Raw genomic sequence first — 55,143 nt, 5'->3', positions numbered from 1 at the left:
TCGAAGATATCGGCGGCGCCGGGCCCGCCGGCGACGCTCTGACCGAGTACCGCATAGGTCGCGAATAACGTTGCGAACAGAATGCAGTCGGTCATCAGGTAGATCCAGAACCCGAACAGGGTCATGGAGCTTGCGTCCGAATGCCCGTGTTCGGATTCCGGCGCGGTGGCGTGTGGCTGAACGAGATTGGACATGGATCAAGCCTCCGCCAGTGCCTTGATACGTTGGTTTTCGATGCGTGCTACCTCTTCGGCAGGCACGTAGTAATCGATGTCGTCATCGACGCTGCGCCAGATCACCCCACCGATGGTCGCAACCAGCCCGACGATGGCCAGCCACCAGATATGCCAGACCAGGGCGAAGCACATGATCAGGCTGAACAGGCTGATGACCAGGCCCATCGCGGTGTTGCGCGGCATGTGGATGGCTTGGAAGTCGGCTTCGACAGCGGTCTTCTGGCCGCGCTCCTTCATGCCCCAGTAGGCGTCGATGCCCTCCACCACCGGTTGTTGGGCGAAGTTGTAGAACGGCGGCGGCGAGGCGGTGGACCATTCCAGGGTGCGACCGTCCCACGGATCGCCTGTCAGGTCACGGTTCTGGTGACGCTGGCGAATGCTGAAATAGAACTGCAGGATCTGGCAGACCACGCCGCAAAGGATGATGCCGACGCCGAGCAACTCCAGCTCCAGCCAGGGCCGCCATTCGGGTACGTCGAAATGGTTGAGGCGCCGGGTCATGCCCATGAAGCCAAGGAAGTAGGACGGCATGAAGGCGAAGTAGAAGCCGATGATCCAGCACCAGAACGCCGCCCGGCCCAGGCGATCGTGAAGCTTGAAGCCGAACGCCTTGGGGAACCAGTAAGTCAGTCCACACAGGTAGCCGAACACCGCACCGCCGATGATCACGTTATGAAAGTGCGCGATCAGAAACAGGCTGTTGTGCAGCAGGAAATCCGCCCCGGGCACCGCCAGCAGCACCCCGGTCATGCCGCCGATGCTGAAAGTGACGATGAAGCCGACGGTCCACAGCATCGGCGTTTCGAAGCGCACGCGCCCCCGATACATAGTGAACAGCCAGGTGAATATCTTCACCCCGGTGGGCACGGCGATGATCATGGTCATGATGCCGAAGAACGCGTTGACGCTCGCCCCCGAACCCATGGTGAAGAAGTGGTGCACCCAGACGATGAAGGACAGGATGGTGATGACAATCGTCGCCCACACCAGCGAGTGATAACCGAACAGGCGCTTGCGGCTGAAAGTGGAAGCCACCTCGGAGAAAATACCGAACGCCGGCAGGATCAGGATGTACACCTCCGGATGGCCCCAGGCCCAGATGAGGTTGACGTACATCATCGGGTTGCCGCCCAGCTCGTTGGTGAAAAAGTGCATGTCCAGATAGCGGTCGAGGCTGAGCATGAACAGCGTCGCGGTGAGGATCGGGAATGACGCCAGGATCAGCACAGCCGTGCACAGTACCGTCCAGGTAAACACCGGCATGCGGAAGAGGGTCATGCCCGGCGTACGCATTTTCAGGATGGTGACGAAGAAATTTACCCCGGTGAGCAACGTCCCGACGCCGGATATCTGCAATGACCATATGTAGTAGTCCACCCCGACCCCGGGGCTATAGGACAACCCGGATAACGGCGGATAGGCGACCCAACCGGCGCGCGCAAACTCGCCGACCGCCAGGGAAACATTCACCAGCATCGCGCCGGCCACGAACAGCCAGAAACTCAACGCGTTGAGGAACGGGAACGCCACGTCCCGGGCGCCAATCTGCAACGGCACGACGATGTTCATCAAGCCCACCACCAGCGGCATCGCCATGAAAAAAATCATGATCACGCCGTGGGCAGTGAAAATCTGGTCGTAGTGTTCCGGCGGCAGGTAACCGGGCGAACCGTCGGACGCCATGGCCTGTTGCGTGCGCATCATGATCGCGTCGGAGAAACCGCGCAGCAGCATCACCAGCGCCACGACGATGTACATCACGCCGATGCGTTTGTGGTCCACCGAGGTAAACCACTCTTTCCACAGATAGGTCCATTTGCGGTAGTAGGTGATGGCACCCATGCCGGCCAAGACGACCAGTCCCACCACCGCCAGCGTCCACATGATGATCGGCTCATCCGTCGGGATCGCCTCAAGCGTCAGTTTTCCAAACATGTCTTACTCCTGCGCTGATCTTTGAGCCCCGACGGGAGACCCGATGCTGCCCTGCATGTCGTGCATGCGATGCTCGACTTCACGGGAACGATTCATGCCTTCGTATTTGTCGATAATGCTCTGGAACAAGTCCGGCTGGACCGATGCGTAATGTTCAACCGGGTGCTTGAACGTCGGCTTGGCAAGTCGGGCATAACTGTCCTTGTCCAACCGTCCTTGCCCCGCCCGCACGTCGGCGACCCACTTGTCGAAGCCCGCCGCATCGGTGGCGAGGGTCCGGAAATGCATGTCGGAGAAACCCGGGCCGTTGTAGTTGGCGGCGATGCCCCGGTACTCCCCGGCCTCGTTGGCGACCAGGTGCAGTTGGGTCTGCATGCCGGCCATGGCGTAGATCTGCCCGCCCAGCGCCGGAATGAAAAAGGAGGTCATGGCGCCGTCCGAGGTCACGCGAAAATTCACCGGTGTGTCCAGTGGCATGGCCAGTTCGTTGACCGAGGCAATGCCCAGCTCCGGATAGATGAACAGCCATTTCCAGTCGGTCGCGATGACCTGCACCACCAGCGGCTTGACGTCCGAATCCAGCGGTCGGTACGGATCCAGCGCATGGGTCGACTTCCAGGTAACCACGCCGAGAATGATGATGATCACCAACGGGACGCCCCAGACCACCGTTTCGATTTTGCGTGAATGGGCCCACTCCGGCGTGTACCTGGCCTTTGTGTTGGAGGCGCGGTACTTCACGGAAAAGACCAACGCCATGACGATGACCGGCACCACCACCAGCAACATCAACAGCGTCGAGAGAATGATCAAGTTGCGTTGGTCAACGCCGACCTGTCCCTTGGGATTGAACAACACCATGTCGCAACCGCCGAGCAACAGCATCCCGCCGACCAGCAACAACCTTGATAAATGCCAAGGCAGTCGAGTTCGCATGTCTTACACTTCGCTTATTGAGTGTTAGCCAGTTGCCGAGCGATCCTGTCTTTGATCGACAGGCGCTGTTCCTTGAGTCTGCGGATGTCATCATCCTCGACGTTGCCCGCCGATATCGATTCGGCGGCCAGGACCTGGTTATCCACGTCCGTGTATTCGTCCAGCAGCCGAGCAAGTTCCGGGTCTTGCTGGCGACGCTGTTGGACCGTCTCTTTGCTGCAATTCAAATCCTGGTAGAGATCATGAGAAGCAGGCATGGCCTTCTCCTTTAGCAGTGTTGTTGGGTACACGATTTTTAGAATTGCCCCCTCCGGCTAAGTTGAGAGAAACATCCGGAAACGGTGACGAACGGCACTGCCGACAAAAAAAAGCCCACGAGACGTGGGCAAAAGGGAAAGCTGTTTTTTCCCCTGGGCGGCTCAGGAAGATTGTCTGCCGGCGGCCGGCGACATGGCGGTGGAATCCACCCGCACCGTGTGCGCCTGGTTTACGGCCCGCTCCCATTCCCTGGCATCGTGACTGCAGAAAATCTCGACGTGCCCGTTCTGGACTTGCGCCAACTCGCGAAGGCGATCCTGATTGCGCATCCGTGCCGAACGGTAGGTGTCCATCATGTATTGGTAGAACCTCAGCCCCGGCGGGCAATGGCGCTCGGGTTGATGGACCTCGTCATGGAAAAAATAGGCATCACCGGCGTGCAGCAGCCAACCGTCCGGAGTGCGCAGGGCAATCCCGGCATGTCCGGCGGTGTGCCCCTGAAGCGGCACCAGGAAAATGTCCTCTTCTTCGGCGCCGATCAGCGCGCGCACCGAATCGAAGCCGAACCAGGTATCGCCTTCGGGGGCATAAAACTCCCAGCTATCGACGCCCTGCCACTGCCGCGCCTGGAACCGTCGTCGGCTTATCCAGGTATCGGCGCTGCGGGCCGTCGCCATCTCGTCGCGCATCACATGCACCCGGGCCTGGGGAAAATCCTGGAGCCCGCCGGCGTGATCGAAATCCAGGTGCGTCAGCAGGATGTGCCGTACATCGTTGGCCTCGAAACCCAAGCGCCGCACCTGCTCCAAAGCCGTGAGGCGATGCTCGAACTGGATATTATTGAACACTCGAAAGAATCGGCTCAGCCGTTGCGGCGTCTGCACATCCCGCTGGCCAAACCCGGTGTCCACCAGGACCAAGCCGTTGGTGTCGGTTTCAACCAGCAGGCAATGACACACCAGGCACGCCGTCAGCCCCCGGCTGTAACCATCGAACAGCGCCCCGCCTACCGGGCACATGCATCCGCAGTTCAGGTGATGGATACGCATGGATGGCCTCCTTTCGCGGGGATATTCGTCTCTTGAAATCGACTGGAAGCAGGCGCGGTGAATTCCGCGCAGGCGACGGGCGGCGCAACCCACAAGCGGTGGAAACGGGCTCGCTCGAAGCAGGCGACTCCGCTTGACTGGCGGTACGCAGGAGGAAATTGCTACATACATGGAGATTCGCAAGCGAATCCCCTTATCATGCCGCCCATGATTAAAGATCCCTTTGCCCGACTGGGCCTGGACCGCGAGGTCCTGACTGTCAGCCAGCTCAACGGCCGTGCGCGGGTGTTGCTCGAAGACGTGTTCAGCAACATCTGGGTCGAGGGCGAGATTTCCAACCTGGCCCGCCCCGCCTCCGGCCACGTGTATTTCACGCTCAAGGACAGCGGCGCCCAGGTGCGTTGCGCGCTGTTCCGACAGAACGCCGCGCGGGTGCGCCAGGCATTGAAAGACGGGCTGGCGGTAAAGGTACGCGGCAAGGTCTCGCTGTTCGAGGGCCGTGGCGACTATCAGCTGATCCTCGACACCGTGGAGCCGGCCGGCGATGGTGCCCTGCGCCTGGCGTTCGACGCCCTGAAGGAAAAGCTCAGCGCCGAAGGCCTGTTCAGTGCCGAGCGCAAGGTACCGCTGCCGGCCCATCCGCAACGCATCGGCATCATCAGTTCGCCCACCGGCGCGGTGATCCGCGACATCATCAGCGTGTTCCGTCGCCGCGCGCCGCAGATTTCCCTGACGCTGATTCCGACCGCCGTGCAGGGCCGTGAAGCCACCGCACAGATCGTCCGCGCGCTGAAACTGGCCGATGCCCGAGGCTTCGATGCGCTGATCCTGGCCCGGGGCGGCGGTTCGCTGGAAGACTTGTGGTGCTTCAACGAAGAAGCCGTGGCTCGTGCGGTAGACGCCTGCGTCACGCCCATTGTCAGCGCGGTAGGCCATGAGACCGACGTCTCCATCAGCGATTTCGTCGCCGATGTGCGCGCCCCGACTCCGTCCGCCGCCGCCGAACTGCTCGCACCGGACGCCGGCGACCTGGTGCGCCGGGTCGAAAGCCTGCACCGGCGCCTGGTGATGCGCATGCGCGACCGCCTGATGCGCGACCAGTTGCGCCTCGAAGGCCTCACCCGCCGCCTGCGCCATCCCGGCGAACGGCTGCGCCAGCAAGCCCAGCGCCTCGACGACCTGGACATGCGCATGCGCCGGGCCTTCGAACGCAGCCTCAACACTCGCCGCGAACGCCTGATTCGCCTGGAAACCCGCCTGGCCGGGCAACATCCGGGCCGTCAGCTGGCCATGCTGCGCCATCGCCTCGACAGCCTCACCGAACGCCTGCCCCGAGCCATGCGCGAAGGCCTGAAAACGCGCCGCGTACAGTTGCACAACCAGATGCAGACGCTGCACATCGTCAGCCCACTGGCGACCCTTGGCCGTGGCTACAGCATCCTGCTCGACGAACGCGGCCATGCGATCCGCAACGCCGGGCAAACCCGCACCGGCCAGCGCCTGACCGCCAGGCTCGGCGAAGGCGAACTGCTAGTGCGGGTCGAAGACAATCACCTGACACCGGTCACCCTTTCTCTACTGGATTGATTCATGCCGCGATTTCTCGCTCCGCTGCTCTTGCTGTGCCTCGTCGCCAACGCCCAGGCTGACAGCTACATCACTCGCCTGCTGAACAAGCCGGTGCCCGGCGGCGTGGCCGTGGTGGATCTGGGCAGCGCGGCCCAGGCGCCGAAAGCCACGTACCAGGGCAAACCGGTGCTGGTGGTCAAGGAACAGCAGAACTGGTTGGCAATTGTCGGCATTCCGCTGACCGTCCAACCCGGCACCCAGCAGATCAGCAGTGGCGGCACCACCCAACCTTTCGTGGTCGGCTACAAGAAATACCCCGAGCAGCACATCACCTTGAAAAACAAGCGCCAGGTCAATCCGGACCCGGCGGATCTGAAGCGCATCGAGGGCGAGCTTGCGGTGCAGTTGAAGGCCTACCGCAGCTTCAGCCCCAACATCCCCAGCAACCTGCTGCTGGACAAACCGGTGAACGGCCCGCTGTCGAGCAAGTTCGGGGTGCGCCGCTTTTTCAACGGCGAAGAACGCAACCCTCATTCCGGCCTGGACTTCGCCGTGCCCGCCGGCACGCCGATCAAGACCCCGGCCGCCGGCAAGGTGATCCTCACCGGCAACTACTTTTTCAATGGCAACACCGTGTTCGTCGACCATGGCCAAGGCTTCATCAGCATGTTCTGCCACATGTCGAAGATCGACGTGAAGGTCGGCCAGCAACTGGCGCGCGGCACCGTGGTCGGCAAGGTTGGCGCCACCGGCCGCGCGACCGGGCCGCACATGCACTGGAACATCAGCCTGAATGATGCGCGGGTGGATCCGGCGATTTTTATCGGGGCGTTTCAGCCCTGAGTGTTTGTGGTGAGGCTACTGGCCTCATCGCGAGCAAGCTCGCTCCCACATAGGGATCTCAGTGACAACATTTGCAATCAACACAGATCCCCTGTGGGAGCGAGCTTGCTCGCGATGACGGCAGCCGCATCACCACTATCCAGGGAATTGCCAAGCCTTAAATATCGACGCAATCCTTAGGATACAAACTGTCTATATGCGCGATTAAATCTCGCAAAGTCACCCAAAAACAGAACTTCTCCCAATTTTTCCCGACTGCTTGCAACCCCCCGGCCACGCGGTTAGGGTTGAGGGCATGAAAACCTCTCACACCCTCATTCAGCTTCGCCAGCACCGCAGCCTGTGCCTCGTCAGCGCACGACTGCCGGGCTGAATCGCGGCACCTCGTCCAGGCGTGAAGCCAACCCGTTCGAACCACCGGCAGGCCGCCTCTTTCCGGCCACGACAATAAGGATTTCCCCATGAGCATGCTCAAAGACCCGTCTTCGAAGTACCGCGCCTTCCCGACCATCAACCTGCCGGATCGCACCTGGCCGTCGAAGACCATCACCGCCGCGCCGATCTGGTGCAGCTCCGACCTGCGCGATGGCAACCAGTCGCTGATCGAGCCGATGGATGCGGCCAAGAAGCTGCGCTTCTGGAAAACCCTCGTTGCAGTGGGCGTGAAGGAAATCGAAGCATCATTCCCGGCCGCTTCGCAGACTGACTTCGACTTTGTGCGCACCCTCATCGAAGAAGGTCACATCCCGGACGACACCACCATCCAGGTGCTGACCCAGGCCCGTGAAGACCTGATCGCTCGCACCTTCGAGTCCCTGCGTGGCGCGAAGAAAGCCATCGTCCACCTGTATAACGCCACGTGCCCGTCGTTCCGCCGCATCGTGTTCAACCAGGACAAGGAAGGCGTGAAGGAAATCGCCGTGAACGCGGCCAAGCTGTTCGTCAAATACGCCGCCCAGCAGCCGGAAACCCAATGGCAGTTCGAGTACTCGCCAGAAACCTTCAGCGCGACCGAACTGGAGTTCGCCAAGGAAGTCTGCGACGCGGTGATCGAAGTGTGGAAGCCGACGCCTGAGCGCAAGGTGATCCTCAACCTGCCGGCCACCGTCGAAGTCGCCACCCCGAACATCTACGCCGACCAGATCGAGTGGTTCCACCGCAACATCACCCGGCGTGACAGCGTGCTCATCAGCCTGCACACCCACAACGACCGTGGCACCGGCGTGGCCGCCACCGAGCTGGGCCTGATGGCCGGGGCCGACCGTGTCGAAGGCTGCCTGTTCGGCAACGGCGAGCGCACCGGTAACGTCGACCTGGTGACCGTGGCGCTGAACCTCTACACCCAGGGCATCGACCCTGAGCTGGACTTCTCCGACATCGACGGCGTGCGCAAAGTCGTCGAGGAATGCAACCAGATCCCGGTCCATCCACGTCACCCGTATGTCGGCGACCTAGTCCACACCGCGTTCTCCGGCTCGCACCAGGACGCAATCCGCAAGGGCTTCGCCCAACAGAAACCGGACACCCTGTGGGAAGTACCGTACCTGCCGATCGACCCGGCCGACATCGGCCGCAGCTACGAAGCGGTAATCCGCGTGAACAGCCAGTCGGGCAAGGGCGGCATCGCCTACCTCCTGGAACAGGAATACGGCATCAGCCTGCCGCGTCGCATGCAGATCGAGTTCAGCCAAGTGGTACAGCGTGAAACCGATCGCCTGGGCCTGGAAATGACTGCCCAGCAGATCCACGCCCTGCTCCAGCGCGAATACCTGCAAGCCAACACTCCGTACGCGCTGGTCAGCCATCGCCTGCAGGAAGAGAACGGCAACAGCGCCGTGGAAGTGGAAGTCGCCAGCAAGGGCCAGGGCGAGACCAACCTGCACTGGCGTGGCAGAGGCAACGGCGCGCTGGAAGCGCTGGTGGCCGGGCTGCCGATTCCGGTGGAAATCATGGACTACAACGAACACGCCATCGGCGCCGGCACCAACGCCAAGGCTGCGGCGTACATCGAACTGCGCGTCAACGGCGAACGTGCGGTGCATGGCGTGGGCATCGATGAAAACATCACCACGGCGAGCTTCAAGGCGCTGTTCAGTGCGTTGAACCGCTCGCTGAGCCAGCCGGAAGCCAAGGCGGCTTGATCGGTCGCTGAAAAACAAAAGGCCCCGGGGTGTGAACCTCGGGGCCTTTTGTTTGGCTTGGTTTTGGGTTGGCTGTTCCGGCCTCTTCGCGAGCAGGCTCGCTCCCACAATAGTCGGCGTTATGCAAAACAATGTGGGAGCGAGCTTGCTCGCGATAGCGGCCTAACAGGCAACACAAATATCAGGCATGGGTATCGATCGAAACCGTCATCGCCTGCAGCAACGCGGCCTGAAGGGTTTGCAATGTGGCCTGGGTCCCCATGATCTGGGTCTGGATCGCCATGGCCTGCTGGGCTTTCTGCTCCTCGTCGGCCCGGCTTTTCTGCACGCGGGCCAATTGGGCCTGCTGGTCGGCCAGCAACTTTTCGGTCCGCTCGATCTGCTTCTTCAGCTGCTCGATGATATTGCTGCCGTTGCTGCCGCCAACACCGGCGATATTTGCGCCGCTGGTGTCGACTTTCAGTTCCTTGTCCTTCTCTTCGCCGGTGTCAGGCGATACCACCGGACTGACGGCTTTCTCTTCCTCGGCGCCCCTGATGGAGACTTTGGGGGCCGACAGCGGATAAGGGTTTACGGTCGTTGCGCTGATACTGGTCATAGGGACTCCTCCTTGGCTGACCTGTTATCGGCGTGCAATACCGTTCCTTGAGGGCTGAATCGTTTCAATAGATGAATTCGAAGCGATCAGCGTCCAGGTTCGCCGGAAAGCGTGTGCGATACGCTGCCAGGTCCGCCGCGCTCAGGCACACCATGAACACGCCGTCGGCCTCGCCGGCACTGAGCAGCGTCTCGCCCTGGAAGTCCAGCACCTGACTGTCACCGGTATAAGCGAAGCCCTTGCCGTCGGTGCCGATCCGGTTCACCGCCGCCACATAGCAGAGATTTTCGATGGCCCGTGCCGGCAGCAGCCGGTTCCAGTGCTGACGCCGGGCGCCCGGCCAGTTGGCGGTATACAGCAACAGGTCGGTGTCCTCGGCATCACGACTCCACGCCGGGAAGCGCAGGTCGTAGCAGATCAGCGGCCGAATCCGCCAGCCCTTGAGCTCGAACAATACCTGCTGGTCACCCGGTGTGTAATGGTTGTGCTCGCCGGCCATGCGAAACAGATGGCGCTTGTCGTAATGCAGCACCTCGCCATCCGGACGCGCCCACAGCAAGCGATTGCGATGGCTGCCGTCGGCGGCCTGGATGATCACGCTGCCGGTGATCACGGCGTCCAGCTTTGCCGCCTGGGACTTGAGCCATTGGCTGGCGGGGCCGTTCTCCGGCTCGGCCAGGGCCTCGGACTCCATGGAAAAACCGGTGGTGAACATTTCCGGCAGGATGATCAGGTCCGCCCCGCGCGCCTGTTCGAGCAGCGCGTCAAAATGTTCCAGGTTGGCCCGGCGGTCATGCCAGGCCAGCGTAGTCTGGATCAAGGCAATGTTCAGATTGGGCAACGCGCTCAGATCACGCATAGTTTTTCCGCCGCTTCGCGCAGCGTCTCCTCGCGTTTGGCAAAGCACAGGCGCACCAGGCGCTGGCCCTGCGGCGGGTTCTGGTAGAACACCGAGATCGGAATGGTCGCCACGCCGTGTTCGCGGGTCATCCAGAGCGCCATGTCGACGTCATTGAGGTCCGGGCGGATCTGCGAATAATCCACCAACTGGAAATACGTGCCGGCGACACGCTGGAAAGTGAAGCGCGACGGCGCCAGCAGATCGCAGAACAGGTCGCGCTTGGCCTGATAGAAATCCGGCAGTTCATCGACATGCTCCGGATGCTCGGCCATGTAGTCGGCCAACGCGTATTGCAACGGTGTCACCCCGCAGAAACTGACGTACTGGTGCACCTTGCGCAGCTCCGCCGTCAGGGCCTCTGGCGCGACCACATAGCCGGTTTTCCAGCCTGTGACGTGGTAGGTCTTGCCGAACGAACTGACAACAAAGGCACGGCGATACAGCTCTTCGTGGGCAAGGACGCTGACATGGGGCACGTCGTCGAATACCAGGTGCTCATAAACCTCATCGCTGATCAGGTAGATGTCGCGATCGCGAATCAACGCCGCCAACTGGTCCAGCTCGGCGCGGCTGATCAATGCGCCGCTGGGGTTGTGCGGCGTGTTGAGGATGATCATCCGTGTGCGCGGGCTCAGGGCTTCGCCAAGCTTCTGGAAGTCGATGGCAAAATCATCCAGGCCCAGTTGCACATGTACGCAACGCCCGCCGGCCAGTTGCACGGCAGGTTCGTAGCTGTCGTACGCTGGGTCGAAGACGATCACTTCGTCGCCGCTGTGTACCACCGCCGCGATGGCGCAGAAAATCGCCTGGGTCGCGCCGGGGGTCACGGTGACTTCCTGATCGGCGTCGACGCTGGCGCCATAGCTGCGGGCGATCTTTGCTGCGATCTGCTGGCGCAGGGCTGGCAGGCCGGTCATCGGCGAATATTGATTGTGGCCTTGGGCGATATGCCGGCCCACTGCATCGCGCAGGGCCTGCGGGCCATCGAAATCGGGAAACCCCTGGGACAGGTTCAGCGCACCGGTCTGCGCGGCAAGCTGGGACATCTGGGTAAAAATGGTGATGCCGACATTCGGCAACTTGCTGGTGATCATCGAGGGTTCCCTGGGTCTGCACCCGGCTCTGGCGCGGCGCGGGAGAGGTCGAGGATAGCCCAATCGCCGGGCATGAAAAAGGGTGCCCCGTGGGCACCCTCTTCAATTGTTGCCGAACACCGTGGCGAGGGAGCTTGCTCCCGCTGGGTTGCGAAGCAGCCCCAAGATGTATCCACCACAGCGGTGCATCAGACAAAACGCAGGGGGCTGCTGCGCAGCCCAGCGGGAGCAAGCTCCCTCGCCACAAAAGCGGTCCTGAGCAGCCAGGATCAGCGCTTGTCGCGGCGCTTCTTGTCGGCCTTCTTGTGGTGCGACATCAAGCGGCGCTTCTTGTTGACCTGGCGGTCGGTGAGCGTGTTCTTGTTGCCTTCGTACGGGTTCTCGCCGCCCTTGAACTCGATGCGGATCGGCGTGCCGACCAGCTTCAGGACGCGACGGTAAGTGTTTTCCAGATAACGAACGTAGGACTTGGGCACCTTCTCGATCTGGTTACCGTGGATCACGATGATCGGTGGGTTGGCACCGCCCAAGTGGGCGTAGCGCAGCTTGATCCGGCGGTTGTTGACCATCGGTGGCGCATGCTCGCCGACCGCGTCTTCGAGAATCTGGGTCAGGCGGTTGGTCGGCCAGCGGGTAACCGCCGACTTGAACGAGTTCTGCACCGAGGCGTAGAGGTTGCCCACGCCGGTACCGTGCAGGGCCGAGATGAAGTGGATGTCGGCAAAGTCGACGAAGAACAGCCGACGCTGCAGTTCGACCTTGACGTAATCGCGCTCGCTCGGCGTCATGCCGTCCCACTTGTTGATCGCGATGACCAGTGCACGACCGGCTTCCAGGGCGAAACCCAGCAGGTTCAAGTCGTGATCGACCACGCCTTCGCGGGCGTTCATCACGAAGATCACCACGTTGGCGTCTTTGATCGCCTGCAGCGTTTTGACCACGGAGAATTTTTCGACTTCCTCGTGGATCTTGCCGCGCTTGCGCACACCGGCCGTGTCGATCAGCGTGTACTTCTCTTCGTTACGCTCGAAGGGAATGTAGATGCTGTCACGGGTGGTGCCGGGCTGGTCGTAGACGATGACCCGGTCTTCACCGAGCATGCGGTTGACCAGCGTCGACTTGCCGACGTTCGGGCGGCCGATGATAGCGATCTTGATGCCGTCCTTTTCGCTCGGACCCGGAATGCGCTTGGCTTCCTCGCCCTCGGCAACGACTTCTTCCTCGCCCTCTTCCGGCTCGTCTTCATCGTCCTTGGGGAAATCAGCCAGGGCGATTTCCAGCATCTGGGTGATGCCGCGACCGTGGGCACCGGCGATCGGAATCGCCTGGCCCATGCCCAAAGGTGCGAACTCGGCGCGAGCCATGTCCGGGTCGATATTGTCGACCTTGTTGGCGACCACATAGGAACGCTTGTTACGTTTGCGCAAATGCTCGGCGATCATCTGGTCGGCGGCGGTAAAACCGGCCTTGGCGTCTACCAGGAACAGCACCACATCGGCTTCTTCGATGGCGAGCAGCGACTGCTCGGCCATTTTTTCGTCCATGCCGTGTTCATCACCGGAGATGCCACCGGTGTCGACCAGAATATAGGTACGCCCTTGCCACTTGGCCTCACCGTATTGGCGATCACGGGTCAGACCGGACAAGTCGCCGACGATAGCGTCGCGAGTCCTGGTCAGGCGGTTGAACAAGGTGGACTTGCCGACGTTCGGTCGGCCCACCAGGGCGATTACGGGAACCATGCGGCTCTCCACTTCGTTATTTCAGAAAATACAAAAGCCGCTGCGAGGCAGCGGCTGGTGCTCGGGGGCCACCTTGTGGGAGCGAGCCTGCTCGCGAAAGCAGTGGGTCAGTCGACATACAGGCCGCTGGACCAGCGCATTCGCGAGCAGGCTCGCTCCTACAAAGGTGAAGCCGCTTGGGAATTAACCCAAGCATAGTCTTACTTGATGGTCAGGGCTTCCAGTTTGCCGCTGTTGCCATACACATAGATCATGTTTCCCACCACCAGCGGACGGGCACGCAGGCCGTCGCTGTCGATGCGCTCGCGACCGACGAAACGACCGTCAACCTGGCTGAGCAGGTGCAGGTAACCTTCCAGGTCACCCACTGCAACGTAGCTGGAGAACACTTCCGGGGCCGACAGTTGGCGACGGGCCAGGGAGTCGTTGCTCCACAATGCGGTGGTGGAACGCTCGTCAACGCCTTCGACGGTGCCCGAGGACAGGCTCACGTAGACGCTGCCGAAACCTTGGGCGACACCGGCGTAGCTCGACGCATCGCGCTGCCACAACGGACGACCGCTTTCCAGGTCCAGCGCCGCAACGCGGCCCTGATAACTGGCGACGTACAGCGTACCGCCGGACAGCAGCAGGCCGCCGTCGATGTCGACCACACGCTCCAGCTCCGAACGACCTTGCGGGATCGCTACGCGCTGTTCCCAGACCGGTACGCCGTTGGAAATATCCAGGGCCACGACTTTACCGGTCGACAAGCCAGCCACCGCGAGGCGGTTGGTGACGATCGGCGCACTGGTGCCACGCAGGGTCAGTACCGCCGGAGTGCTGTCGTACAACCAGCGCTGGTTGCCGGTGGCGGCATCCAGGCCAATCAGGCGGTCGTCCTGGGTCTGCACCACCACCACGTCACCGTTGGTAGCGGGCGGCGCGAGCACTTCGCTGGTCACGCGGGCGCGCCATCTCTCTTCACCGCTGCTCGCGTCCAGGGCGACGATCTCGCCCTTGAGCGTGCCGATCATGACCAGCCCGTAACCCACGCCAACGGCGCCGGACACAGGCAGCTCAAGATCCTTTTCCCATTTGACGTCGCCGCTCATGCGATCCATGGCCATGACGACGCCAGTCACGTCGCCGGCATAGAGGGTGTCGCCGTCGATGGCCGGCACCAGCATGTTGTAGGTTTCACCCTGGCCGTCACCGACGGAGCGGCTCCATTGCTTCTGCAGCACGACTTCTTCTTTGAAATCGGTCAGTTCGGCCGGAGGCAGTTCTTTCTTGCTGTTGCTGCTGCAACCCGCGGCCAGAATGGCCAGGGCCAGCAATGCTGCATGTTTCCAACGGATCACGTCACGCATCCCCTTTGGCCAGGTCGTCCAGCTTGATTTGCAGGCCACCGACTGCGGCTTCATCCGACAGCGCAGCCTTGGCTTTTTGGTAGGCCGCATGGGCCTCATTGGCACGGCCCAGCTGTACCAGCAGGTCGCCCTTGAGTTCTTCGCGGGTCGCCAGGAACGCCTTGTCGGCGTCGCCGTCGAGCAGCTTCAGCGCGTCTTCGGCCTTGTTCTGTGCTGCCAGCACCTGCGCCAGGCGCTGACGCGCGACTTCGCCCAGGGTCGGGTTGGCCGGTTTGTCGACGATGGCTTTCAGCTCGGTGACCGCGTCGTCCAGCTTGCCGCTGTCGACCGCGACCTTGGCCACGAACAGGCTGCCGTACTGGGCGTAGGCGGTGCCGCCGAACTCTTTGTTGAGCTTGCCGGCCAGGTCCGCCACGCGCGCCGCGTCAGGCTTGCCGTCGGGGGTCAGGGTGGTTTCCAGCAGTTGCTGGTAAAGCAACGAGGCACCTTGCGACTGGTTGCTCTGGTATTTCTGGTAGGCCTGCCAGCCGAACACGATGACCAGCGCCAACAGGCCGCCAGTGACCAGCGGCTTGCCGTTGCGCGTCCACCAGTCCTTCAAATCCGCCAGCTGTTCATCTTCGGTACTCGACACCCCAATACTCCTTAATCGCTAAATCGGCTGTTTGACAGCTTCAACCCTGCACGACGCAGGTGGCCAGGTGTGCAGCAAGCGCATCCCAGGCAATGCTTTGTTGTTCGCCCTGGCCACGCAGGGGTTTGAAACCTACCACTTGTTGAGCCAGTTCGTCGTCACCAAGAATCAGTGCGTACAGTGCACCGCTCTTGTCGGCCTTCTTGAATTGGCTCTTGAAGCTGCCGGCGCCGGCGTTGATCTGCAGGCGCAGGTTGGGCAACTGGTCACGGATCCGCTCGCTCAGGGCCAGGGCGGCCAGTTCTGCGGCCTCGCCAAAGGCGCACAGGTAGACGTCGACCTGACGGGACAGCTCTTCGGGCACTTTATCCAGCGCCTCAAGCATCAGCACCAGACGCTCGATGCCCATGGCGAAGCCCACGCCCGGGGTCGGCTTGCCGCCCATCTGCTCCACCAGCCCGTCGTAGCGGCCACCGGCGCATACGGTGCCCTGGGCGCCGAGCTTGTCGGTGACCCATTCGAAGACGGTCTTGCTGTAGTAATCCAGGCCACGGACCAACTTGGGGTTGATCACGTAAGGGATGCCGACGGCGTCCAGACGTGCCTTCAGCCCTTCGAAATGCGCGCGGGATTCGTCGTCGAGGTAGTCGGCCATTTTCGGCGCGTCCACCAGGACCGCCTGGGTCTCCGGGTGCTTGGTATCGAGCACGCGCAGCGGGTTGGTCTTCAGGCGGCGCTGGCTGTCTTCGTCGAGCTTGTCGACATGGGCGGACAGAAACTCCACCAACGCCTCGCGGTAGCGGCCACGGGATTCGCTGGTGCCCAGGCTGTTGAGCTCAAGCTTGACCGCATCGCGCAGGCCCAGCTCGCCCCACAGGCGCCAGGTCATCACAATCAGCTCGGCATCGATGTCCGGACCTTCAAGGTTGAATACTTCGAGGCCGATCTGGTGAAACTGGCGATAACGACCTTTCTGCGGACGCTCGTGGCGGAACATCGGGCCGATGTACCAGAGTTTCTGCACCTGGCCGCCGCCGGTGATGCCGTGCTCAAGCACTGCACGCACGCATGCTGCCGTGCCTTCGGGGCGCAGGGTCAGGGAATCGCCGTTGCGGTCGTCGAAGGTGTACATCTCTTTTTCGACGATGTCGGTCACTTCACCGATGGAGCGCTTGAACAGCTCGGTGAACTCGACGATGGGCATGCGGATCTGCCGGTAACCGTAGTTATCCAGCAGGCGCGCGACGGTGCCCTCGAAATAGCGCCACAGGGGCGTCTGCTCGGGCAGGATGTCGTTCATGCCACGAATGGCTTGCAGAGACTTGCTCACGTGTATTCCTTAATCTTGCGACTTAACCGCGCGCGATGACCGCTGCGTCGGCTTCGACCTTTTCGGCCGCTTTCTGGCGGATCAGCTTTTCCAGCTCATCCACCAGATTGTCATTCGTCAGTTTCTGCGACGGCTTGCCGTCGATGTAAATCAGGTTCGGCGTGCCGCCCGTCAGGCCGATATGGGCCTCCTTGGCTTCGCCGGGCCCGTTGACCACGCAACCGATCACCGCGACATCCAGCGGCACCAGCAGGTCTTCAAGGCGCCCTTCCAGCTCGTTCATGGTCTTGACCACATCGAAGTTCTGCCGCGAGCAGCTCGGGCAGGCGATGAAGTTGATCCCACGAGAACGCAGGTGCAGGGACTTGAGGATGTCGTAGCCGACTTTCACTTCCTCGACCGGGTCCGCCGCCAACGAGATGCGGATGGTATCGCCAATCCCTTCGGCGAGCAGCATACCGAGGCCGACGGCAGATTTCACCGTACCCGAGCGCAACCCACCGGCTTCGGTGATGCCCAGGTGCAACGGCTGGACGATTTCCTTGGCCAGCAGGCGGTAGGCTTCGACGGCCATGAACACGTCGGAGGCCTTCACGCTGACCTTGAAGTCCGGGAAATTCAGGCGTTCGAGGTGCTCGACATGGCGCAGCGCCGATTCCACCAGCGCGGCCGGAGTCGGTTCGCCGTACTTCTTCTGCAGGTCTTTTTCCAGGGAACCGGCGTTGACGCCGATGCGGATCGGAATGCCCCGGTCACGGGCGGCATCCACCACCGCGCGCACCCGATCTTCGCGACCGATGTTGCCCGGGTTGATGCGCAGGCAGTCGACGCCCAGCTCGGCCACGCGCAAGGCAATGCGGTAGTCGAAGTGAATGTCGGCCACCAACGGCACCTTGACCAGCTGCTTGATCTTGCCGAACGCCTCGGCGGCGTCCATGTCCGGCACGGATACGCGCACGATATCGACGCCGGCGGCTTCAAGACGATTGATTTGCGCGACCGTGGCGGCCACGTCATTGGTGTCGCTGTTGGTCATGCTCTGCACAGCGATTGGCGCATCGCCGCCCACGGGCACGTTACCGACCCAGATCTTCCGGGATTCGCGACGCTTGATAGGAGATTCGCCGTGCATGACTTATTGACCCAACTTCAGGCGAGCGGTCTCGCCACTGGTGAACGGAGCCACATCGACCGGCTGGCCGTTGTAGCTGACCTGCGCGCCACGGGCATAGCCCAGGCGTACGGCAAACGGCGGCCGGCCGTTGACGGACGTGCTGTCGCCCTTGCGCTTGAGGCCGCTGAACAGGACCTTGCCGTTGCCGTCGGTAATCTGCGTCCAGCAATCGGCGGTGAACTGGATCTGTACCTGGCCATCGCCGGGCGCAGGAGCCGGGGCCGCCGGGGTTGCTGGCGCTGCTGGCACGGCCGGAGCGGCCACGGTTGGCGCTAGCGTGACGGGGGCTGGAGCCGCCGGGGTGGTCGGCGCGCTGCCGGCATGGGCCGGAGCCGTGGGGGCGGCGGGTGTTGGGGCTGGCGCGGGAGCGGATGGCACGACAGGCTCGGCACCCGCGGCGGCATCGGTCTCGCCGCTGTCCTGGCCTTGAGGCAATGCCAGGGCGGTTTCACCCTCGGTCTGCCCCTCGACAACAGCCTGGTCTTCCGGCTCATCCAGCGGATGAATCTGGGTGGTGCCGTCGGCGCCTTCGACTTCGACATGCTCAGGGTTCATCGCAACCGGCTCCTTGCTGCGCAAGGAAGCCTGATCCTGCCACCAGACGAAACCGCCACCGATCACCGCGATCAGCAGCAACAGGCTGACGATACGCAAAATGGTATGGGAAACGCGCACTGGCTCCTCGATACGGCCCAGGCTGTGCACACTGCTGCCCTGGGCGTCGGAACCGGTGTATTGATCGAATTGCTGGACCAGCACGGTCTGGTCCATGCCAAGCAACTTGGCATAGGCGCGGATGTAGCCCCGGGCGAAAGTATGCCCAGGCAATTTGTCGAACGCGCCGGCTTCCAGGTTGCTCAGGGAAGTCACGGTGAGATTGAGCTTGAGGGCCACTTCGGCCAGCGACCAACCATTGCTTTCGCGGGCTTGACGCAGGGTCTCACCGGGATTTACGCGAGTCGCTGCTACAACTTCGGGATGCGCCGCTTTCATCATTGCTCCGACAGGTATTGCTGATATTCCGGCGTACCGGGATAGAGTCTTTTGAGTTGCAGGCCATAACTGGCGGCCTTGTCACGATCTTCAAACACATGCGCCAGCCGAACGCCGAGCAATAGACTACGTGCATTTTGCTCGCTGAGCAGGCTAAACCGCTCGTAATAGTCGCGAGCGGGCACATAATGCCTGTCTTCGTAAGACAACTCAGCCATTTCCAGCAACGCGCGCGGTTGCTGGCGGTTGAGCCGCAGCGCCTTTTCGAGCTGCTGGCGGGCCAGGTCACGCTGGCCGAGTTTCGCGGCGGTCATGCCGAGGTTCTCGAACACCCGCGAACGCTCAGGGTAAAGGGTATCGGCGGCCGCTTGCTCGAAGCGCTCGTAGGCTTCCTTGTAGCGTGCCTGCTCGTAGAGGAAGCTGCCGTAGTTGTTGAGGATCCGGGCGTCTTGCGGGCGGGCGGACAACGCCTTGCGAAAGTGTTCATCGGCCAGTTCCGGCTCCATCTCGGCCTGGAACACCAGGGCCAGCGCCGCATTGGCATCGGCGTCCGAGCTGTCCAGCTCCAGGGCCTTCTTGAGCGGCACCTTGGCCCGCTCGGTCATGCCCTGTTGCAAATAGCCGATGCCCAGCTGCACATAGGCCTCGCGCGCTTCGTCACGGCCCTTGCTGGTTTTCATCGGGTTATAGTCGCCCGACAGAACACAACCGGAACAAAGACCGGCCAGCAGCAACAGCAGCGCAAAGCGCAGGGACATAGAGTTCCTCTCTTAGTGACTGTTCGCAGCGTTCTGTACTGCATCGTCCGCGGCGTTCAATTCGCGCACGGCAATGTAGCGTTCGCTGCGACGGGTGCGATCCAGCACCTGTCCTACCAATTGGCCACACGCGGCATCGATGTCTTCGCCACGGGTGGTGCGCACGGTGACGTTGAAGCCAGCGTGGTGAAGCTGATCCTGGAACCGACGAATCGCATTGTTGCTCGGACGCTCGTAGCCGGAATGCGGGAACGGGTTGAACGGGATCAGGTTGATCTTGCACGGGATGTTCTTGAGCAGTTCGATCATCTCGACCGCATGTTCAACCTTGTCATTCACGTCCTTGAGCAAGGTGTACTCGATGGTCAGCACGCGCTTTTCGCCCAGGGACGACATGTAGCGCTGGCACGACTCGAGCAGCATCTTAAGCGGATACTTCTTGTTGATCGGCACCAATTGGTTACGCAATGCGTCATTCGGTGCGTGCAGCGACAACGCCAGCGAGACGTCGATGTGCTTGGCCAGCTCATCGATCATCGGCACCACGCCTGAGGTGGACAGGGTCACGCGGCGCTTGGAGATGCCGTAGCCCAGGTCATCCATCATCAGGTGCATGGCGGCGACGACGTTGTCGAAGTTCAGCAGCGGCTCACCCATGCCCATCATCACCACGTTGGTGATGGCACGGTCGACGGTTGCCGGGACGCTGCCAAAGGATTTGTTGGCAATCCACACCTGGCCGATCACTTCGGCGGCGGTGAGGTTGCTGTTGAAGCCTTGCTTGCCGGTGGAGCAGAAACTGCAATCCAGGGCACAGCCTGCCTGGGACGAAACGCACAAGGTGCCGCGCTTGCCCTGGGGAATGTAGACGGTCTCGACGCAGCTGCCGGACGCCACGCGCACCACCCACTTGCGGGTGCCGTCGCTGGAAATGTCCTGGCTGACCACTTCAGGGCCGCGAATCTCGGCAACGGCCTTGAGCTTTTCGCGCAGGGCCTTGCCGACATTCGTCATGGCGTCGAAATCGTCGACGCCAAAGTGGTGAATCCATTTCATCACCTGACCGGCACGGAAACGCTTCTCCCCGATCGAGTCGAAGAATTTCTCCATTTCCGGCTGGGTCAGGCCCAACAGGTTGGTTTTGCCGTTCGATGTAGTCATGGATTCACCTTCACTCAAAAGCCTGGGCTTAGCGAGTGGTTACTTCAGTAGCGGAGAAAAAGTAAGCGATTTCGCGAGCAGCGGCGGCTTCGGAGTCCGAACCGTGGACGGCGTTGGCGTCGATGGATTCAGCGAAGTCAGCACGGATGGTGCCGGCAGCAGCTTCTTTAGGGTTGGTAGCGCCCATCAGCTCACGGTTGCGAGCGATGGCGTTTTCGCCTTCCAGCACCTGAACGACAACCGGACCGGAAGTCATGAAGGCAACCAGTTCACCGAAGAAACCGCGCTCGCTGTGCTCAGCGTAGAAGCCTTCGGCTTCGGCTTTGGACAGTTGCTTCATTTTCGAAGCTACAACGCGCAGGCCAGCGTCTTCGAAGCGGGTAACGATCTTGCCGATCACGTTTTTAGCAACGGCGTCAGGCTTGATGATGGAGAAAGTACGTTGAACAGCCATGGTGTAACTCCAGAAACGGTAATTTACGAAAAATTAAACCCGCGAATTATACGCGGGTTCTTGGGTATTGCCTAACCTGCGAGGCGATCAGTCCAATTCTGCGGCCCAGAGCTCCTGAACCGCTTCCAACACCTTCTCGCCGACTCGGCCAGAGGTGGCATCGAAGTCAGGCAGCTCAAGGATCATCTGCTGCAGACGGACGAAACCTACAGAGTACGGATCGAGACCCTCGTGGGCTTCGGCCAATTCTTCCGCGATGCGTTGTACATCATTCCAACCATAGCTCATGACAGTGTCACCATCAGTGCGGCGCTTCGGCCGCATGGTTAAGTGAGTATCTCGGGATTTCGACGGTCAGGTCTTCAGTGCCGACGATGGCCTGGCAACCCAGACGCGATTGCGGCTCAAGCCCCCAGGCGCGGTCAAGAAAGTCTTCTTCCAGCTCGTCCGCCTCTTCCAGCGACTCGAAACCTTCACGAATGATGCAGTGGCAGGTCGTGCAAGCGCAAACGCCGCCACAGGCACTTTCCATCTCGATGTGGTGTTTGTGGGCCAGGTCAAGAATGGACGTTCCGGGCTCGGCTTCCACGACCATGCCGTCCGGGCAGAACTTCTCGTGGGGCAGAAAAATCACCTGCGGCATCAGTTATTCCTCGATTTCATTCAGGTTGCGCCCCGCCAGGGCGGCTTTCACCGTCGAGTCCAGGCGGCGGGCAGCAAAGGCATCGGTGACTTGCGACAGACGCTTGGTCTGCTGCTCGATGGCATAACCATCGGTGCCCTTGATCAATTCGGAGAGTTCTTGCATCTGCATTTCGATGACCATGCGCTCCTCGGCGTCGAGCAAGCGCTCGCCGTCGGCTTCGAGGGCGGCTTGCACGGCTTCGACCAGGCGCTGGGCATCGACCTGCTGCTCGCGCAGCACACGTGCGACTTTGTCGTCGCTGGCGTGCTGGAACGAATCCTTGAGCATCTTGGCGATTTCGCCGTCGGTCAGGCCGTAGGACGGCTTGACCTGGATGCTTGCCTCGACGCCCGAACCGAGTTCGCGGGCGGAGACATTGAGCAGGCCATCGGCGTCGACCTGGAAGGTCACGCGAATCTTCGCCGCGCCGGCAACCATCGCCGGGATGCCGCGCAATTCGAAACGCGCGAGGGAGCGGCAATCGCTGATCAATTCACGCTCGCCTTGCAGCACATGAATCATCATGGCCGACTGGCCGTCTTTATAAGTAGTGAAATCCTGGGCGCGGGCGACGGGGATGGTGGTGTTGCGCGGGATCACCTTCTCCATCAGGCCGCCCATGGTTTCCAGGCCCAGGGACAACGGAATCACGTCGAGCAGCAGCAATTCGCCGCCCTCGCGCTTGTTGCCAGCCAGGGTATCGGCCTGGATCGCGGCACCGATGGCGACCACCTGGTCCGGGTCGATTTCAGTCAGCGGCTGACGGCCAAAGGCTTCGGCAACGGCTTCGCGAACCCGAGGCACACGGGTCGAACCACCGACCATGACCACGGCCTTGACATCTTCCAGCTCGACGCCGGAATCACGCACGGCACGGCGGCAGGCCTTGAGGCTGCGGGCGACCATGGGTTCGATGAGGGCATTGAAGGCTTCGCGGGTCAGCGTGGCTGTCCATTCGCCGTAAGTGACTTCAACGCTGGCGGCGTCGGTCAAGGCTTCCTTGGCGGCGCAGGCGGTTTGCAGCAGATGGCGCTGGGTACCCGGATCGAGATCAGCGGACAAGCCCGCCTGCTCGATGATCCAGCCGGCAATAGCGTGATCGAAATCGTCGCCGCCCAGGGCGCTGTCGCCACCGGTGGCGAGGACTTCGAAGACCCCGCCGGTCAGGCGGAGGATCGAAATATCAAACGTGCCGCCGCCCAGGTCGTAAATGGCGACGAGGCCCTCGGCATGCTGGTCCAGCCCGTACGCCACCGCAGCCGCCGTCGGCTCGTTGAGCAGACGCAGCACGTTGAGACCGGCGAGCTTGGCCGCGTCCTTGGTGGCTTGGCGCTGGGCGTCATCGAAATAGGCCGGGACGGTGATCACCGCGCCCACCAGTTCACCGCCCAACGCGGCTTCGGCGCGCTGACGCAGGACCTTGAGGATATCAGCGGAGACTTCTACCGGGCTTTTCGGGCCTTGCACGGTTTCGATGAACGGCATGTGGGATTCGCCGCCGACGAAACGGTACGGCAGTTGATCGCCCAATTGCTTGACGTCGGACAGACCACGACCCATCAAGCGCTTGACCGACACGACGGTATTGAGTGGATCGGTGGCGGCGGCCAGCTTCGCCGACTCGCCAACTTCGACGCGATCGGCGTGGTAGCGCACGGCAGACGGCAGGATCACCCGCCCCTGCTCGTCGGCCAGCGGCTCGGAAAGACCGCTGCGCAAAGCAGCGACCAGGGAATTGGTGGTACCCAAGTCGATCCCGACAGCCAGGCGACGCTGGTGCGGTTGTGGACTTTGGCCGGGTTCGGCGATCTGCAGTAGGGCCATCGTAATCAGGACTTATCTGTAATCAGGCGTGCGACCGGAGCGGCACTGGGTTAATCGTCGAGGCGCTCTTCCAGCTGGCGCACTTCGTAGGTCAGCTTGTCGAGGAACTGCATGCGCCGCATCAGGCGTTCGGCCTGTTCGCGTTGCGCAGCGTCGTTCCAGCAGGCGGCGAAGCTCTCGTTGAGTTCTTGCTGGGCGTCTTTCAGGCGACGCTTGAAGACCGCGACACCCGCCAGGTCGGCGCTGTCCTGCAGGTCTTCGAGCTCCTCGCGCCATTGCATCTGCTGCAACAGGAACTCGGGATCGTGCACCGTGACTTCCAGGGGCAGCTCATGACCGCTGATGGCGAGCAGGTAACGCGCGCGCTTGGCCGGACTCTTGAGCGTCTGGTAGGCCTCGTTGAGGTTCGCCGACTGCTCGAGCGCCCGCCGCTGCTCAGCCTCGGAGGCATCGGCAAAGCGGTCGGGGTGGACACCACGGGCCAGTTCCAGATAACGCGCGGACAACTGATCGAGGTCCAGCTGGAAAGCAGGCTGCAACTGGAACAACGCAAAATGACAAGGAGTACCCACGAGCAGCCTCAGATGTTGAAGCTTTCGCCGCAGCCACATTCACCGCGCACGTTGGGGTTGTTGAACTTGAAGCCTTCGTTCAACCCTTCCTTGACGAAATCCAGCTCGGTGCCGTCCAGGTACGTCAGGCTCTTGGGGTCGATGATCACTTTCTGACCATGACTCTCGAACACCTGATCGTCTTCACCGACTTCGTCGACGAATTCCAGTACATAGGCGAGGCCGGAACAACCCGTGGTGCGAACACCCAGGCGGATACCCTCGCCCTTGCCGCGCCCCGCAAGTGAGCGCTGGATATGGTTAGCTGCCGCTTCTGTCATCTGGATAGCCATGGAAACTCCTTACCGTAACGCGGATCAGATCAAGCCTTTCTTCTGCTTGTAGTCGCGAACGGCGGCCTTGATGGCGTCCTCAGCGAGTACCGAGCAGTGGATTTTCACTGGCGGCAAGGCCAGTTCTTCGGCCAACTGAGTGTTCTTGATGGTTTCGGCTTCGTCGAGAGTCTTGCCCTTCATCCACTCGGTGGCCAGGGAGCTGGACGCGATGGCGGAGCCGCAGCCGTAGGTCTTGAACTTGGCATCTTCGATGATGCCTTGTTCGTTGACCTTGATCTGCAGACGCATCACGTCGCCGCACGCCGGGGCGCCGACCATGCCGGTGCCGACGTCAGGATCCTGCGCGTCCATCTTGCCGACGTTGCGCGGGTTCTCGTAGTGGTCGATGACCTTTTCGCTATATGCCATTTGCTTCAATCCTCATCAGTGGAGCCGCTCTGGTGGCGACTTCTCAGTGCGCCGCCCATTCGATTTTCGAAATGTCGACGCCGTCTTTGTACATGTCCCACAGCGGCGAAAGAGCACGCAGCTTGGTAACGGCCTCGCAGACTTTCTGCGCGGCGTAATCGATTTCTTCTTCGGTGGTGAAGCGGCCGAAGGTGAAGCGGATCGAGCTGTGAGCCAGTTCGTCGTTGCGGCCCAGGGCACGCAATACGTAGGAAGGCTCCAGCGACGCCGAGGTGCACGCCGAACCGGACGACACGGCCAGATCCTTGAGCGCCATGATCAGCGACTCGCCTTCAACGTAGTTGAAGCTCAGGTTCAGGTTGTGTGGAACGCGGGCGGTCATGCTGCCGTTGACGTAGAGCTCTTCGAGGTGCTCGACCTGCTTGAAGAAACGGTCGCTCAAGGCCTTGATGCGCACGTTCTCGGCGGCCATGTCTTCCTTGGCCACGCGGAAGGCTTCGCCCATGCCAACGATCTGGTGGGTCGCCAGGGTACCGGAACGCATGCCACGCTCGTGACCGCCGCCGTGCATGGTCGCTTCGAGGCGAACACGCGGCTTGCGGCTGACGTACAGGGCGCCAATGCCTTTAGGGCCATAAGTCTTGTGGGCCGAGAACGACATCAGGTCGACTTTCAGCTTGGACAGGTCGATGTCGACCTTGCCGGTGGACTGCGCGCCATCGACGTGGAACAGGACGCCCTTGGAACGGGTCAGTTCGCCGATGGCCGCGATGTCGTTGACGGTGCCGATTTCGTTGTTCACGTGCATGATCGAAACCAGGATGGTGTCGTCGCGCAGTACGGCTTCGACCATGGCCGGGGTGATGATGCCGTCTTCACCGGGCTCGATGTAGGTGACTTCGAAGCCTTCACGCTCCAGTTGGCGCATGGTGTCCAGGACAGCCTTGTGCTCGATCTTGGAGGTGATCAGGTGCTTGCCCTTGGTGTGGTAGAAATGCGCGACACCCTTGATTGCCAGGTTGTCGGACTCGGTGGCACCGGAGGTCCAGACGATCTCGCGGGGGTCGGCATTGACCAGGTCGGCGACCTGGCGACGGGCGTTTTCGACCGACTCTTCGGCTTTCCAGCCGAACACGTGGGAACGCGAGGCCGGGTTGCCGAAGTTTCCGTCGACCAGCAGGCATTCACTCATCTTTTGCGCGACACGCGGATCAACCGGGGTGGTCGCAGAGTAATCAAGGTAAATCGGCAATTTCATGGACTCTCTCCTAAATCAGGCTGGCTGGCGTTCCGCGTGCTCTGCGGCAGTCATTCGACGGCGGACGCTTCAATCTTGTCCAGGTGCGGCGCCTTGCCATTGCAACGGCGCTGGTCCTGACGCTGGGCTACTTCTTGCACCTCACGGCGAGTCACAAGGTCGGCCAAGCTGATACCACTCAGAAATTCGTGAATCTGCAGGCTCAAGTCGCACCACAGATGATGGGTCAGGCAAGTATCGCCGCCGTGGCAGTCGCCCAGCCCTTGGCATTTGGTCGCATCGACCGATTCGTTCACGGCATCGATCACCTGGGCGACCTGGATGCCTTGCATCTCGCGCGACAGCTGGTAGCCGCCACCGGGGCCACGAACGCTGGAGACCAGGTTGCTGCGGCGCAGCTTGGCGAACAGCTGTTCGAGGTAGGACAGGGAGATGCCCTGGCGTTCGGAGATATCGGCCAGGGACACCGGCCCGTGCTGCGCATGCAATGCCAGATCCAGCATTGCGGTCACGGCGTATCGGCCTTTTGTAGTCAGTCGCATGGACAATTACCACGAAGTTCGGAATGGGGGCGAGTATGCAATTCCCGAGTATTTAAGTCAAGTATAAGACCTAGTGCTTTACTCGGGTTTACCCGCAAAAGAGCGCGCGCATGATAGCAAACGTAGGCGGCTAACGACCAGCTGTACCGCGTTATCGTTCTTCGCGAGCAGGCTCGCTCCCACAGGGGATTGGCGGTCCAGCGCAGATCCAGTGTGGGAGCGAGCCTGCTCGCGAAGAGGCCTGCCGGGTTTCAGCTAGCCTGGCTTTGGTCCTTGTCCTTCACGCACGCAAAGTCTTCCTCGCGCAGTTCCGGCAGATCCTTGGCACAATAATCACTCCCCAGCTCCTTCAGTGCGCCGCACATCCCCTCCAGGCGCCCGTCCACCGCTTGCAGGTGATCGAGCAACTGGTTGATGGCGCGCGCCACCGGGTCGGGCATGTCTTCGCCGACACCGTAGGCGTCGAAGCCGATCTTCTCGGCCATGGCCTTGCGCCGGGCGTCCTGCTCTTCGTCCGACTTGACGATGATCCGCCCCGGAATACCCACCACGGTCGCGCCGGGCGGCACGGCCTTGGTGACCACGGCGTTGGAGCCGACTTTCGCTCCCGCGCCCACGGTGAACGGGCCGAGCACCTTGGCGCCAGCACCGACGACAACGCCGTTTTCCAGGGTCGGGTGGCGCTTGCCTTTGTTCCAGCTGGTGCCGCCAAGGGTCACGCCCTGATAGAGCGTCACGTCGTCGCCGATCTCGGCGGTCTCGCCGATGACGATGCCCATGCCGTGATCGATGAAGAACCGCCGGCCGACCTTGGCGCCCGGATGGATCTCGATGCCGGTCAGCCAGCGGCCGAAGTTCGAGACCAGCCGCGCCAGCCATTTCCAGCCCATGTTCCACAAGGCGCCGGACAGGCGATGGATCCAGATGGCGTGCATGCCGGGATAGCAGGTCAGCACTTCAAAGGCATTGCGCGCCGCCGGGTCACGATGGAAGACGCTCTGGATATCTTCACGCAAACGTTCGAACATTTTATTCCTTCCGCTTAATCAGCTCGCCACGGGCCGCTTTCTGGGTTTCCGTGAGGATGCCGCGCAATATATTCATTTCCGCCCGGCTCACCGAGCTTCGTCCGTACAACCGACGCAGGCGCGCCATCAAGTGCCGAGGCTTGTCCGGGTCGAGGAATTCGATGTCCACCAGGGTCTGTTCCAGGTGTTCATAGAATCGCTCCAGCTCGTCCATGGTCGCCAGTGTCTCACTGCGCGGCGACGTCGCCTCGAATTTTTCCACCTTGCTGGGCTGGCCTTCGGCGTGCAGCCAGGCCATGCGCACTTCATAGCTCAACACCTGCACCGCCGCCCCGAGGTTCAGCGAGCTGAAGCCGGGGTCGGAGGGGATATGCACGTGAAAATGACATCGCTGCAGCTCTTCATTGGTGAGGCCGGAATCTTCACGGCCGAACACCAAGGCGATTTCCGCGCCCTGCCCCGCTTCCTCGACCACCTTGGTGCCGCATTCGCGAGGATCGAGCAGCGGCCAGGGGATACGGCGGTCGCGGGCGCTGGTGCCGAGCACCAGGTTGCAACCCACCAAGGCGTCTTCCAGGGTGGCGACAACCTGGGCATTGGCGAGAATGTCACCGGCGCCGGATGCCCGCGCGTCGGCTTCGTGATGGGGAAACGAGCGCGGCTCAACCAGCACCAGCCGCGACAGGCCCATGTTCTTCATGGCCCGCGCAGCTCCGCCGATGTTACCCGGATGGCTGGTATTGACCAGGACGACACGAATGTTCTGCAACAAGGGAGGCGCTCTCGAACATATAAAAGGGAGCAAATCTTACCTAAGCACCTACCGTTAAGCTATGAAAGCGAACACCAACCTTCTCCTGAGAAAACTTTCTGATAGAATGCGCGGCTTTCTTTAACAACCTTAGGTGACACATCCATGCAGCCCATGCTGAATATCGCGCTGCGCGCCGCCCGCAGCGCCAGTGAACTGATCTTCCGCTCCATCGAGCGCCTGGATACCATCAAGGTCGATGAAAAAGACGCCAAGGACTACGTGTCCGAGGTTGATCGCGCCGCCGAACAGAAAATCGTCGACGCCCTGCGCAAGGCTTACCCGAACCACTCCATCCTCGGTGAAGAGACCGGCATGCACGCCGGTACCGGCATCGAAGGCGAAGAGTACCTGTGGATCATCGATCCGCTGGACGGTACCACCAACTTCCTGCGCGGCATTCCTCACTTCGCTGTCAGCATCGCCTGCAAATACCGTGGCCGCCTGGAACATGCCGTCGTGCTGGATCCGGTTCGCCAGGAAGAATTCACCGCCAGCCGTGGCCGTGGCGCCCAACTGAACGGTCGTCGCCTGCGCGTCAGCGGCCGCACCAGCCTGGACGGCGCCCTGCTGGGCACCGGTTTCCCGTTCCGTGATGACCAGATGGACAACCTCGACAACTACCTGGGCATGTTCCGCGCCCTGGTCGGCCAGACCGCCGGCATCCGCCGCGCCGGTGCCGCGAGCCTGGACCTGGCTTATGTAGCTGCCGGTCGTTTCGATGCGTTCTGGGAATCGGGCCTGTCCGAGTGGGACATGGCGGCAGGCGCCCTGTTGATCCAGGAAGCGGGTGGCTTGGTGAGCGACTTCACCGGCGGCCACGATTTCCTTGAAAAAGGCCACATCGTTGCCGGCAACACCAAATGCTTCAAGGCTGTACTGACGGCGATCCAGCCGCACCTGCCGGCTTCGCTGAAGCGCTAAGCCGCTCGGCTCAAGAGAAGCACCCTTCGGGGTGCTTTTTTTTGCCTGTCACTTTACCCGGATACAGGTAATCCGTGGCGAGGGAGCTTGCTCCCGCTCGGTTGCGCAGCGACCGCAAAATCTCGGGTCTGCTGCGCAGCCCAGCGGGAGCAAGCTCCCTCGCCACGATGGGTTACACCTTGAATATGGAGCAGACTGAGCCACCGCCTTCGCGAGCAGGCTCGCTCCCACAGGGAATACGGGGTGGGCGCGGGACAGAAAATACGGGCAAAAAAAAGCACCCCGGAGGGTGCTTTTTCATAGCGGTGGATTACTGGGCCGGTTCGTTCTGGCCCAGGATCAGTTGACCTTCCTTGCTGACCGGGATCTGGTTGCCCGGGTCGCGGTCCATACGGACTTTGCCTTCCTTGCCGTCGAGCATGTAGCGAACGTCGTAGCCTACAACCTTGTCGCTGATGTCATTGACGGTGTTGCAGCGAGTCTGGGTGGTGGTGTACGTGTCGCGCTCCTGCATGCCTTCCTGAATCTTGTTACCGGCATAACCGCCGCCGGCCGCACCCGCGACGGTGGCAATCTTCTTGCCGTTGCCGCCGCCGATCTGGTTACCCAACAGGCCACCGGCCACGGCGCCGAGCACGGTGCCGGCGATCTGATGTTGATCCTGAACCGGCTTCTGCCGGGTCACTGTCACGTCCTTGCACACTTCACGCGGGGTCTTGATCTGGGTCTTGACCGGTTCCACGGCCAGTACTTGCGCATACTCAGGGCCACTTTTTACCAAGCTGTAGGTGGCGACCGCACCACCGGCTGTTACACCGACAGCACCCAATACCGCACCAACCAGCATCGATTTGTTCACTTGAACCTCCAGGCCATTACAAGCGGATTAATCCGCGCTTCTCCCAGCCTTGGAGCACAAAAAAAGGCGCGAGTTCAACTCGCGCCTTTTGAGCGGTGACGGACGGAAAACCGAGCCTTACGGGCGGTCATCCACCTCGGTCTCGGTGGCCGCCGGAGGAATCAGATCCTCGGAGCTCAGGTTCAACCAGATCAGCACCACGTTGGCGATGTAGATCGACGAGTAGGTACCCGCCATCACACCGATGAACAGCGCGATGGAGAAACCGAACAGGTTGTCGCCGCCAAACACTAGCAGCGCGACAATCGCCAGCAAGGTGGAGATCGATGTCGCCATGGTCCGCAGCAGGGTCTGGGTGGTCGAGATGTTGATGTTCTCGATCAACGAGGCCTTGCGCAGCACTCGGAAGTTTTCGCGCACCCGGTCGAACACGACGATGGTGTCGTTGAGCGAGTAACCGATGATCGCCAGCACCGCCGCCAGCACCGTCAGGTCGAAGGTGATCTGGAAGAACGACAGGATGCCCACGGTCACGATCACGTCGTGGATCAGCGAGACAATCGCGCCGACCGCGAACTTCCACTGGAAGCGGAAAGCCAGGTAGAGCATCACGCCGCCCAGCGCCAACAGCATGCCGAGGCCGCCCTGGTCGCGCAGCTCCTCTCCCACCTGCGGACCGACGAACTCGACGCGCTTGACCTGGGCCGGGTTATCGCCACCGGCCTTCTGCAAGGCCTCGGCGACCTGGTGGCCCAGTTGCGGGTCTTCACCCGGCATACGCACCAGCAAATCGGTGGTGGCGCCAAAGCTCTGCACCACGGCATCGCTGTAGCCCGAGCTCGCCAGTTGCTCACGCACCTTGGTGACGTCGGCCGGACGCTCGTAGGTCAGCTCGATGAGCGTACCGCCGGTGAAATCCAGGCCGTAGTTCAGACCCTTGGTGGCCCAGCTGAACAACGCCAGTGCCGTGAGGAACAATGTGACGCCGAACGCAATGTTGCGAACGCCCATGAAGTTGATTGTACGTAACATGGCAGCCCCTTAAATCCACAACTTCTTGAAGTCACGACCGCCAAAGATCAGGTTGACCATTGCGCGGGTCACCATGATGGCTGTGAACATCGAGGTAAAGATCCCGAGGGACATGGTCACTGCGAAACCCTTGACCGGGCCGGTGCCCATGGCAAAGAGAATCCCGCCGACCAGCAACGTGGTCAGGTTGGAGTCGAGAATCGCGGTGAATGCCCGGCCGAAGCCTTCGTTGATTGCCCGCTGGATCGACATGCCCGCGGCGATCTCTTCACGTATCCGCGAGAAGATCAGCACGTTGGCGTCCACCGCCATACCCATCGTCAAGACGATACCGGCGATACCCGGCAGGGTCAGCGTGGCGCCCAGCAACGACATCAGGGCCAGCAACAGCACCATGTTCACCGCCAGCGCAACCGTGGCGATCAGGCCGAAGAAGCGGTAGATGGCGATGATGAACAGCGACACGAACAGCATGCCCCACAGGGACGCATCGACGCCCTTGGTGATGTTGTCGGCACCCAGGCTCGGGCCGATGGTGCGTTCTTCAGCGAAGTACATCGGCGCGGCCAGGCCACCGGCACGCAGCAGCAGGGCCAGCTCCGAGGATTCGCCCTGGCCGTTCAGGCCGGTGATGCGGAACTGGCTGCCCAGTGGCGACTGGATGGTCGCCAGGCTGATGATCTTCTTCTCTTCCTTGAAGGTCTGGACCGGTACGTCTTTCTCGACGCCGTTGACCACCTGTTTGGTGTAGGTGGTGGTCGGCTTCTGCTCGATGAAGATCACCGCCATGCTGCGCCCGACGTTGCTGCGCGTGGCGCGGCTCATCAGTTCGCCGCCGTGGCCGTCGAGACGGATGTTCACCTGTGGACGACCTTGCTCGTCGAAGCCCGCCTGGGCGTCGGTCACCTGGTCACCGGTGATGATCAGGCCGCGCTCGATCTGCGCCGCCGGACGACCGCCTTCGCGGAACTCGAAGCTCTCGGAAGTTGCCTTGGAAGCACCCGGCCCAGCGGCCAGGCGGAATTCCAGGTTGGCGGTCTTGCCGAGGATACGCTTGGCTTCGGCAGTGTCCTGCACACCCGGCAACTCAACCACGATGCGGTTGGCGCCCTGGCGCTGGACGATCGGCTCGGCCACACCCAGCTCGTTGACGCGGTTACGCACCGTGGTCAAGTTCTGCTTGATGGAGTATTCGCGGATTTCCGCCAGCTTGGCCGGGGTCATCGCCAGACGCAGCACCGCCTGACCATTGAGGTCGGCCGGCACAATGTCGAAATCGTTGAAATTCTTGCGGATCAGGGCACGGGCCTGTTCGCGGGCATCTTCATCGCTGAAGCCCAGCTGAATGGCACCTTCGAACTGCGGCAGGCTGCGATAACGCACGCGCTCTTTACGCAGCAGGCTCTTGACGTCGCCTTCGTAGACTTTCAGTCGCGCGTCGAGGGCTTTTTCCATGTCCACTTCCAGCAGGAAGTGCACACCGCCGGACAAGTCCAGGCCCAGCTTCATCGGGTGGGCGCCAAGATTGCGCAGCCACTGCGGGGTGGTCTGGGCCAGGTTCAAGGCCACAACGTAATCGTCGCCCAACGCCTTGCGAACCACATCCTTGGCCGGCAACTGGTCTTCAGACTTGACCAGGCGCAACAGGCCGCCCTTGCCGTTTTCGGCGATGGACGCAGCCTTGACCTCGATATTGGACGCCTTGAGCGCAGCGCTCGCACGGTCCAGATCGGCCTGGGTGACCTGCAACGCCGTGCTGGCGCCGCTGACCTGAATGGCCGGGTCATCCGGGTAGAGATTGGGAGCGGAATAAATCACACCGACCGCCAGCACTGCCAGGATCAGTAGGTATTTCCACAGAGGGTATTTGTTCAGCATCACGCCGCCCGCTTATGACGCGGGGCGCCTTGCGCGCCCCGTCGATTGAAGAGAAGTTGTTACTTAGATCGCTTTCAGCGTGCCTTTTGGCAGCGTGGCCGCGATGGCGCCCTTCTGAAACTTCATTTCAACAGTGTCGGACACTTCCAGAACCACGAAGTCATCCGCCACTTTGGTGATCTTGCCGGCGATGCCGCCGGTGGTGACCACTTCATCACCTTTCTGCAAGCTGCCGAGCAGGTTCTTCTGCTCTTTGGCGCGCTTGGCCTGTGGACGCCAGATCATCAGGTAGAAGATGACCAGGAAGCCGACCAGGAAAATCCACTCGAAACCGCCACCCATAGGGCTGGCAGCAGCAGGTGCAGCCGCGTCAGCCATGGCATTAGAGATAAAAAAGCTCATTTAGCACTCCAGTTGCAAATATTGAATCTAGGGATCGGAAAACTCAGTCCAAAGGCGGAACAGGCAACCCGCGCTTGGCATAGAAGGCCTCGACAAAGGCGGCCAATGTACCCTGTTGGATAGCCTCGCGCAAACCAGCCATAAGCACCTGATAATGGCGCAAATTGTGGATGGTATTGAGCATGCTGCCGAGCATTTCGCCGCACTTGTCCAAATGATGCAGATAAGCGCGGGAGAAGTTCTGGCAGGTATAGCAATCGCACGTCGGATCGAGCGGCGAATCATCATGGCGATGGAACGCGTTACGGATCTTCAGCACACCAGTGTCGATGAACAGATGCCCATTGCGGGCATTACGGGTTGGCATCACGCAATCGAACATGTCCACCCCGCGGCGCACACCCTCAACCAGATCTTCCGGTTTGCCAACGCCCATAAGGTAACGAGGTTTGTCAGCGGGCATCTGGCCCGGCAGGTAATCGAGCACCTTGATCATCTCGTGCTTCGGTTCGCCCACCGACAGGCCGCCAATCGCCAGGCCGTCGAAGCCGATCTTGTCGAGGCCTTCGAGCGAGCGCATGCGCAAATCCTGGTGCATGCCGCCCTGGACGATGCCGAACAGCGCCGCGGTGTTTTCGCCATGGGCATTCTTCGAGCGTTGGGCCCAGCGCAACGACAGCTCCATCGACACCCGCGCCACGTCTTCATCGGCCGGGTACGGCGTGCATTCGTCGAAGATCATCACGATGTCCGAGCCCAGGTCGCGCTGCACCTGCATCGACTCTTCCGGGCCCATGAACACCTTGGAGCCGTCGACCGGCGAGGCGAAGGTCACGCCCTCCTCCTTGATCTTGCGCATGGCGCCGAGGCTGAACACCTGGAAGCCGCCGGAGTCGGTCAGAATCGGGCCTTTCCACTGCATGAAATCGTGCAGGTCGCCGTGGGCCTTGATCACTTCCATGCCCGGACGCAGCCACAGGTGGAAGGTGTTGCCGAGAATGATCTCCGCGCCCGTGGCAACGATGTCACGCGGCAACATGCCCTTGACCGTGCCGTAGGTGCCCACCGGCATGAACGCGGGGGTTTCCACCGTACCGCGGGGGAAGGTCAGACGACCGCGACGAGCCTTGCCATCGGTAGCAAGCAACTCGAAGGACATGCGACAGGTGCGACTCATACGGTTTCCTCGGGCCCGCGTGGCGCGGGGTTACGGGTGATGAACATCGCATCACCGTAGCTGAAAAAGCGGTACCCATGCTCGACGGCGGCCTGGTAGGCGGCCATGGTCTCGGGATAACCGGCGAACGCCGAAACCAGCATCAACAGCGTGGATTCGGGCAAATGAAAGTTGGTGACCAGGGCATCGACCACATGAAACGGCCGGCCCGGGTAGATAAAGATGTCGGTGTCGCCACTGAACGGCTTGAGCACGCCATCGCGCGCGGCGCTTTCTAGGGAACGCACGCTGGTGGTTCCTACCGCCACCACCCGCCCACCGCGGGCGCGACAGGCCGCCACGGCATCGACGACTTCCTGGCTGACTTCCAGCCATTCGTTGTGCATGTGGTGATCTTCGATGCGCTCCACGCGCACCGGCTGGAACGTGCCAGCGCCGACGTGCAGCGTCACGAACGCCGTCTCCACGCCCTTGGCGGCAATCGCCTCCAGCAACGGCTGGTCAAAATGCAGCCCCGCCGTCGGCGCCGCTACCGCCCCCAGGCGCTCGGCATACACGGTCTGATAACGCTCGCGGTCCGAACCTTCGTCCGGGCGGTCTATATAAGGAGGCAACGGCATGTGCCCGACACGGTCGAGCAGCGGCAACACTTCTTCGGCAAACTCCAGCTCGAACAACGCATCATGCCGCGCCACCATCCGCGCCTCACCGCCGCCGTCGATCAAGATCGACGAGCCCGGCTTGGGCGACTTGCTCGACCGCACATGGGCCAGCACCCGATGCCCGTCCAGCACCCGCTCCACCAGAATCTCCAGCTTGCCGCCGGAGGCCTTCTGGCCAAACAACCGCGCCGGAATGACTCGGGTATTGTTGAACACCATCAAATCGCCCGGGCGCAAATGCTCAAGCAAATCAGTGAATTGACGGTGAGCCATGGCACCGCTGACCCCGTCCAGGGTCAACAGTCGACTGGCGCGACGCTCGGCCAGAGGGTGGCGAGCGATCAGCGAATCCGGGAGTTCGAAGGTAAAGTCAGCAACACGCATGATGGGGTTCGTCTAGCAGGGCCGGAAAGTCTAGCGGAATTATCAAAAATTCACCATGAAACGTGATTGACCAACGGTAGGCACCTCTCTATACTTCGCCGCCATTGAGCCCTGATGGCGGAATTGGTAGACGCGGCGGATTCAAAATCCGTTTTCGAAAGGAGTGGGAGTTCGAGTCTCCCTCGGGGCACCATCTTAAAGAAAGACCTTGAAATTCAAGGTCTTTTTTTTCGCCTGCAGGAAAGTGGCTTTGCCGCGAGCAACGCAAATCCCACCCCAGGGCGCCCGCGGTTGTGGCGAGGGGATTCATCCCCGCTGGGCTGCAAAGCAGCCCCAAATACCCAACCCCTAATGTGAAAGGATCTGTGGCAAGGAAGAACTGGTGGTAGGAAAAAACCCGTGGCGAGGGAGCTTGCTCCCGCTTGAGCGCAAAGCGCTCACAAAAGAGTCACTGCCCACACCGATACTGCGAGTTGCCACCGCCAAGGCATAAACCACCACCCCACCCTCCTCACCCAGTCACCAAGGATTTCACCTCATGGAATTGCTGCTGGAAACGGTCGCTCTTTACTCGCTCAAGCTGGCTTATGAGACGGAGGGTCACAGCCCGATTTTGCGGGATGATCCGTTGATGGGGGGTTGTGATCGGGAGGTTTTTGGGTTGTTGGTGCGGCGGGGGGATGTGGCTGGGATTCAGATTGAGATCAGTTGGTGCTTGGATTTGGCGCTAGGGGCGGTTGGAGGAATGGATACGGTACTAGGCCGAGAACTGCATCATCTGACGGCGGCGTTTACCGCCGTGCAGGAGATGGATGGCCTCAATGCTCCGCTCACGGCGCTTAAAGCCTATCTGAAAGACATTTTGTGAACCGCAGCGCTCGATAGGCGAAACGCCAGGGCCTGAGAGAAATGGCTAGCCCCGAAACTACACATGTTTCAGGACCAGACAATCCAGCGCAACCCACGCGGAACCAACTCTTACATTACGGCATGGAAATCCTGTACTCGGCGAGCTTGGCCTTATGCTCCTCACGCACGTACTTCTTGTCGACGATCTGCGAGAACTTCACGAAGTCAGTCTTGGCGTCGTCCTTATCGCCCAAATGGTCGTAAGCGATCCCACGCGCGTAATAGGCCCAAGCATAGTCCGCCTGGCGCTCCAGGCCGGTGCTGAATGCTTCAGCGGCCTCTCGGTACTGACCCAGGTCAGTCAGCGCGAGGCCCAGATGATAGTAGGTCGGCATGTGGAAGCCCGAACCCTTTCCGGCTTCTCCCAGCCCGTTGTCGAGGTTGTATTGCACAAGTTCCAGCGCTTTTTTGGGATTGCCAGCGTCACGATACATGCCGCTCAAATCCAGGTTGGCGCGCGCATCAGGCTTGCCCGCCAATTGGATGGATTTTTCCTTGGCAGCCACGGCTTCAGGGAAATGCTTGAGGTTACTGTGGGCGTCGGCCTGCACCGCGTAAATCAAACTTCGCAGCGAGGCGGGCAGGGTATTTTTCTGCAGGCATAGATCACCCTCCTGCAGCACCAGAGGGTAATTTTCGGCTTTGGATGCCTTCATCTGATTTGTACAGTGCGCGAGGTTGGCTTTTTGCGGGTTCTGCATCCCGGCACATCCTGTAAGGATGAAGGAGCAAGCGATCAGTGCGGGCCAGCGAGCATTCATGAAAAGCATCCTTGTCAGTCGAACAGACGAGCGTTGAGGTCAGGGCGATATACCTGCAATAGCGGCGGGGTCACGGTGCCTTGCAGGGAGCAGAACACGGTGGTGTGCCCTGCCAGCGGCGGTGTTGTGTCGCCCGTGTCGACCATCAACACGCGGTCTACGAAACCAAACGGAGTGGCGACGCCGGGGCCGGTCAATCCTTCGGTGCGCCATTGGCCGATCGGGTCACCGACGCGGCGAATTTCGGCGCGGGTGATGGCTTTGCCCTGACTGACAAAGCGCGCGTTATCGACGATCAACGGCTTTAGTTTCGCGGCTACCTCTTGCGGTGAGCCATCGGCTACGAAACCCCAGAACAGAAAGTTGCCGGCATTCTTGATGGTTTCGGCCTGGTTGTAATAGCCAACCATATGCACGCCGTTGACGATCAGGGGCGTTTCGAAGCGTTGGTAAGTGCCACCTTCCTGCAGCGGGCTCATGATGGTCGGCGCCTTGACCGAGCCATAATCACTCAGGCGCACGGTACCTGCCGGCAAGCGGGCGGCGCGCAGGCTCTCGAAGAAATGCGCATCGCAACGAGAAAACTCCGTCAGCAGTTGTTCGGGCGTAGTGACGGTCTGAGCCTGGGCAGTGTTCGAAGTGGCGACAGCGAGCAAAGCAACGCCGAAAAAAACGGAGCGGAACATTAGAATCATCCGTGAGGTGGAAACGAAGGCTGTCGGCTTATGAGTCGAGAACTTTAGCAACGCGGCCGTGTGGGAGAAGTCCAGGGGGCTGGAGCATCCAGATAAGGGCACGCAACCAAGGAATGTCTACCGCATTGAAGGACTCAGATTGATGTCAATTTCCATAGGGACTTTCTTCTACCCTTACCTAAATTTTCTCCACGGCGCGGCCTACAACCTGCACCAGATCCTGGAGGGGCTTGGCGTCGTCTCATCGACCTTCACCGGGCGTAACGACGCAGGGCAAATCGTCGGAGCCTACAGGTCGCCCGACGAAGCGATGGTGAACACGCTTGGCTATCTGATGATGCTGTCACTGCTGCTGACCCCCTTGCTGGCAGCAGCCGCCTATACGGTGGGCAAGAAAAGAGGCGTGCTCATCTTCTTCGCGCTCTTACTCCTACCGGGAGCGTTGAACTGCCTGGGTCTTTTTCCCAACATCAATTACCTGCCCATCCGTTACGCCATCAATGGCGTGGGGAAACTGGGCAGCGAGATCGGGCTGATCCCCTTGTTGATGCTTTGCGCCATCACCGGATGGGCCGTCATGGTGCTTATCTATGACAACCTCAACCTGACCGAACGCTTCCGTCAGATATACGATCACTTCTGGTTTCCACCACGCCGCCTAATCCGCTTCCTGTTCGTCAGGCCAGCATTTTGCCTCGGGCTTCCTTCGGATTCGCAGTCACCCGCGACACCCTTGCCTCTGGCTAACACTTCCCCTTGCCGGGTGTGTAGAGGACTTGCACTTCCAAGTCACCAGCGTGGCCACCACAGCCAAGCTGGTTGCGCTTGCGCGCAACGCGCCATGCCTGGCGCACGCACAAAAAGAGGCCTTGCTAGGCAAGACCTTTTTTCTAATCCAGGCGGCGCGTAGCGCTGCTGCCCTACCTCACCTCAACAATATCCAAAGCCCGATTCGCCAACAGCTCACTCAACTCAATCACCTGCAAAATCCCCAACGCAACATGTCTCCTCGACCCTTCCAGATCAAACGCCAAATCACTGATCATCGCATTCGCCGAAGCCAAGCTCTCGCTCAGATTCGCAAGCAAACACTCCGTGTCCACATCAGGATCAATACGAAAAAGCGTGCTGGAATTCCCGGACGTTTCGCCCTCAGGCTTGGGTTTCAGATAGAAATTCAACGCGCGGTTGGTGGCGTCTTCGAGTTTCTTGTTGCGGGCGGATTCGGCGCGGGATACGGATTCGTCTGCCGCAGGTGGGTTTGGAGTAACTTTTGCCATCGTCTTGCTTCCTGTAGTTGGAGCCATCACCCGCTCGCGACTAAACGATGGGAGGCAGCTGTACGCAGGTTAGTCGACCGGGGAAACAAGAAACCGGCGCGTCCGAGGACGCCCTGCGCACAGCCACCATCAAGTGCAGGATGGGAACCCCGACTGGATGACGCCTTGCACAACCTGTTTCACCCTGGGCGACTAAACCCGATCACTGATGAGCAGTGACAGGACTCAAACTACCGACGCGGCCTGGGGCGCACAAGCCGGCGGATTCTGGCGTAGTTGTAGGTAAAGGCGCAAGGTGATGTGGGCTTACGGGCGGGGGGCGTCCGGTGTCTGACAGCCCCGGCTGACGCAACGGCCATCCATCGCCCCTGAACCATGAGGCAGCACTGCGGTTCGCCTGGGCAGTTATTGTTTCAGGTCTTCAATCAGCTTGCCGACTGCCAGATCGGATACCCGGGAAAACGCCGCGCGCAGTGCTTCGGGATCGGTGGCGTACTGTTCAGGGGTGTAAGCGAGGGTATTGCTTTCATTGAATGGCGAGATGGTATTGAAGTTGCGCCAAACCGATGTACCGCCGCGCTTCATGAATCCGTTCACGCCAATGACCGGGTAAAGCACGGTGCTGTAGTTTTTCAGGCTCAGCCCCCACTGCATGACCATGATCTCAACGTCGGCGTCCGCTTTCTCGCCTTCGGCCACAATGGTGAACAGCCCTTCTTGCTTGATGCGCCTTTCGAAGCTTTCACGCACCAGCTTGCCCACATCGATACCATGGGCCTGCATGTTGTTCAGGATCGCCTGGGAAATATCCACCGTCGCGCCGTCTGCCGCCTTGGTGCCCGCGACCGAGCCGGCGCCGGTCAATGCGCTGGTGGCGGCGCTGGATGCTCCGGCCGCCATGCCGGTTGCGGCACCTGCCCCGGCACCCAAGCCTGCTCCCCAGGCCTGAGTCATGCTGGTGTACTTGAAGTTCTGCACCGCAAAGTACACCGGAAGGATCTTGATGGTTTTGATCTGGGGGCGGTCTTCGACACTCAACGACTTGGTGACACACCCGGAAAGCAGGGCGACCGAAAGCAACGCGAGAAACAGCTTTTTCATGGGAGGGAAAACCGATTACGTGGATGAATGAAAGCCCTGGGGTGCAAGACCTACCAGTCTTTCAATAGAGGCGGTCTTCTTCCTTCATCCGGTAAATCCGACCGAACGTCATGAAGGAGATCCCGAGAAACACTAACGTCAGCAACACCCCGCCAGCCATGATGAGGAAGCCAGAGCGATACGTATGGAGCTCGGCGGCGATGCTGCTGATTCGAGGAAACCAGCTTGAGTAAAGCAGCGGAACGTCCCCGCCTACTTCGAACTGATGGTGTTCGTTATAGCGTTGGTCCGCGTAATCGTCTTCGTGGACTTGCTGGTCACTGTCGGTATACCGGTAGTGAATGATCATGCCGTTTTCATTCATGGGAATGCTTTCAAGTTGCGTCACGGTGCCTTTCACCTCGACAGCACTCCATTGAATGGCCCCATAGATGGTCCCGGAGTGTTTTGCCAGGGAGGCCAGTAGCAGCAACACACAGCAAGCCACGGTCAGCAGAACTATTCGGTTATAGAGATGATCTTTTTCAGCTTCACGTGGGTAGAACATGCTCGGTCCTTCGTTTGAGTGTTTCTTGCGCAACGCTATCGGCGTCCGATCCGACTACTTGAATTTGATCCAGCGCTTCGCCCAAATTGGCTGAGGCGCTCAGGATGGGAGAATCAGGAGTATCCCAGCGCAAGCGTCCTCGCACGGGTTGAAGTGCCGGCATTGCTAGCCAGAACGTTCTCAACGGCGCAAGGCGACGTGGCCTTGCGAACGCGGGTCGTCAGCGTCTGTAGGCCTTTACTGACGCGACCTGCCTCATAAGCCAAAACCAGCTTTCTGGCCTGTGGCTATCTGCGCCAACCAATCCCGAGGGGACACTCCGACCTTGGCTGTGAACGCCCGTGAAAGTGCCGATGGGGTGGTGTAGCCAAGCTCTTCGGTCAGGCTCTTGATGGATTCGCCTTGGCGCAAGCGGCTCTGGGCCAGGGCGATGCGCCAGGTGGTGAGGTAGTCGGCGGGGGTTTGGCCGACGATGTCGCGGAACGTGTTGGCGAATGCGGTGCGCGACAGGCAGGCCTGTTCGGCCATGCGCTCCAGCGTCCACGCGGCGCCCGGGTCTTCGTGAATGGCGACGAGCACTCGCGCCAGTCGCGGGTTTGACAGCCCGGCGATGAGACCCGGGCGGATACCGGCTTCCTGCTGGTGATCAAGCAGCCAGCGCAGCAGTTGCAGCACCACGACTTCGAACAATCGGTCGGCGAGCATTCGCTGGCCGCAGCGCACGTGGTCGGTCTCGGCGAACAGCAGCTCCAGCGCGGCGTGCAGGCCCGGTACCTGCGCCAGCGGCAACGCGATCAAGGGCGGCAGTGCCCGCGCCAGGGGGTTGCGTGCGCCGCCCTCGAACATCAGTCGCGCACAGGTGAAGTCGGAGCCTTCCGCCGGGGGGTTATGGAATTGATGGGTGATCGGGCAGGGATAAAACAGCAGCGACGGTTCTTCGAAGCTCATCGAGGGCAAGCCTTGCCCACCGGGGTGGCTGACTTTTAGCTGACCGCGACGAAGCACGTGCAGGTAGCCGAACCCCTCGCCGGCATCAAAGCGATTTACACCACACAGGGCGCCGGTGTGGTGCAACTGCGCTTGCACGCGGAAGTGGTCGAGGATGCCGGAGAGCCGGTCCAGGGTTGGAAGTGTTTGCATTCTGAACGAATAGCTACGTTAGGCGTACGTTAAGAGCCAAATAGTACAGACCCGCTCCTTATACTGCCAGCACCACCTCACTTGGCAGAAGGGCCCACCATGAAACTCTCTCGATCTCCCCTCTTTTGCGCCTCGTTGTTGCTTGGCTTGAGCGCCAGCGTCAGCGCGCACGACGCCGCACATCAAAACGGCATAACCAGCAAACCGGCGAAGGCTGTGAAGGCGCCTTTCGATATCGTCCACACGAGCATCACCACTGAAGGCAATGTGGCGATTTTCCACATGGCCGTTTCCGGCAAGGCCGGCACCGTACGCCCTGCCGCCAGCGGCAAACTGGCCGGCAGCAGCGTGTTCTCGTATGTCTGGCCAACCAGCCTGGACCCTTCGGTGATCGGTTTCGAGCCGAAGTCCGGAATCCTGGCCTTCGCCGTCACGTCACACCCCGACTTCGACGATACCCCGCTGTTCGACGAGAACCGCGACGGGCGCCTGGATAACGATGGTGATCTTTGGCATTCGCATTGGGTGGTGCTGCAGCCCGACCCGGCCTGTGGGAAAGATGCGCTGAAAGTCGTCGACATTCCCGCAGGGGCCAAGCCTCGCGTGCCCAAGACCTGGCCAGGGTTGCCGATCCTGATCGACAGCCCGGGGTGGACCCCGACGATCAATCAGAAAACCGTCGAGGTGCGCGTGCCGTTTGACGACATCGGCCCGGTCGAGGCCGGCGCGTTCGATGGCGTCACGGCCGCCCTGCGCGTGAACGCGAGCGTGCACAACCCGCTGCTGTGTGTCGCCGACGTGTTCAAGGTGGCCTCGGGCGATCTGTCCCTGCCCGGCAAGGTCAAGCACTGACACCGCCTCGCCTCCCTGTATTGCCCCCCGTCCCATCACTGGAGAAACACATGACTCGTATCAACATTCAGCCACAACAAACGCCCGCCGCCAGCCAACCAATGCTGGCCCAGATTCAACAGGCCTTTGGCGCAACGCCCAACATGTTCAAGGGCGTAGCCAATTCTCCGGCCGCGCTGCAAAGCATGTGGGCGGCCTTCGGCGCCCTGGGCCAAGGCACGTTGGGTGCCCGGCTTGGCGAGCAGATTGCGGTAGCCGTGGCCAACCGCAACCGCTGTGAATACTGCCTTGCCGCGCACACGGCCCTGGGCCAAAAGGCCGGTGTGTCTGCGACCGACATGGCCGCCGCCCAGCGCGGAGAATCCAGCGACCCCAAGACGGCAGCGGCCCTGGCGTTCGCCCTGATAGTGGTCGAGCAGCGCGCACAGGTGACTGACGCCGATGTGCAGCGCCTGCGGGACAACGGTTTTGGCGATGAACAGATTGTCGAGATCATCGCTCATGTCGCGTTGAACCTGTTCACCAACTACATCAACGTCGCGTTGGACATTCCTGTCGACTTTCCCAAGGTCGCCCTGAGATAAGCCTGACCGAGTCCCGCCCGGTATCGGGCGGGCTCACGTTGGCCGTGGTCCTACTCCGCCGCTTCGGCGCTGTGCACAACAACCAGCAATTGGGCCTGGACGTCGCCAACCGAACGCAGGCGATGGGGTTTCTGGGCATTGAAATGCAAGGCGTCACCGCGGTTCAGCAGCACGCGCTCGTTCATGAAGTCCACTTCCACCTGGCCTTCGTGAACAAACAGGAACTCCTCGCCCGTGTGTTCCTTGAACGCATGATGCGCCGCGAATTCGGCCGGGGGATAAAGGATGAAGGGTAGCAAGGTTCGCTCGGAAACCTGATGGGCCAACACTGCGTATTCAGAGCTGCCAGGGTTCGCCGCAAGCGATTGGCGATCTTCACACCGCACCAGGCTGTAGCTGTCGAGCGGGACGTTTTCCTCGGAAAACAATTCCTCGACTTTCACGTTCAACGCCTTGGACAGCTTGAGCGCCGTGGCGATGGAGGGCGTGCTCAGACCCCGTTCCACCTTGGACAGGTAGCTCTTGGTCATCCCGGTTTTTTCGGCCAGGACGTCCAGCGTCACGCCGAGTTTTTTTCTGAGCAGTTTCAAGCGAATGGACATAGATAACCATCATTTCCATGGAAGCGGACAATCGGCGATTGCCAATGACACTTTGTGTCATATAGTCTACTTAGTGTCATTAGCACAGCCATCCCCAAGCTTCAGTGACGCGAATCAGGAGAACGGATATGAGCAAGACCCTGGCGACACCAAAGGACCAATTGGTCCAGCATGCTGTTAACCAGATGCAGAAATCACTGCCGGATAATACGTGGACTGTACGACAAAAGCTGGCACTGACCTGCCGCATTCTGTTCGAGAACGGCCACGACTCAGGCCTCGCCGGGCAGATCACCGCGCGCGGGCCGCAACCCGGCACTTACTACACCCAGCAATTGGGTTTGGGATTCGACGAGATTACCGCTGGCAACCTGCTGTTGATCAACGAGGACCTGGAGGTGCTGGAAGGCCATGGCATACCCAACCCGGCGAACCGCTTCCACAGCTGGGTCTACCGCGCCCGGCCGGATGTGAATTGCATCATCCACACCCACCCTACCCACATCGCCGCGCTGTCGATGTTGGAGGTCCCGTTGCAGATTTCCCACATGGACCTCTGCCCGCTGTACGAAGACTGTGCGTTCCTGGAAGGCTGGCCGGGCGTGCCGGTGGGTAACGAGGAAGGCGACTTGATCGCCGGCGCCCTGGGCGACAAACGCGCCATCCTGCTTTCCCACCATGGCCAGTTGTCGACCGGCGAGACCGTGGAAGAAGCCTGCAACATCGCCCAACTGATCGAGCGCGCCGCGAAACTGCAACTGCTCGCCATGGCCGCCGGCGAGGTGAAACCGATCCTGCCGCACCTGGGTCGCGAAGCCCACGACTGGATCGCCCGCCCCAAGCGTCACGCCGCCGCCTTCAACTACTACGCCCGGCAGAACCTGCGCCAACACGCCGATTGCCTGAACTGATCCCATTAGGAGCGAAGCCATGCCTACCCCGAACATCCACGGCATCATCGGTTACACCATCACCCCTTTCTCTGCCGACGGCCAGGGCTTGGACCTGGACGCCTTGGGCAGGTCCATCGACCGCCTGATCGAAAGCGGCGTGCATGCTATTGCACCCTTGGGCAGCACCGGCGAAGGGGCCTACCTCAGCGATGCGGAATGGGACCAGGTCAGCGAGTTCAGCATCGCCCACGTCGCCGGCCGAGTGCCGACCGTGGTCAGCGTGTCTGACCTGACCACCGCCAAAGCGGTGCGCCGCGCGCGTTTTGCCCAGGATCACGGCGCCGATGTGGTGATGGTCTTGCCAGCTTCTTACTGGAAATTGAGTGAGGCGCAGATCCTCACGCATTATCAGACCATCGGCGCCAGCATCGACGTGCCCATCATGCTCTACAACAACCCGGCCACCAGCGGCATCGACATGTCCGTGGAGCTGATCCTGCGGATTTTCAACGCGGTGGATAACGTCACCATGGTCAAGGAGAGCACCGGCGATATCCAGCGCATGCATCAGCTGCATCTGCTGGGCGAAGGCCAGGTACCGTTCTACAACGGCTGCAATCCACTGGCGCTGGAAGCCTTCGCGGCTGGCGCCAGAGGCTGGTGCACCGCTGCGCCGAACCTCATCCCGCAGCTCAACCTCGACCTGTACGAAGCCGTGCTGGCCAACGACCTGAACAAAGCCCGGGCGCTGTTCTACCGACAATTGCCACTGCTGGACTTCATTCTCAAAGGAGGCTTGCCCGCCACCATCAAGGCCGGTTTGCGCACCCTCGGCCTGGAAGTCGGCGACCCGCGCTTGCCGGTCTTCGCGCTCGACGATGCGGGCAACAGCCGATTGAACGCGATGCTGAACCAGCTGCGCTGATTTCTTCCTGCCCTTGCGACCCGAGCGGATCAACGTGACCTGCTCGGTCGCTCCGGCAAGCTGCCTTGATACCCTCGCGACGGAGAGAACCTCATGACCATCAAAGTCTATGACACACATGTCCGCACCCAAGACGGGCGATACCTGCATTTTGACGTGCTGATCGACCGCAACGACCTGGATTTTGCCCAATCCTGCGCGCGACGTTTCCTGGCCGAACAGGGCATCGAAGATCAGGACATTACCTTGAACGACTGCCGTTTCTGCCACGTCGAGCCGAGCAACCCCGAGATAGTCGAGGCCATCAACCGGCAGGGCTTTTTCATTCTCAAGCTGCAAGGCTGCGAGGCGTGAAATGGATACCTACAAACCGCTGCACTGCGACCTGCATGACTACCTGGAAATCGCCTGCCTGTGCGGCTACACGCTGGACATCGAGCTGACTGACGGCCAATGCCTGACCGCCCGCGCGATCACCACGCGGACCGCCAGCACCGGGGAGGAGTTTCTCGAAGTTGAAACTGTTGATGTTCGTCAGGAGATCCGCCTCGATCGCTTGCTGGCGATTACGCCGCTGAACAGCAACGCCAGGTTCGGCCGAGTTGTGCTGGCGGTGGGTGAACAGGTAAGTCGTTCGTATGATGGATAAGTACGTAAGGCAGCCCGTATTGTTTCCTTTCGCCGTCAAGAGATGGGATAGGCCGCGTTAAACGCCGATGCAAAATCTTCCGCTTTCGAAAAGAGCAGCATCTCAACGTCGCCTATCTCGACATCGAGTTTTCGAGAGACGTCCACCAGCAATCCGATGTAGGTCGGGTAGACATCGGTCGTTGCAACTCGAGGCCAGCCCTGTTCCCGCGCCCGGGTCTTCAAGCGCGGCCAGCAGGCGTTGAGCTGCGTATTTCGCCCCGCCAAGTGCGGAAACCACCAGCGTTGCTCATCACCGTGAAGCATCTGCAGAACGTTCAGAGAAAATGAGACCCGCGCATCGAAGATGGCGTGCTCGTTTGGATTCGAAAATGCCGCCACCTTCGACCACGAGGCGATTCCCTTGTGATTTACCGGCACTTGTCCCTGCGAAACGATTTGAACGTAGCCCTGCATCGTCGCCGGCGCATTTCTTTTCACACCTCCCCAGACTCGCACCGCGTAGTCCGCGAGTACCGCCCTTTGTTCGGGCGACGCCGCCCATTCTCGGGAGGCATGTCGCTTCAGTGCGCGCGTCTTTTCGTACCAGTTCGAGCCAGCTATCGCCCATTCAAACGATTGGTGAGCGAGAGCGGTATCAAACTTCCAAGTGTATATATGGGGAAGTGATGGCAAGTGCTGCGTGGCATAAGAAAGCAGCGTTTTTTCGAGAGACTGCATCGACAGGGACCACGTATTGAACGAGGCGGCCATGTTAGTTGACTTCGTTACGTGCAGCGAACTTTCGATGTCCTGCTTGTTTTCAGCAACCACAGCCAAAAATAGTCCTCAGCTCGACAATGGCACTGAGGCATCAAGCTCGGTTATCCTGCCCTCACTTCAATCTGATCGATCAAGGACGAAATCACCATGAAAGCTCCCGGGAAATTCGATCTTGAGGCGCATGGCGCAGGCTGGTACCCCTGGGCGGAAATCAGCAATTGCTTCTGGCCCGGGGTCGGCAAAAGATCCGCCGGCGTGGACCCCGTTCTCGCGCAGATGGTTGCAGCGAAGGGTGTCTACTGCATTGCCTGGAGAGCCACCGGGAAGGTGGCTCCTGACAATCCGACCGTCCAGTACATCGGGCAAACGACCAGTTTCAAGTTTCGCATGGGGCAATTTGCCAGGTCTGCAGGTCTTTGGGGTGCCCAGGCTCCTGGCCATTCGGCTGGATGGCGCTGGCATGACAAGAAGGAAAAACAGTTGTCCGTGGCGTTCTTTCCGCTGCGTGGCTCAAACATCCCCAAACACATGTTGAATGGCTATTTGCATTGGTACGAGGCACTGGCCCTTGAAGCCCATCATCAACGATGCAGTGCGTTGCCGTTCGTGAACGTTCCCAAAAACGGCATCGTTGCATTGGACTGATGAAACTTTCCCGTGTCGAACAAGGTTCGGTCTAATTTTGACCATGGTCTTAGCTCTCTCTGGTTGAGGCTACGACCCGTTCGCGACTAAACGATTGAGAGGCAACTGTACGCAGGTTAGTCGACCGACGAGCTAAGAAATCGGCGCGCCCGGAGGCGCCCTGCGCACAGCCACCATCGAGTGCAGGGATGGGGATACCTGACTGATGGACGCTTGAGCGACTTAGCAACGTCGGGCGACTAAACCCGATCACTGATGAGCAGTGACAGGACCCAAGCTACCGACACCACCCAAGGCGCACAAGTCGGCGGATTCTGGCGTAGTTGTAGGCAACGGCGCAAGGCGCTGTGGGCTGGCGGGCCATTGTTGCTAGCGTCTGTCAGTCGTTACTGACACGGCTCCAGCTTCGGTGCGAGGCGCTCACGACGGGGGAACTCGTTACAGTTGCGGTTTGCTATATGAGGCGCGGTCTGGGCTGACGGCGGGCAAAGCTTCAAAAACCTAACAGAACTGCTAGCTATACAAGCTTGATAAACAAGCGGACGCTGATAGGAGATCAGTGTCGCTGGAGCCTGCCAAATGAGTGTCCCGCCCGCGCCCTCCATCAACGTCTATCAATACGATCCGCTGGATCGCTTGATCAGCGCTCATTCGATACAACGTTTTTACAACCGCACTCGTATTGCGACCGAAGTTCAGGGAGAGAGAACGACGTGCTTTTTCGAACAGGGCAACACATCACTTGCCGAGGTAAAACCCGGCGACACCATCACTTTACTCGCCACTGATCTGCAAAAAACTGTGCTGTATAACGTCCACCCTACCTTCAATCTTCCGCAGGTCTACAGCCCTTACGGCCATCGCCCGGCGGCAGACGGATCACTGAGCTTGCTAGGATTTAACGGCGAACGGCCTGATCCGGTGACCGGTCATTACTTATTGGGACAAGGTTACCGAGCGTACAACCCGGTGCTGATGCGCTTTAACAATCCGGACAGCTTCAGCCCATTCGGAAAAGGCGGCATCAATGCTTATGCCTATTGCGGGAATGACCCAATCAACTACATGGATCCGTCAGGCAGAGTGAAACTTTTCTTTTTTGCACGCAGGCTTTTCAACCAATCGAACATTTCCGGCGCGCTGAAACGGATTCAAAAAAGCGTGGGCGGTATAAAAAAAACAAAAGCGATAACAACACCAGCAAAAAGTACAACGCAAAGAGCAAGGCAAGCAGCAGCATCCCACCGTGCAGCTACGGAGCAACCAGCCGCTTTGGCGTCAAATCGCCCTCCGATTGGGGCGCCTATGACCCGGTCAAGGGAGCTCGCAATTGAAACCCTCAGTACTCCAGTCAGTAACGCTTCTACAGCTCGAAGTAGCACCGCCTTGCGCCCTATTTACAACTATGCATCGCCTGATCAATGGGACGTGCAACTCATCAGGGGTCCATCGCAACCTGCCGCTATTGCTCCAATAAAAAACTACGCTCACCCTGGCTCATGGGAAGTGCAACTGGCCCCTGATCCTATGCAGCCCTGGGTTGTTTTAGACCGCGTGGACTTTCAGGGTCGTAAATTGCCCGGCTGACATGCCCGAAACCCACACACAAAAAATCTTTCCAACCTTTCCCCTCCCGCAAAGCCCCCATCCCCTCCAGCAAACGCCCCTCCACTCCCCCTCCCCGATAATGCCCGCCTCCACTCACCCCCAACCGCTGCAACCCGAGCACCGTGTACCTCCCATGAACCTACGCACCTTCATTCGCAGCTATTGCCTCAATTCCAGGCTCGCTACGAGTGCCCTGACCCGTCTGCATAAATCCCTTTCTTCCCTGGCCGCCTATCTGGCGCAGCAGGGTTTTGATTCCAGGACTTGGCCCGCGCCCCGTGACGAAGGCGCGCTGGACCGTCACCTCAGCGACGTTTGCCCGGAGCTGGCCGCGACGGTGTTCAGCCATGCCCGCGACGGGGTGATCATGGTCGATGCGTTTGGTCGGGTCATCGGCGTGAACGAGGCGTTTACGCGGCTTACCGGTTACGCGCAGGACGAGGTGCTGGGGCGGGAGTTGAATTCTCATCGCATGGTGCGGCGGCTCGCGGCGTTTTATGCGCCGATGAAAAATGCGCTGGATTTCCACGGGCATTGGTCCGGTGAGATTCAAAGCAGCCACAAGGATGGCCGGGAGATGACGTCGCGGATCAGCATCAGCGCGGTGCATGACCGTCACGGCAACGTTCAGCACTACGTGGCGCTGTGCAGCGACATGACGCAGATGAAGCAGCGCTTGCAGTTGCTGGAGCGGGATGCGCGGTATGACGCGCTCACGCAGTTACCCAATCGCTTGTTGCTGGCCGAGCGGATGCGTCAGGCGCTGGGCAAGGCGCGCCTGCATCAGCAGAAGGTGGCGATCGCGTTTATTGACCTGGATGGGTTCAAGGCGCTGAACGACAGCTATGGCCATGACTGGGGCGATCGGGTGTTGCAGATTGTCGCGGCGCGGATCAACGCGACGTTGCGTGAGGGCGATACGTTGGCACGCCTCGGCGGTGATGAGTTTGTTGCCGGGCTGGTGGGTTTGCAGGAGGTGGAGGACAGCGAACCGTTGCTCAAGCGGATGCTGGCGGCGGCGAATGCGCCGATCCTGATTGGTGCGCAGACGGTGGAGATTGCCGCGAGTATCGGCGTGGCGTTTTACCCTGAGCATGGGCTGGAGGTCGATGCGCTGATCAGCAAGGCGGATCAGGCGATGTACCTGTCGAAGAAGGCCGGCGGTAATCGTCTGGCGTTCTGCCCGACGCGGTTCATTTCGGTCAATAGCGAAGTCTGACGGTGGTGCCGAGGGTGCGTTCGCTGCCGGTCATGACGCCGTAGTCACCGGCGCCGAGCAGTGAATAGACGGCGGTGATGTAGTTGCGGTCGAAGACGTTGCGCACCCAGCCTTCCACTTCCCAGGCGCGGTCCTGGCTGCGCAGGCCGAGGCGCAGGTTGGTCAGGCCGTAGCTCGGTTGATAGCTGCCTTCGCCGCCTTCGAGGGTGCCGTAGTAGCCGGTGCGAAAGCTGTAGTCGATGCCGCTGAAAGCTTCCAACCCGTAGGGCAGCGGATGGGTATGGTCGAGGCCGCTGCTGAGGTTCCATTCCGGCGCGTTGTAGAGGCGGTCGCCGCTGAGGTCGCAGGTCCATTGGCCCGAGGCCGGCGGGCACGGCGCGTTGGGGAAGCTGCGGTAGCGCGCATCGCTCCAGGCCAGGCCGAGGCGCCCGGTGAGTTGCGAGGTGAGTTGCCAGGCGGAATCCAGTTCGATGCCGCGCAGGCGGACTTTGCCGACGTTGATCAGATTGTCCCGCAGCGGCGGCGCGAACAGCGAGGTCGGCGGGCTGTAGGTGAGCGCCTGGTAGTTGTCGACGTCGGTCTGGTAGACGGCAAGGTCGAGCAACGCGCGCTCGTTCCAGAAGCGCGTTTTCACGCCCAGTTCCAGGGACGTGGCCCGCTCCGGCTCGAAGGTCGGCGCGGTGAACGGGCCGACCACGTCGAAGTTGATGCCGCCGGCCTTGTAGCCCCGCGACCAGCTGACGTAGCCCATCACCGCTTCGCTGAAACGGTAGCTGGCGCTGGCGAGGCTGGAGACGTTGTGTTCTTCGATCGAGTCCTCGCGGTAATAACCACGGCCGAGGGCGATGTCGCGCAGCAATTGTCCACCAGCCTGGAACACCGGCGGCAAGCCGGTCAGCGGGGCGAGGTTGCTGACGTCGCGGGAGATCCAGCCGTCCTTGCGCTCATGGCTGTAGCGCAGGCCGCCGGTGAGTTCCAGCGGGTCGATCGGGCGCCAGGAGAGCTGGCCGAAAATCGCTCGGCTGTCGCCCTTCTGCTCGCCGTCGTAATGTTGTCGGGCGCCATTGAGCAGCATCGAAGGCACCTGCCTCGGATCGGTGAAATTGATGCCGAAGAGTTTTTTCAGTTGGTCGAGCTGATCACCGACGAACCAGGGCGCGGCGTCCTTGCCGAATTCGGCATCGATATCACGGTCAAGCTGCTGGCGCAGATAGTAGAGGCCGACGACGTAGTCGACGGACGAACCGGCCGTGCCGGACAGGCGCCATTCCTGGCTGAACTGCCGATGGCCGAGCTCGGTTTCGGACTGCGCCACCGCCAGCGCGGTGCTGTCGCCGTCGCGGGTCGCGCGGTAGTCCCAGTCGCGATAAGCGGTGATGCTGGTGAAGCGCATCGCCTCGTCGAGATCCCAGTTCAATTCCAGCGACACGCCGTTCTGCACGGTCCGCGGACGGCCCGGCGCGTCGATGCGGGTCTCGCGTTTGTAAGGGTCGGGCTCCGCCAGCGGATAACCGATGAACTGGGCGCGCTTGCGGGTTTGCTGGCTGTAATGATTGGCCAACAGGACGTTGCCGGCTTCGTTTTGCTCGGCGTAGTCGGCGATCAGCCGAGCGCTGAAGTCCGGGGTCGGCGTCCACAGCAACTGGCCGCGCAGGCCCTGGCTGTCGGCGTCGCCGAGGCGGCTGCCGTCTTGCAGGTTTTCGACGCTGCCCTCGGCCGCGCTGTCGAAAACGTTGAGTCGGCCGGCCAGCACGTCGTCCTGCAGCGGCCCGGAAATCGTCCCGCGAAACTCACGCAGACCGCGCTCGCCATAGCTGGCTTCCAGGTTGGCTTCAGGCTGAAAGGTCGGCTGGCGGCTGATGATGTTCAAGGCGCCGGCGGTGGTGTTCTTGCCGAACAAAGTGCCTTGCGGCCCGCGCAGGACTTCGATGCGCTCGATGTCCATCAGCTCGGTGAAGGCCATGCCCTGGCGCGCCTGGTAGACGCCATCGACATAGGTGCCGACGCTGCCTTCCAGGCCATCGTTGTAGGCGGTGGCGCCGAAGCCGCGCAGGCCGAAACCGGCGTAACGGGCGTCATGGCCGGAGACGATCAGGCCGGGCACACGCTGTTGAATGTCTCGAAGCGAGTGCAGGCCGGCCTCGTTCAACTGTTCGCCGTAGAGGACGTTGATCGGGATCGGCACGTCCTGCGGGTCTTCTTCGCGGCGTCGGGCGGTCACCGTGGTTTCGTCGAGCGTGAGGGCGCTGGGCGCTTCTTCGCCGGCAGTCACCGATGCCCAAGGCCATGCTGAAAGACTGCCGATCAAGAGCAAGCGGTAACTCAAACCCGGCATCCTAGAACTCCCGAGCCAACGCACGACGCGCCGTGTCCGGGCAGGCCAGTGCCTTGACCCACGCCAGCAGTTCGCGGCTGTCGGCGGGTTTGAGCAGTACCGCGTTGAACTCCAGATCCTCTGGATAATCCTGCGGCCTGCGTGGCGGCACCGCCGAATAAAGCATCACGGGCAGATGACGCCAGCGCTTGCGCACTTGTCGCAGCAGTTCCCAACCGTCCATGCCGGGCATCATCTGGTCGCTGATCAGCAGGTCGACCGGTTGTTCGGCCAGGCAGGCCAAGGCCGCTTCGCCGTGGGTCGCGATGCTCACGTCAAAGCCGTAGCCGGCCAGCAGATCGTAGAGCCACTCGCTGTTCTGCTCGATGTCATCTACCAGCAGCACGTGCTTGCCCTGGCCATCAAACGGCGCGGGGTTGTTGTCGACGATGCCGTTTTCGAGGTCGTGTTCCTCGGCGCATTTGAGTTGCAGGCGAAAACTGAAGTGGCTGCCCTGCCCGATGGCCTGGGGTTCGAGGCGACTGTCCATGCGTTCGAGCAATTGCGTGACGATGGACAGACCGAGCCCGCTGCCTTCGTAGCGCTGCGCATTACGGCCGCGGCGGAACGGTTGCAGCAGTTGTTCGAATTCTTGCGGGTCGATGCCGATGCCGCTGTCGATCACGTTGAAGTGCAGTTCCACGGTGCCGGCGGTGGCGCCTGGACCTGCGCTCACTTCAAAGCGGATCTGGCCATCGCGGGTGAATTTCGCCGCGTTCGCCAGCAGGTTCATGAGCACCTGCCGAAGGCGTTTGAAGTCGGCTTCCACCAGCGGCGGCAGGTCATCGGCCAAGTTCCCCTCGAAAGTATTGCCCTGGCGCGCGGCGAGGAAACCCGCCTCGTCGGCGATCTCGTTGAGGAAGCCGTACAGGTAGCCCGGTGCGAGGGTCAGTTGCATCTGCTCCAGCTCGCCACGGGAAAACTCGAGCATTTCGTCGATCAGCTCCAGTTGCTGGCGGGCGTTGCGCTCGATCGTCGCTTGATAGTCGCGGTTGGGCCCGGCGTGCAGCAGGCGTGCGTAGTCGATGATGCGCACCAGCGGCGAACGCAGGTCGTGGCTGATCCGTGCCATCAACGCGCTGCGGGCCGCCAGGGATTCACGCAGTTGCGAGGTGCGCAGCGCCACGGTGCTTTCCAGCCGTTCGTGTTCGGCCTGGCGTTGTTGTTCTAGGGTGGACAGGGCGTGCTTCTCGCGGTTGCGGCTACGGGCGACTTCCATGAGCAACGTACACACCAGCAGGACCACGCCGGCCAGGGTCGACGACAAGCTGTACTTGCTCTGCGGAGACTGCCAGGGCAATTGTTCTTGAGGGAAGAAAATCCGCATCAGCAGTTGCCCAAGCAATAGCGCCGGCACCAGCCAGGCCATCCAGCTGTAGCTCAGGCGTCTGCGCCAGGCCATGAACAGCGTGGCGAGCAGCACACCATAAAAACTGAACAGGGCTATCTGGACTAACAGCGCGCCCTGGACCGGATCGACCTTGAGCCACCAGAGCCGGCCGAAGATGCAGCCCAACAGCGGCACCCAATAGCTCCAAGCGATGATCCTGGGCAGTTGGGATACCTGCAGCAGCACGCGGAAGTAGGCCAGGAACAGGACGAAAGAGATCGCGCTGGCGCAGGTCAGCAGCTCACGCGTCCAACCCAGCGCGCTCGGCC

Annotated in this window: 58 protein-coding genes and 1 tRNA gene (2 of these 59 only partly in view); 16 read left to right on the top strand and 43 right to left on the bottom strand. The window is 60.9% G+C overall.

The genetic code is table 11. The features are described from left to right. The 5 genes from cyoC to J3P89_RS05020 all read right to left on the bottom strand — a co-directional run. On the bottom strand, positions 1 to 194 hold the start of the coding sequence (gene cyoC, locus J3P89_RS05040; protein WP_434571996.1) for a cytochrome o ubiquinol oxidase subunit III. It extends 421 nt beyond the left edge of the window; 194 of the gene's 615 nt are visible here — the first part of the coding sequence; it begins with the start codon at positions 192 to 194; the stop codon falls past the left edge of the window. Between the two features lie 3 nt (positions 195 to 197). Then, a complete protein-coding gene (gene cyoB / locus J3P89_RS05035; RefSeq protein ID WP_434696882.1) occupies positions 198 to 2,171 on the bottom strand; it encodes a cytochrome o ubiquinol oxidase subunit I in 1,974 nt (657 codons plus the stop codon). A 3-nt stretch (positions 2,172 to 2,174) separates the two neighbouring features. Next, positions 2,175 to 3,107 (bottom strand): ubiquinol oxidase subunit II, encoded by a 933-nt coding sequence (gene cyoA, locus J3P89_RS05030; RefSeq protein WP_434696881.1) that lies wholly within the window; start codon positions 3,105 to 3,107, stop codon positions 2,175 to 2,177. 14 nt (positions 3,108 to 3,121) lie between these two features. Beyond that, on the bottom strand, positions 3,122 to 3,364 hold the full coding sequence (locus tag J3P89_RS05025; RefSeq protein WP_434696880.1) for a YdcH family protein: 243 nt from the start codon (positions 3,362 to 3,364) through the stop codon (positions 3,122 to 3,124). A 162-nt stretch (positions 3,365 to 3,526) separates the two neighbouring features. Then, on the bottom strand, positions 3,527 to 4,414 hold the full coding sequence (locus J3P89_RS05020) for an MBL fold metallo-hydrolase (RefSeq protein ID WP_434628565.1): 888 nt from the start codon (positions 4,412 to 4,414) through the stop codon (positions 3,527 to 3,529). Between the two features lie 207 nt (positions 4,415 to 4,621). Here J3P89_RS05020 and xseA point away from each other — a divergent pair, with 207 nt between their 5' ends. From xseA to leuA, 3 genes are all read left to right on the top strand, one after another. After that, positions 4,622 to 6,001: an exodeoxyribonuclease VII large subunit gene (gene xseA / locus J3P89_RS05015; protein ID WP_434696878.1), complete on the top strand. Its 1,380-nt coding sequence runs from the start codon at positions 4,622 to 4,624 to the stop codon at positions 5,999 to 6,001. 3 nt (positions 6,002 to 6,004) lie between these two features. Beyond that, the gene (locus J3P89_RS05010) at positions 6,005 to 6,826 is read left to right on the top strand and encodes a peptidoglycan DD-metalloendopeptidase family protein (RefSeq protein WP_434696877.1); all 822 of its coding nucleotides are present in this window, start codon (positions 6,005 to 6,007) and stop codon (positions 6,824 to 6,826) included. 461 nt (positions 6,827 to 7,287) lie between these two features. Next, the gene (gene leuA / locus J3P89_RS05005; RefSeq protein WP_434696876.1) at positions 7,288 to 8,967 is read left to right on the top strand and encodes a 2-isopropylmalate synthase; all 1,680 of its coding nucleotides are present in this window, start codon (positions 7,288 to 7,290) and stop codon (positions 8,965 to 8,967) included. A 181-nt stretch (positions 8,968 to 9,148) separates the two neighbouring features. On the opposite strand, the gene J3P89_RS05000 is transcribed toward leuA, so the two are convergent. The 22 genes from J3P89_RS05000 to trmJ all read right to left on the bottom strand — a co-directional run bounded on the left by J3P89_RS05000 (position 9,149) and on the right by trmJ (position 28,582). Next, positions 9,149 to 9,565 carry a hypothetical protein gene (locus tag J3P89_RS05000; RefSeq protein ID WP_434696875.1) on the bottom strand — a complete coding sequence of 139 codons (417 nt, stop codon included), beginning with the start codon at positions 9,563 to 9,565 and terminating at the stop codon, positions 9,149 to 9,151. Positions 9,566 to 9,629: 64 nt separating this feature from the next. Beyond that, on the bottom strand, positions 9,630 to 10,424 hold the full coding sequence (locus J3P89_RS04995; RefSeq protein ID WP_434696874.1) for an amidohydrolase: 795 nt from the start codon (positions 10,422 to 10,424) through the stop codon (positions 9,630 to 9,632). Continuing rightward, a complete protein-coding gene (locus J3P89_RS04990; RefSeq protein WP_434696873.1) occupies positions 10,412 to 11,560 on the bottom strand; it encodes a pyridoxal phosphate-dependent aminotransferase in 1,149 nt (382 codons plus the stop codon). Before J3P89_RS04990 ends, J3P89_RS04995 begins: the two co-directional genes overlap by 13 nt. A 269-nt stretch (positions 11,561 to 11,829) precedes the next feature. After that, positions 11,830 to 13,302 carry a ribosome biogenesis GTPase Der gene (der, locus tag J3P89_RS04985; RefSeq protein ID WP_434696872.1) on the bottom strand — a complete coding sequence of 491 codons (1,473 nt, stop codon included), beginning with the start codon at positions 13,300 to 13,302 and terminating at the stop codon, positions 11,830 to 11,832. A 200-nt stretch (positions 13,303 to 13,502) separates the two neighbouring features. Then, positions 13,503 to 14,654, bottom strand: coding sequence for an outer membrane protein assembly factor BamB (bamB, locus tag J3P89_RS04980; RefSeq protein WP_434696871.1), 1,152 nt, complete (start codon positions 14,652 to 14,654; stop codon positions 13,503 to 13,505). Further along, positions 14,647 to 15,288, bottom strand: coding sequence for a YfgM family protein (locus tag J3P89_RS04975; protein WP_434696870.1), 642 nt, complete (start codon positions 15,286 to 15,288; stop codon positions 14,647 to 14,649). Before J3P89_RS04975 ends, bamB begins: the two co-directional genes overlap by 8 nt. 40 nt (positions 15,289 to 15,328) lie before the next feature. Beyond that, positions 15,329 to 16,618 (bottom strand): histidine--tRNA ligase, encoded by a 1,290-nt coding sequence (gene hisS, locus J3P89_RS04970; protein WP_434696869.1) that lies wholly within the window; start codon positions 16,616 to 16,618, stop codon positions 15,329 to 15,331. A gap of 22 nt (positions 16,619 to 16,640) precedes the next feature. Then, positions 16,641 to 17,750 carry a flavodoxin-dependent (E)-4-hydroxy-3-methylbut-2-enyl-diphosphate synthase gene (gene ispG / locus J3P89_RS04965; protein ID WP_305498996.1) on the bottom strand — a complete coding sequence of 370 codons (1,110 nt, stop codon included), beginning with the start codon at positions 17,748 to 17,750 and terminating at the stop codon, positions 16,641 to 16,643. Positions 17,751 to 17,753: 3 nt separating this feature from the next. After that, positions 17,754 to 18,785, bottom strand: a complete 1,032-nt coding sequence (locus tag J3P89_RS04960; RefSeq protein WP_434655891.1) for a RodZ domain-containing protein — start codon at positions 18,783 to 18,785, stop codon at positions 17,754 to 17,756. Further along, entirely contained in the window at positions 18,785 to 19,543 is a 759-nt protein-coding gene (gene pilW, locus J3P89_RS04955) for a type IV pilus biogenesis/stability protein PilW (protein ID WP_305498992.1), read from the bottom strand. The genes J3P89_RS04960 and pilW overlap by 1 nt, the downstream gene beginning before the upstream one ends. Before the next feature lie 12 nt (positions 19,544 to 19,555). Then, positions 19,556 to 20,704 (bottom strand): 23S rRNA (adenine(2503)-C(2))-methyltransferase RlmN, encoded by a 1,149-nt coding sequence (rlmN, locus tag J3P89_RS04950; RefSeq protein ID WP_092202362.1) that lies wholly within the window; start codon positions 20,702 to 20,704, stop codon positions 19,556 to 19,558. A gap of 28 nt (positions 20,705 to 20,732) precedes the next feature. Beyond that, positions 20,733 to 21,158: a nucleoside-diphosphate kinase gene (gene ndk / locus J3P89_RS04945; protein ID WP_042727994.1), complete on the bottom strand. Its 426-nt coding sequence runs from the start codon at positions 21,156 to 21,158 to the stop codon at positions 20,733 to 20,735. Between the two features lie 87 nt (positions 21,159 to 21,245). Then, entirely contained in the window at positions 21,246 to 21,446 is a 201-nt protein-coding gene (gene iscX / locus J3P89_RS04940) for a Fe-S cluster assembly protein IscX (RefSeq protein WP_016773328.1), read from the bottom strand. Between the two features lie 13 nt (positions 21,447 to 21,459). Further along, positions 21,460 to 21,801 carry an ISC system 2Fe-2S type ferredoxin gene (gene fdx / locus J3P89_RS04935; protein WP_434696868.1) on the bottom strand — a complete coding sequence of 114 codons (342 nt, stop codon included), beginning with the start codon at positions 21,799 to 21,801 and terminating at the stop codon, positions 21,460 to 21,462. A 3-nt stretch (positions 21,802 to 21,804) separates the two neighbouring features. Next, positions 21,805 to 23,667 carry a Fe-S protein assembly chaperone HscA gene (hscA, locus tag J3P89_RS04930; protein ID WP_434696867.1) on the bottom strand — a complete coding sequence of 621 codons (1,863 nt, stop codon included), beginning with the start codon at positions 23,665 to 23,667 and terminating at the stop codon, positions 21,805 to 21,807. A gap of 50 nt (positions 23,668 to 23,717) precedes the next feature. Continuing rightward, positions 23,718 to 24,239, bottom strand: coding sequence for a co-chaperone HscB (gene hscB / locus J3P89_RS04925; RefSeq protein ID WP_305498984.1), 522 nt, complete (start codon positions 24,237 to 24,239; stop codon positions 23,718 to 23,720). Positions 24,240 to 24,247: 8 nt separating this feature from the next. Further along, on the bottom strand, positions 24,248 to 24,571 hold the full coding sequence (gene iscA / locus J3P89_RS04920; protein ID WP_003185155.1) for an iron-sulfur cluster assembly protein IscA: 324 nt from the start codon (positions 24,569 to 24,571) through the stop codon (positions 24,248 to 24,250). Positions 24,572 to 24,595: 24 nt separating this feature from the next. Then, positions 24,596 to 24,982, bottom strand: a complete 387-nt coding sequence (gene iscU, locus J3P89_RS04915; protein WP_003185157.1) for a Fe-S cluster assembly scaffold IscU — start codon at positions 24,980 to 24,982, stop codon at positions 24,596 to 24,598. A gap of 43 nt (positions 24,983 to 25,025) precedes the next feature. Beyond that, positions 25,026 to 26,240, bottom strand: coding sequence for an IscS subfamily cysteine desulfurase (locus J3P89_RS04910; protein ID WP_434571968.1), 1,215 nt, complete (start codon positions 26,238 to 26,240; stop codon positions 25,026 to 25,028). A 50-nt stretch (positions 26,241 to 26,290) separates the two neighbouring features. Continuing rightward, positions 26,291 to 26,782 (bottom strand): Fe-S cluster assembly transcriptional regulator IscR, encoded by a 492-nt coding sequence (gene iscR, locus J3P89_RS04905; protein WP_030139599.1) that lies wholly within the window; start codon positions 26,780 to 26,782, stop codon positions 26,291 to 26,293. Between the two features lie 251 nt (positions 26,783 to 27,033). After that, the gene (cysE, locus tag J3P89_RS04900) at positions 27,034 to 27,810 is read right to left on the bottom strand and encodes a serine O-acetyltransferase (RefSeq protein ID WP_434655882.1); all 777 of its coding nucleotides are present in this window, start codon (positions 27,808 to 27,810) and stop codon (positions 27,034 to 27,036) included. A gap of 1 nt (position 27,811) precedes the next feature. Next, a complete protein-coding gene (trmJ, locus tag J3P89_RS04895) occupies positions 27,812 to 28,582 on the bottom strand; it encodes a tRNA (cytosine(32)/uridine(32)-2'-O)-methyltransferase TrmJ (protein ID WP_434696866.1) in 771 nt (256 codons plus the stop codon). Between the two features lie 144 nt (positions 28,583 to 28,726). On the opposite strand from trmJ, the gene suhB reads away from it, so the two are divergent. Continuing rightward, positions 28,727 to 29,545, top strand: coding sequence for a type III secretion system regulator SuhB (suhB, locus tag J3P89_RS04890; protein ID WP_003185165.1), 819 nt, complete (start codon positions 28,727 to 28,729; stop codon positions 29,543 to 29,545). Positions 29,546 to 29,855: 310 nt separating this feature from the next. Here the strand turns inward: suhB and J3P89_RS04885 are convergent, their stop codons facing one another. The 6 genes from J3P89_RS04885 to queA all read right to left on the bottom strand — a co-directional run bounded on the left by J3P89_RS04885 (position 29,856) and on the right by queA (position 35,939). Beyond that, a complete protein-coding gene (locus tag J3P89_RS04885; protein ID WP_018607449.1) occupies positions 29,856 to 30,404 on the bottom strand; it encodes a glycine zipper 2TM domain-containing protein in 549 nt (182 codons plus the stop codon). A 117-nt stretch (positions 30,405 to 30,521) separates the two neighbouring features. Continuing rightward, the gene (gene secF / locus J3P89_RS04880; protein WP_434571964.1) at positions 30,522 to 31,436 is read right to left on the bottom strand and encodes a protein translocase subunit SecF; all 915 of its coding nucleotides are present in this window, start codon (positions 31,434 to 31,436) and stop codon (positions 30,522 to 30,524) included. A 9-nt stretch (positions 31,437 to 31,445) separates the two neighbouring features. Continuing rightward, a complete protein-coding gene (gene secD, locus J3P89_RS04875; RefSeq protein ID WP_434696865.1) occupies positions 31,446 to 33,314 on the bottom strand; it encodes a protein translocase subunit SecD in 1,869 nt (622 codons plus the stop codon). A 63-nt stretch (positions 33,315 to 33,377) separates the two neighbouring features. Further along, positions 33,378 to 33,716 (bottom strand): preprotein translocase subunit YajC, encoded by a 339-nt coding sequence (gene yajC / locus J3P89_RS04870; RefSeq protein WP_305498975.1) that lies wholly within the window; start codon positions 33,714 to 33,716, stop codon positions 33,378 to 33,380. A 43-nt stretch (positions 33,717 to 33,759) separates the two neighbouring features. Then, positions 33,760 to 34,875 carry a tRNA guanosine(34) transglycosylase Tgt gene (gene tgt / locus J3P89_RS04865; protein WP_305501181.1) on the bottom strand — a complete coding sequence of 372 codons (1,116 nt, stop codon included), beginning with the start codon at positions 34,873 to 34,875 and terminating at the stop codon, positions 33,760 to 33,762. Between the two features lie 14 nt (positions 34,876 to 34,889). Continuing rightward, a complete protein-coding gene (gene queA / locus J3P89_RS04860) occupies positions 34,890 to 35,939 on the bottom strand; it encodes a tRNA preQ1(34) S-adenosylmethionine ribosyltransferase-isomerase QueA (protein WP_305498973.1) in 1,050 nt (349 codons plus the stop codon). Positions 35,940 to 36,047: 108 nt separating this feature from the next. Here queA and J3P89_RS04855 point away from each other — a divergent pair. Both J3P89_RS04855 and J3P89_RS04850 read left to right on the top strand, forming a co-directional pair. Beyond that, positions 36,048 to 36,132, top strand: a tRNA-Leu gene (locus tag J3P89_RS04855). A 345-nt stretch (positions 36,133 to 36,477) separates the two neighbouring features. Beyond that, on the top strand, positions 36,478 to 36,807 hold the full coding sequence (locus tag J3P89_RS04850) for a hypothetical protein (protein ID WP_434696864.1): 330 nt from the start codon (positions 36,478 to 36,480) through the stop codon (positions 36,805 to 36,807). Positions 36,808 to 36,922: 115 nt separating this feature from the next. Here J3P89_RS04850 and J3P89_RS04845 read toward each other — a convergent pair whose 3' ends face one another. After that, a complete protein-coding gene (locus tag J3P89_RS04845) occupies positions 36,923 to 37,609 on the bottom strand; it encodes a tetratricopeptide repeat protein (protein ID WP_434696863.1) in 687 nt (228 codons plus the stop codon). Between the two features lie 14 nt (positions 37,610 to 37,623). After that, positions 37,624 to 38,295, bottom strand: coding sequence for a hypothetical protein (locus J3P89_RS04840; protein WP_434696862.1), 672 nt, complete (start codon positions 38,293 to 38,295; stop codon positions 37,624 to 37,626). A gap of 151 nt (positions 38,296 to 38,446) precedes the next feature. Between J3P89_RS04840 and J3P89_RS04835 the strand changes: the two genes are divergently transcribed. Further along, a complete protein-coding gene (locus tag J3P89_RS04835; protein WP_434696861.1) occupies positions 38,447 to 39,214 on the top strand; it encodes a hypothetical protein in 768 nt (255 codons plus the stop codon). Between the two features lie 10 nt (positions 39,215 to 39,224). Here J3P89_RS04835 and J3P89_RS04830 read toward each other — a convergent pair whose 3' ends face one another. From J3P89_RS04830 to J3P89_RS04815, 4 genes are all read right to left on the bottom strand, one after another. Further along, positions 39,225 to 39,584 (bottom strand): DUF6124 family protein, encoded by a 360-nt coding sequence (locus J3P89_RS04830; RefSeq protein ID WP_434696860.1) that lies wholly within the window; start codon positions 39,582 to 39,584, stop codon positions 39,225 to 39,227. A gap of 405 nt (positions 39,585 to 39,989) precedes the next feature. Next, positions 39,990 to 40,685, bottom strand: coding sequence for a hypothetical protein (locus J3P89_RS04825; RefSeq protein ID WP_434696859.1), 696 nt, complete (start codon positions 40,683 to 40,685; stop codon positions 39,990 to 39,992). 61 nt (positions 40,686 to 40,746) lie between these two features. Next, the gene (locus J3P89_RS04820; RefSeq protein ID WP_434696857.1) at positions 40,747 to 41,232 is read right to left on the bottom strand and encodes a hypothetical protein; all 486 of its coding nucleotides are present in this window, start codon (positions 41,230 to 41,232) and stop codon (positions 40,747 to 40,749) included. A 255-nt stretch (positions 41,233 to 41,487) separates the two neighbouring features. Continuing rightward, positions 41,488 to 42,372: an AraC family transcriptional regulator gene (locus J3P89_RS04815; protein WP_434696856.1), complete on the bottom strand. Its 885-nt coding sequence runs from the start codon at positions 42,370 to 42,372 to the stop codon at positions 41,488 to 41,490. Between the two features lie 99 nt (positions 42,373 to 42,471). Here J3P89_RS04815 and J3P89_RS04810 point away from each other — a divergent pair, with 99 nt between their 5' ends. Then, positions 42,472 to 43,224, top strand: coding sequence for a hypothetical protein (locus J3P89_RS04810; protein WP_434696855.1), 753 nt, complete (start codon positions 42,472 to 42,474; stop codon positions 43,222 to 43,224). Positions 43,225 to 43,274: 50 nt separating this feature from the next. Beyond that, positions 43,275 to 43,808, top strand: a complete 534-nt coding sequence (locus J3P89_RS04805) for a carboxymuconolactone decarboxylase family protein (RefSeq protein WP_434696854.1) — start codon at positions 43,275 to 43,277, stop codon at positions 43,806 to 43,808. 50 nt (positions 43,809 to 43,858) lie between these two features. Here the strand turns inward: J3P89_RS04805 and J3P89_RS04800 are convergent, their stop codons facing one another. Then, positions 43,859 to 44,410, bottom strand: coding sequence for a helix-turn-helix domain-containing protein (locus tag J3P89_RS04800; RefSeq protein WP_434655853.1), 552 nt, complete (start codon positions 44,408 to 44,410; stop codon positions 43,859 to 43,861). A gap of 128 nt (positions 44,411 to 44,538) precedes the next feature. On the opposite strand from J3P89_RS04800, the gene J3P89_RS04795 reads away from it, so the two are divergent. The 4 genes from J3P89_RS04795 (at position 44,539) to J3P89_RS04780 (ending at position 46,877) form a co-directional block, all read left to right on the top strand. Further along, on the top strand, positions 44,539 to 45,321 hold the full coding sequence (locus J3P89_RS04795) for an aldolase (protein WP_434655851.1): 783 nt from the start codon (positions 44,539 to 44,541) through the stop codon (positions 45,319 to 45,321). A gap of 19 nt (positions 45,322 to 45,340) precedes the next feature. Next, positions 45,341 to 46,228, top strand: coding sequence for a dihydrodipicolinate synthase family protein (locus J3P89_RS04790; RefSeq protein WP_434696852.1), 888 nt, complete (start codon positions 45,341 to 45,343; stop codon positions 46,226 to 46,228). 93 nt (positions 46,229 to 46,321) lie between these two features. Continuing rightward, on the top strand, positions 46,322 to 46,582 hold the full coding sequence (locus J3P89_RS04785) for a DUF2024 family protein (RefSeq protein WP_434628485.1): 261 nt from the start codon (positions 46,322 to 46,324) through the stop codon (positions 46,580 to 46,582). A 1-nt stretch (position 46,583) separates the two neighbouring features. Beyond that, positions 46,584 to 46,877, top strand: a complete 294-nt coding sequence (locus J3P89_RS04780) for a Rho-binding antiterminator (protein WP_434696850.1) — start codon at positions 46,584 to 46,586, stop codon at positions 46,875 to 46,877. Positions 46,878 to 46,912: 35 nt separating this feature from the next. Here J3P89_RS04780 and J3P89_RS04775 read toward each other — a convergent pair whose 3' ends face one another. Continuing rightward, positions 46,913 to 47,689 (bottom strand): hypothetical protein, encoded by a 777-nt coding sequence (locus tag J3P89_RS04775; protein WP_434696849.1) that lies wholly within the window; start codon positions 47,687 to 47,689, stop codon positions 46,913 to 46,915. A 96-nt stretch (positions 47,690 to 47,785) separates the two neighbouring features. Here J3P89_RS04775 and J3P89_RS04770 point away from each other — a divergent pair, with 96 nt between their 5' ends. The 3 genes from J3P89_RS04770 (at position 47,786) to J3P89_RS04760 (ending at position 51,110) form a co-directional block, all read left to right on the top strand. Beyond that, on the top strand, positions 47,786 to 48,283 hold the full coding sequence (locus tag J3P89_RS04770; RefSeq protein ID WP_434696848.1) for a hypothetical protein: 498 nt from the start codon (positions 47,786 to 47,788) through the stop codon (positions 48,281 to 48,283). Between the two features lie 579 nt (positions 48,284 to 48,862). Continuing rightward, complete coding sequence (locus J3P89_RS04765; protein ID WP_434696847.1) at positions 48,863 to 49,870, top strand: RHS repeat-associated core domain-containing protein; 1,008 nt, start codon at positions 48,863 to 48,865, stop codon at positions 49,868 to 49,870. 154 nt (positions 49,871 to 50,024) lie between these two features. Then, complete coding sequence (locus tag J3P89_RS04760) at positions 50,025 to 51,110, top strand: diguanylate cyclase domain-containing protein (protein WP_434696846.1); 1,086 nt, start codon at positions 50,025 to 50,027, stop codon at positions 51,108 to 51,110. On the opposite strand, the gene J3P89_RS04755 is transcribed toward J3P89_RS04760, so the two are convergent. Together J3P89_RS04755 and J3P89_RS04750 are read right to left on the bottom strand one after the other, a co-directional pair. Next, positions 51,094 to 53,445, bottom strand: a complete 2,352-nt coding sequence (locus J3P89_RS04755) for a TonB-dependent receptor (RefSeq protein WP_434696845.1) — start codon at positions 53,443 to 53,445, stop codon at positions 51,094 to 51,096. The genes J3P89_RS04760 and J3P89_RS04755 overlap by 17 nt on opposite strands. A 1-nt stretch (position 53,446) precedes the next feature. Further along, positions 53,447 to 55,143: the 3' portion of a 7TM-DISM domain-containing protein gene (locus J3P89_RS04750; protein WP_434696843.1), read on the bottom strand. Its footprint extends 655 nt past the window's final position; 1,697 of the gene's 2,352 nt are visible here — the last part of the coding sequence; the start codon falls outside the window, past its right edge — the gene reads right to left on this strand; it ends in the stop codon at positions 53,447 to 53,449.

The sequence above is a fragment of the Pseudomonas sp. Z1-14 genome, assembly GCF_051132005.1.
Taxonomy (GTDB): Bacteria; Pseudomonadota; Gammaproteobacteria; order Pseudomonadales; family Pseudomonadaceae; genus Aquipseudomonas.
The sequence above is the reverse complement of the archived record's forward strand: the minus strand, read 5'-3'. Positions and strand labels throughout refer to the sequence as shown.

What these genes read in the sequence shown, in the direction of transcription:
- cyoB (WP_434696882.1), bottom strand. Translation starts at nt 2,171, where the DNA reads ATGTTTGGAAAACTGACGCTTGAGGCGATCCCGACGGATGAGCCGATC.
- cyoA (WP_434696881.1), bottom strand. Translation starts at nt 3,107, where the DNA reads ATGCGAACTCGACTGCCTTGGCATTTATCAAGGTTGTTGCTGGTCGGC.
- J3P89_RS05025 (WP_434696880.1), bottom strand. Translation starts at nt 3,364, where the DNA reads ATGCCTGCTTCTCATGATCTCTACCAGGATTTGAATTGCAGCAAAGAG.
- J3P89_RS05020 (WP_434628565.1), bottom strand. Translation starts at nt 4,414, where the DNA reads ATGCGTATCCATCACCTGAACTGCGGATGCATGTGCCCGGTAGGCGGG.
- xseA (WP_434696878.1), top strand. Translation starts at nt 4,622, where the DNA reads ATGATTAAAGATCCCTTTGCCCGACTGGGCCTGGACCGCGAGGTCCTG.
- J3P89_RS05010 (WP_434696877.1), top strand. Translation starts at nt 6,005, where the DNA reads ATGCCGCGATTTCTCGCTCCGCTGCTCTTGCTGTGCCTCGTCGCCAAC.
- leuA (WP_434696876.1), top strand. Translation starts at nt 7,288, where the DNA reads ATGAGCATGCTCAAAGACCCGTCTTCGAAGTACCGCGCCTTCCCGACC.
- J3P89_RS05000 (WP_434696875.1), bottom strand. Translation starts at nt 9,565, where the DNA reads ATGACCAGTATCAGCGCAACGACCGTAAACCCTTATCCGCTGTCGGCC.
- J3P89_RS04995 (WP_434696874.1), bottom strand. Translation starts at nt 10,424, where the DNA reads ATGCGTGATCTGAGCGCGTTGCCCAATCTGAACATTGCCTTGATCCAG.
- J3P89_RS04990 (WP_434696873.1), bottom strand. Translation starts at nt 11,560, where the DNA reads ATGATCACCAGCAAGTTGCCGAATGTCGGCATCACCATTTTTACCCAG.
- der (WP_434696872.1), bottom strand. Translation starts at nt 13,302, where the DNA reads ATGGTTCCCGTAATCGCCCTGGTGGGCCGACCGAACGTCGGCAAGTCC.
- bamB (WP_434696871.1), bottom strand. Translation starts at nt 14,654, where the DNA reads ATGCGTGACGTGATCCGTTGGAAACATGCAGCATTGCTGGCCCTGGCC.
- ispG (WP_305498996.1), bottom strand. Translation starts at nt 17,750, where the DNA reads ATGCACGGCGAATCTCCTATCAAGCGTCGCGAATCCCGGAAGATCTGG.
- J3P89_RS04960 (WP_434655891.1), bottom strand. Translation starts at nt 18,785, where the DNA reads ATGAAAGCGGCGCATCCCGAAGTTGTAGCAGCGACTCGCGTAAATCCC.
- pilW (WP_305498992.1), bottom strand. Translation starts at nt 19,543, where the DNA reads ATGTCCCTGCGCTTTGCGCTGCTGTTGCTGCTGGCCGGTCTTTGTTCC.
- rlmN (WP_092202362.1), bottom strand. Translation starts at nt 20,704, where the DNA reads ATGACTACATCGAACGGCAAAACCAACCTGTTGGGCCTGACCCAGCCG.
- ndk (WP_042727994.1), bottom strand. Translation starts at nt 21,158, where the DNA reads ATGGCTGTTCAACGTACTTTCTCCATCATCAAGCCTGACGCCGTTGCT.
- iscX (WP_016773328.1), bottom strand. Translation starts at nt 21,446, where the DNA reads ATGAGCTATGGTTGGAATGATGTACAACGCATCGCGGAAGAATTGGCC.
- fdx (WP_434696868.1), bottom strand. Translation starts at nt 21,801, where the DNA reads ATGCCGCAGGTGATTTTTCTGCCCCACGAGAAGTTCTGCCCGGACGGC.
- hscA (WP_434696867.1), bottom strand. Translation starts at nt 23,667, where the DNA reads ATGGCCCTACTGCAGATCGCCGAACCCGGCCAAAGTCCACAACCGCAC.
- iscA (WP_003185155.1), bottom strand. Translation starts at nt 24,571, where the DNA reads ATGGCTATCCAGATGACAGAAGCGGCAGCTAACCATATCCAGCGCTCA.
- iscU (WP_003185157.1), bottom strand. Translation starts at nt 24,982, where the DNA reads ATGGCATATAGCGAAAAGGTCATCGACCACTACGAGAACCCGCGCAAC.
- J3P89_RS04910 (WP_434571968.1), bottom strand. Translation starts at nt 26,240, where the DNA reads ATGAAATTGCCGATTTACCTTGATTACTCTGCGACCACCCCGGTTGAT.
- iscR (WP_030139599.1), bottom strand. Translation starts at nt 26,782, where the DNA reads ATGCGACTGACTACAAAAGGCCGATACGCCGTGACCGCAATGCTGGAT.
- cysE (WP_434655882.1), bottom strand. Translation starts at nt 27,810, where the DNA reads ATGTTCGAACGTTTGCGTGAAGATATCCAGAGCGTCTTCCATCGTGAC.
- suhB (WP_003185165.1), top strand. Translation starts at nt 28,727, where the DNA reads ATGCAGCCCATGCTGAATATCGCGCTGCGCGCCGCCCGCAGCGCCAGT.
- secF (WP_434571964.1), bottom strand. Translation starts at nt 31,436, where the DNA reads ATGTTACGTACAATCAACTTCATGGGCGTTCGCAACATTGCGTTCGGC.
- secD (WP_434696865.1), bottom strand. Translation starts at nt 33,314, where the DNA reads ATGCTGAACAAATACCCTCTGTGGAAATACCTACTGATCCTGGCAGTG.
- yajC (WP_305498975.1), bottom strand. Translation starts at nt 33,716, where the DNA reads ATGAGCTTTTTTATCTCTAATGCCATGGCTGACGCGGCTGCACCTGCT.
- tgt (WP_305501181.1), bottom strand. Translation starts at nt 34,875, where the DNA reads ATGTCCTTCGAGTTGCTTGCTACCGATGGCAAGGCTCGTCGCGGTCGT.
- queA (WP_305498973.1), bottom strand. Translation starts at nt 35,939, where the DNA reads ATGCGTGTTGCTGACTTTACCTTCGAACTCCCGGATTCGCTGATCGCT.
- J3P89_RS04850 (WP_434696864.1), top strand. Translation starts at nt 36,478, where the DNA reads ATGGAATTGCTGCTGGAAACGGTCGCTCTTTACTCGCTCAAGCTGGCT.
- J3P89_RS04845 (WP_434696863.1), bottom strand. Translation starts at nt 37,609, where the DNA reads ATGAATGCTCGCTGGCCCGCACTGATCGCTTGCTCCTTCATCCTTACA.
- J3P89_RS04840 (WP_434696862.1), bottom strand. Translation starts at nt 38,295, where the DNA reads ATGTTCCGCTCCGTTTTTTTCGGCGTTGCTTTGCTCGCTGTCGCCACT.
- J3P89_RS04835 (WP_434696861.1), top strand. Translation starts at nt 38,447, where the DNA reads ATGTCAATTTCCATAGGGACTTTCTTCTACCCTTACCTAAATTTTCTC.
- J3P89_RS04830 (WP_434696860.1), bottom strand. Translation starts at nt 39,584, where the DNA reads ATGGCAAAAGTTACTCCAAACCCACCTGCGGCAGACGAATCCGTATCC.
- J3P89_RS04825 (WP_434696859.1), bottom strand. Translation starts at nt 40,685, where the DNA reads ATGAAAAAGCTGTTTCTCGCGTTGCTTTCGGTCGCCCTGCTTTCCGGG.
- J3P89_RS04820 (WP_434696857.1), bottom strand. Translation starts at nt 41,232, where the DNA reads ATGTTCTACCCACGTGAAGCTGAAAAAGATCATCTCTATAACCGAATA.
- J3P89_RS04815 (WP_434696856.1), bottom strand. Translation starts at nt 42,372, where the DNA reads ATGCAAACACTTCCAACCCTGGACCGGCTCTCCGGCATCCTCGACCAC.
- J3P89_RS04810 (WP_434696855.1), top strand. Translation starts at nt 42,472, where the DNA reads ATGAAACTCTCTCGATCTCCCCTCTTTTGCGCCTCGTTGTTGCTTGGC.
- J3P89_RS04805 (WP_434696854.1), top strand. Translation starts at nt 43,275, where the DNA reads ATGACTCGTATCAACATTCAGCCACAACAAACGCCCGCCGCCAGCCAA.
- J3P89_RS04800 (WP_434655853.1), bottom strand. Translation starts at nt 44,410, where the DNA reads ATGTCCATTCGCTTGAAACTGCTCAGAAAAAAACTCGGCGTGACGCTG.
- J3P89_RS04795 (WP_434655851.1), top strand. Translation starts at nt 44,539, where the DNA reads ATGAGCAAGACCCTGGCGACACCAAAGGACCAATTGGTCCAGCATGCT.
- J3P89_RS04790 (WP_434696852.1), top strand. Translation starts at nt 45,341, where the DNA reads ATGCCTACCCCGAACATCCACGGCATCATCGGTTACACCATCACCCCT.
- J3P89_RS04785 (WP_434628485.1), top strand. Translation starts at nt 46,322, where the DNA reads ATGACCATCAAAGTCTATGACACACATGTCCGCACCCAAGACGGGCGA.
- J3P89_RS04780 (WP_434696850.1), top strand. Translation starts at nt 46,584, where the DNA reads ATGGATACCTACAAACCGCTGCACTGCGACCTGCATGACTACCTGGAA.
- J3P89_RS04770 (WP_434696848.1), top strand. Translation starts at nt 47,786, where the DNA reads ATGAAAGCTCCCGGGAAATTCGATCTTGAGGCGCATGGCGCAGGCTGG.
- J3P89_RS04765 (WP_434696847.1), top strand. Translation starts at nt 48,863, where the DNA reads ATGAGTGTCCCGCCCGCGCCCTCCATCAACGTCTATCAATACGATCCG.
- J3P89_RS04760 (WP_434696846.1), top strand. Translation starts at nt 50,025, where the DNA reads ATGAACCTACGCACCTTCATTCGCAGCTATTGCCTCAATTCCAGGCTC.
- J3P89_RS04755 (WP_434696845.1), bottom strand. Translation starts at nt 53,445, where the DNA reads ATGCCGGGTTTGAGTTACCGCTTGCTCTTGATCGGCAGTCTTTCAGCA.